The sequence below is a fragment of the Paractinoplanes rishiriensis genome (assembly GCF_016862375.1).
GTDB classification, from domain to species: domain Bacteria; phylum Actinomycetota; class Actinomycetes; order Mycobacteriales; family Micromonosporaceae; genus Actinoplanes; species Actinoplanes rishiriensis.
In genome coordinates, this window is record NZ_BOMV01000077.1 from 114,418 (window position 1) to 172,088 (window position 57,671).

A 57,671-nucleotide genomic window follows, 5' to 3' on the forward strand; every position below is an offset into this window, starting at 1 on the left:
GGATTGGGTGTCGGTCGCGTCGCTGTAGCACTGGGTCAGGACGAGGAACACCGGCATGGTGGCCGCCAGGTCGGTGATGATCTTCTCCTCGAAGTCCAGCAGCCGCCATGATCCTTCGTTGACGCAGTAGAGGGCGACATCCACGAACTCGTCGTCGTCGCGGAGGTACTGCTCCCGAATGATCTTCGAAATGCGGGCGGACGTCCCGTCGACGTTCTCGCCGAGCTCGATGCCGCGCGAGTCGAAGAACCGGATCGGTACCCCCGGTTCGGTGTATTCGTCGACGGTCATGGTCACCGGCCGGCCCACCCCGACCGGCGCCACCTCGTGGCCGATGACGCCGTTGATCATCGTGCTCTTGCCGACCCCGGCCATCCCGGTGAGCAGGACATTGACCTTGGGCTGATCGGTCGCCTCGGCCTGCGCCTGCTGCCCGTAGACGTCGTCGTTCGACATCGACCGCCAGCCCCGGGGCAAGGTGCTGGTCAGCGCGTCCAGAAATGCTTCGTTCACGGCCATGATCTCCCTGCTTTCTCGTCGTTCGGGCTCTCCTTCCAGGGTTGTTGTCGATCGACGGTGTCCAGTGGAAAGTGGGACAAGCCGATGTGGAGGGTGGGAGACATCCAGTGACGCTGGGCCGGGCCAGGACGGAGCTCAAGTCCTTTGTCGACCTGCTGCAAGGCGTGCGGGAGAGGGTGGGTAAACCCACCTTCCGCGAGATCGAGAAGTTCAGTGCAGGTCACCGTCGCCCGCTGGCGAAGTCGACGATCGCCAACAAACTGAAGCTCCAGTCGCCACCGGACTGGGATTTCGTCGACGCGTTCCTGCTGAGCTGCGAGTGCTACGCGCGGACCGCCAAGGGCAGGGCGCTCACACCGTCCGACAGCACGGTGATCCGGGACCCGGATACCCGAGAGCTGACCTTCGACCGGGCCCGGTGGCGGCGACGCCACGACCGCACCTTGGCGATCCTCGAGAAGCAACACGAGGACGACCGTTTCGCGGCACAGGCCAAGCTCGAGCGGGACCGCCGGCTGCTGCCCGAGCAGCTTCCGCCGCATACCCGGCGGTTCACCGGCCGCGGACGCGAACTGGACGATCTTGACCGGCTGCTCGGCCTCGCCGGGCAAACCGACGAATCAGGTGAGATCTGCGTCGTCCACGGCACCGCGGGCGTTGGCAAGACGGCGCTCGCCGTCCGCTGGGCGCACCGGGTGAGCAAGCGTTTCCCCGACGGTCAGCTCTACGTGAACCTGCAGGGATTCGACCCGCACGGCGCGCCACTGCTGCCGGCGCAGGCGCTGCGCGGCTTCCTGGACGCGTTCGGAGTGCCCCGGGACCGCCTGCCGGCGACGGTGGCGGACCAGGCAAAGCTGTTCCGCAGCCTGGTGTCGGAACGGAAGGTACTGGTCGTGCTCGACAACGCCGCGAGCGTCGAGCAGGTCCGGCCGTTGCTGCCCGGCTCGTCGCCGTGCCGGGTGCTGATCACCAGCCGGGTCCGGCTCACCGGCCTGGTGGCCAAGGAGGGAGCCACCGAGCTGAGGGTCGCGCCGTTCCCGGCCGGCGACGCGGGAGATCTCGTCGCCCGGCACGTCCGCGACGAGCGCGTCGAGCGGGAACCCGGCTCGGTGGCGGAGATGGGCCGGCTCTGCGCCTACCTTCCACTGGCGATCTGCGTGGTCGCCGCCCGGGCCCGCAGCCGCCCGGAGCTGCGGCTCGCCGACGTGGTCGCCGAGCTCAACGACGAGGCGACCGCCCTGTCCGCCGTGCAGACCGGTGACGACATCGAGTCCGACGTGCGCGCGGCCTTCTCCTGGTCCTATCGCTACCTGTACGGCCCGGCTGCCCGCCTGTTCCGCCTGCTGGCCACGCACCCCGGCCCGGACATCACGGTGACGGCCGTCGCGAGCCTGTTCGCGGTGGATCTCGCCACCGCCCGCTCGCTCCTCGATGATCTTGCCGCGGTCGAGCTGATCGAGGAGCACGTGCCCGGCCGCTTCGCCTTCCACGACCTTCTCCGCCTGTACGCCACCGAACTCGGCCGGGACCATGATTCCGCCGCCGAACGGGCCGCGACGCGTGGCCGTACCTACGACCACTACCTGCACTCGGTGCACGCGGCAGCCCTCGCCTGGGATCCGCATCGCGATCCGCTGCCGCTGTCCGACCCCTTGCCCGGGGTCCGGCCGGACGACGTCGACGAGAGTCACACCGCATTGAGCTGGCTGAGCCGGGAGTACGCCGTCCTGCTGGCCGTCGCCCGGCAGAGCGGCGAGCGGGCGTGGCCGATCGTCTGGTGCCTCGTCGACTTCATGCACCGGCAGGGACACTGGACCGACGGCGGGCCGGTGCTGCGCGAAGCGGCCGCGGCGGCGGCCCGGGTGGGCGACACCGAGGGCCAGGCCCGGATGGAACGTGGCCTTTCCGGCCTGGCGGCGGTACGCCGGGACCGGGCGGCGGCCCAGCACCATCTCCAGACCGCGATGGCGTTGTACACCGCCGCCGGCGACGAGCTGGGACAGGCGCACGTATACCTGGAACTCGCCAAGCTGTCGGCGGAGCCCGAGGCGGCACTCGATGACGCCGAGCGGTCGTTGCGGTGCTATCGGGCCGCCGGCTCGGCACCGGGGGAGGGCAACGCGCTCAACGCCGTCGGGTGGTTCCATGCCCAGCTCGGTCACCTGGACCGAGGACTGGCCTGCTGCACCGGGGCGCTCCGGATCCTGGAGCCGCTGGACGACGTCGCGGGCCTGGGCGCCGTTCTGGACAGCCTCGGCTACATCTACGGGCAGCTGGGCCGGCACGACGAGGTCGACCGCTACTACCGGCAGGCGCTCGCACTTTTCGAACGCTCGGACGACCCCGTCATGCAGGCCGACACGCTGGAACACATCGGCGCCAACCTCCGCGCGGCGGACCGGCCGGACGAGGCACGGGCCGCCTACGAGCAGGCGATCCCGCTATACGAGCAGGTCGAGCGTTACGCCGAGGCGGAGGCCGTACGTCTGCTTCTCGACGAATTCGACCGAGAGCGGCGTCACGGGGCGTAGGCGGCGGCCTGCATGGTGTAGAGCTTGGCGTACTCGCCGCCGGTGGCCAGCAGGTCGGCGTGGCTGCCCTGTTCGAGGATGGTGCCGTGGGACAGGACGACGATGTGGTCGGCCATGTGGACGGTGGAGAAGCGGTGCGAGATGAGCAGGGTGACGGTGCCCGTCTCGGCGGCGGCGCGGGTGTGGGTGGTGAACCGTTCGAAGAGGTCGTGCTCGGCCTGCGGGTCGAGGGCGGCGGTGGGCTCGTCGAGCACCCGGAGCAGCGGGCGTTGCCGCATCAGGGCGCGGGCCAGGGCCAGCTTCTGCCACTGGCCGTGGGCGAGTTCGGCGCCGTCGAAGTGGCGGCCGAGCTGGGTGGCCGCGCCGTTCGGCAGGGCGGCGATGATCTCGGTGGCGCCGGCCTGCTCGACGGCGGTGCGGATGGCGGCGGAGTCGTGCAGCCGGGGCAGGTCGCCGATGCCGACCGTTTCGCCGGCCGGCAGCTGCGGTTTGGCGAAGTCCTGGAAGGCGCCGGTGGCCACGGCGGCCCACCGCGCCGGGTCGATGGTGGCGAGTGGCCGGCCGTCCACCGTGATGCTGCCGGAGGTCGGCGTGTAGAGGCCGGTCAGGAGTTTGACCAGGGTGGTCTTGCCGGCGCCGTTCACGCCGACGACGGCCACCACCGCGCCGGGCGGCAGGTGCAGGTCGATGCCGGTGAGGGTGGGCGCGCCGCTGCCGGGATAGGTGAAGCCGATGCCGGTCATCGTGATGCCGTCGGTGAGTCGTTCCGGTGCGGCGTCCCCACCGGTGGGATGCGCCGCGGCGTACGTCTTCAGCCAGCGGTAGTGGTCGGTGATCCGGCCCGCCTCGGCCAGCCGGACGATGCCGAACATGGTCGAGGTGATCTGCTCCCGGAGCCGGCTGGCGAGCGTGATGATCAGGATGATGTCGCCCGCGCTGGCCCTCCCGTCCACGGCCAGCGCGGCGACGACGCCGACCGCGGCCGTGAAACCGGCGGTGAAGACGGTCCATCCGGCGAAGCGCCAGGCGGCCGCGCGCCAGCGTGCGCCGACCTCGGTCCGCATCGCGGCGTCCCAGGTCGTGCGGGCGCGGCGGCTCAGTTCCGGGCCGCTGCCGGCGGTGCGGATCTCCTTGCCGGGCACCGGCTGGACGCACAGGTCGTGCAGGGCCTGTTCGCGGCGGGCCAGGCCGCTGGTGGCGTCCATCGCCCGGCGGACCAGGCGGTTGGCCCGGTTGCCGAGGACGAGCGGGGCGGCACCGGCCAGGGCGAGCAGGGCGAGGGCGGGGTGGACCCCGGCCAGCAGCCAGATGCTCAGGCTCAGGCTCAGCACCGACGCGGCGGTCTGGGCGAGGACCTGGGTGGAGACGGCGAGGGCGCGGGTGCCGCTGGCGCCGCCGCTGCGCAACATGGCGAGGCGGTCGAGGTAGTCCGGTCGTTCCAGGTGCTCGATGGTCGGCACGGCGGAGGTGGCGGCGAGGATGTCGTGGTTGATGATGACCTCGGCGCGGTCGCTGATGTCGTCGCGCAGGTGCACCTCCAGCTGCGCGGACACCGACAGGGCGGCGTGCGCGACCGCGCCCAGCGCCGCGGCGGCGACGATGCCCCGGGTGATGTCGGCGATGGCGTTGTCGACCAGCCAGCGCTGGGTGAGCCCGATCAGCGCGACGGAGACCGCCTTCGTCGCCACCAGCAGCACGAACCACAGCATCGTGGTGCGGCCGGCGCGGGCCGACACCGCGATCATCTCGCCGAGTACCTGCAACCGTGCTCTCACGCGTCCTCCGCCACGTCGGCGAACCGGGCGGCCTGGAGCCGGAAGAGCCGTGCGTACTCGCCGCCCCGGGCGAGCAGTTGCGCGTGGCTGCCCGACTCGGTGATCCGGCCGTCCTGCAGGAACACGATCCGGTCGGCGTGCCGGACCGTGGACAGGCGGTGGGAGATCAGGACGATCGAGACGCCGTGGATGTCGCGCACGATCTGATCGAAGAACGCCGCCTCCGCGCGTACATCCAAATGGGCCGTTGGTTCGTCGAGAACCAGAACCTGCCGGCCGCACTCGACCGCGAACATCGCCCGGGCGATCGCCAGCCGTTGCCATTGCCCACCGGAGAGGTCCATGGCGCCCGCCGATCCGTGCGCCAGCGACGTGTCCAGCCCTTCCGGCAGCCGGCCCAGGTGCTCGAGCAGGCCGGACCGTTCGGCCATGGCGGCCACGGCCTCGGCGTCGGCGAGGTGCTCCGGCGCGGCCAGGCCGATGTTGTCGGCGACCGACGCGGGGTAACGCACGAAGTCCTGGTACACCACCGCGAGACGCCGCCGCCACGCCCGGATCTGCGCGTCGGAGTGGTCGTGCAGCGCGGTGCCGTCGATGAGCACCCGGCCGGAGGTGGGCTGGTACAGGCCGGCGAGCAGCTTCATCATCGTGGTCTTGCCGCTGCCGTTGCGGCCGACGACGGCGACCACCTCGCCCGCGCCCAGGGTCAGGTCGAGACCGTCCAGGGTGGGCCTGGAGGCGCCGGGATAGGTGAAGCTGACCCCCGAAAAGCAAACGACAGGAGGCGTACGGGGTGCCCGCCCGGCGACGTCATCGGCCGGCGCCGCGGTGTCGTGCGGCGCGTAGCGGGCGTGCAGGCGGTCCAGCGCCCGGACCGCGCCCAGTCCGTAGGCGAAGTCGGACGACTCCCACCAGCCCTGACTCGCGGCCAGCACACCCCACATCGCGACCAGGAACGTGACGAGCGCCTGCGCGCTGATCTCCCCGGACGCGGCGGCCAGCCCGAGCATCGACAACCCGGCGAACGCCGCGGCACCGGACACCAGCATCGGCAGCACCTGGCGCCGGGCGAGGTCGCGGCGCAGCTGCCAGATCGGCGCGGCCCAGGACAACGCCTCCCGGTCGCGGTGCTCGGTGGCCCATCGCCCGAGGCCGAACAGCCGTACCTCCTTGGCCATCTCCGGCCCGACCGCGAGGTCGGCCCAGGACTCGACCCGCCGCCGCAGGTTGACGCGCGAGTCCACGAGCCGGGTGAACCCGCCCCACTGCTGCTGCGCCAGGCTGCGGACCCACAGCGCCGAGACGAGGAACCCGGCCGCGAGCGGCACCGAGAAGCCGGCCAGCACCACGGTCGCCCCGATCGGCCCGAGAAACCACGACGCCAGCCGGAGCAGCCCGACCGCGGTCGCGCCCGGCGTCCGCGCCGCCTGGTGGTAGCCGCCGGCGTCCCACAGCCGGAACAGGTCGTTCTGAACCGCCGGATCCTCCAGGTGACCGAGCCCGGCCGGCGCCAGCGTGAGCTCCCGGACCCGGGCGCGAACGACCCCGTCGATGCGCCGGGCCACCGAGACACCCAGCGGCTCCGTGCTGACCTCGGCGGCGTGCCCCACCAGGAGCAGCAGGGCGAGCAGGACCACCGGAGCCCAGATCGCGTGCGGCTGGCCGGCGACGACCTGACCCACCAGCCAGCCGCTGACCAGGGCCAGCGCCGTCGGCACCAGCGCACTGACGACCAGGAGCAGGCCGAGCACGGCAACCCGCCCGCCGCCGGCCAGCATGAGCAACCGCAGGAGGCCGTGCCGCTCGGTCACCAGCCGGCGCAGCGCCGGCAGCAAGGATCGTCCGGGCACACCGGCACGCTGACACAACGGCAGGCCTCGATCAAGGCGTTAACGCGCCAGGCTGTTCAGGTAGTTCTCCACGTTGGTGTAGCCGTTGGCGGCCGCCGCCGAGCCGTCGGCGGCGTTGGCCGGATTGAGGCCGTTGGCCTGTTCCCAGGCGTCCGGCATGCCGTCGCGGTCGCCGTCGGCGGGGGCCGTGCCGCCGGCCAGCGAGCCGAAGCCGCCGACCGCCGCGGGGTCGGTGATGATGCTGCCGGACTGGCCGGTGACCGAGCCGATCACGCGCCGGTCGACGGAATCGCGGCGCAGCGAAGCGCCGGCCGAGTCGATCACGGCCTGGTAGGCGGCCGCGGCGCTGACGTCGGGCGCGGCCGGGAAGGCGTGCGGGGCCGACTCCAGGACCACGGTGCCCAGCTCGGCCGTGGTGAGCTCACGGCCGTTGAGCGCGCCGTTCTTGTCCGGGTCGTAGACGTTGCCGCGGGCGTACATGTGGAAGTTGGTGTTGCCTCTGGTGAATGGACCGCCGGTGCCGGTCGACGGGCCCTTGATGAAGTAGTTGCCGACGACGTTGGCATAGCTGAGCCCGGCCGAATCGCCCTGGATGTAGGCGTCCGACCCCCAGTTGTAGACCACGTTGTTGACGAACTGGTTGCGGCCCTTGACCTTCGGGTTGCGGGTCTTGTTGTGCGCGTACAGGTTGCGGTACAGCGTCACCCCGTCGCTCTGGATCAGTCCGCCGCACGAGTGCGGGTCGAGGCCCTCCGAGATGATCGAGTTCTGCACGGTGATGTTGACGCTGCTGTTGATCGAGAAGTTCTCGTCGCGTCCCCACGACACCGACACGTGATCGAAGATCAGGTTGCTGCCCTCGTTGATCGTGACGCCGTCCCGGTTCTGGTTCGGCGTCAGACCGTGCCGGAAGCGCATGTACCGCACGATCACGTTGTCCCGGTTGGAGAGCGAGACCTGATAGCCGGTGGTGCCGATGCCCTCGCCCGGCGCGGTCTGCCCGGCCACCGTGATGTTGCTCGCGAGGGCCAGCGGCGACTGGAGGTTGATGTAGCCGCCGACGTCGAACACCACGATCCGGTTGCCCTGGCTCACCGCGTCCCGGAACGAGCCGGCGCCGCTGTCGTTGAGATTCGTCACGTGATAGACCGTGCCGCCGCGCCCGCCGGTGACCGCGGCGCCGAACCCGACCGCACCGGGGAAGGCCGGGGCCGCCGCGAGGGGCAGAGCCGTACCGGAAACCTGCTGCGCGGAGGCCGACGGCAGAACCGTCAGGGTGAGCCCGCCGAGCACGCACGCGACGCTGCCGGCGACGACGGGAAGCCGCCACCCGCGGAATACTGGCTGTGACACCTGACGATCCTCTCCTCGGGTAACCGGCGGTTGTTAAATCTATGACCTTCAATACGTTGCGGTCAATTTCCCCGCCTTCGATGAGTTTGATCGGTGCCGGCGGTCCATCCCGGTAGTAGCCGTCTTCGGCGCCACTTTGGGGGACACCATGACCGGTCGGATGCTCGCCTTCATGCTCGCGTCGCTGACGCTCATCGCGATCCCGGGCCCGAACATGATCTTCATCGTGACCCGCTCGGCGGCGCACGGGCTGCGCAGCGGCGTGGCCTCCGCGTTCGGGGTCGAGACCGGCACCCTGGTGCAACTCGCCCTGGTCGGTGCGGGCCTGGCCACCCTGGTCGCGGCGTCCCCGCTGGCGTTCGCCGCCATCAAGTACGCGGGCGTCGGATACCTGGCCTACATCGGCTTCCGCGCCCTGTGCAGCGCGCGGAAGCCGGCGGCGGCCGGCGCTCCGCCGGCCCCGCGGCGACGGCTGTTCCTGGACGGCGTCCTGGTCAGCGCGCTCAACCCCAAGGTCGCGCTGTTCTTCCTGGCGTTCCTGCCCCAGTTCGTCCGCTCGCCGGGCGAGTTGCCGGCGTTCGGCGCGGTTTTCATCGCCCTGGGCCTTGCCGTCGACATCGCCACCTGTTTCGCCGCCACCGCGATCGGCCGCTGGCTGCGCATCCGATCGGGCGGGAGCCGCGTGGTCGGTTCCATCTACCTCGGTCTGGGCGTGTTCACGGCGGTCTCCGCCTGAGCCCGGCCCGGTCACCGGCCGCGGACGAATTGGCAAAGACGCCGATCGATACTAGTGGGGTGCTGGCGGTAGAGTGTGGGACGGTTTCTCCAGCGGGCCTGACAGGGGAGGGCGCGGCGCTGATGACCGATGCCGGGCGCACGGCCATCGTCCGGTTCGTCGACGAACTGAAGCGGCTGCGCAGGCGAGCCGGGGAGCCATCGCTGAACCGGGTGGCAGCGTTGACCGCCGCCCTCAGCCACCCGTTGCCCCGCTCGACGATCAGCGACAAGCTGAACGCCCGGTCGCTGCCGGACTGGGAGTTCGTCTCGTCATTCGTGACGGCCTGCGCCGCGCACGCCGAGCAGGCCGGCGCGCGGCTGCCCGCGGACGCGGCCGATTTGCACACGTGGGCCGGCCGGCACCTCGAGATGCTGCGTGCGGTCGACGACGCGCACCAGGCCGGCCGGCTGGCCGCGTCCGCCCGCACCGAGATCGACCGGCACGGGGCCGACTCGCCCCCGGCGCCGCGGCAACTGCCGGCCGGACCGCGACATTTCGCCGGGCGGGCGGCGGAGCTGTCGGAGCTGGGCCGGATCGCGGCCGAGGCCGCCGTGCCGGGCGGGGCCGTGGTGGTCTCCGCGATCGCCGGGACGGCCGGCATCGGGAAGACCGCGCTCGCCGTGCACTGGGCCCGCGGTGCGGCGGACCGGTTCCCGGACGGACAGCTCTACGTCAACCTGCGCGGTTACGGTCCCGGCGTGCCGTTGACGCCGGCCGAGGCGGTGCGCGGATTCCTGGACGCGTTCGCGGTGCCGCCGTCGGAGATGCCGTCGGCCGTCGACGGGCTGTTCGGCCTGTACCGCAGCCTGGTCGCCGGCAAGCGGATCCTGGTGGTGCTGGACAACGCGCGCGACGCCGAGCAGGTCCGGCCGCTGCTTCCCGGCTCGTCCGGCTGCCTGGCCGTGGTCACCAGCCGGGACCGCCTCGCGAGCCTGATCGCGGTGGAGGGCGCCCAGCTGCTGCGGCTGGACCTGCTGACCGCGGCCGAGGCCCGCCGCATGCTCGAAGACCGCATCGGACCGAGCCGCGTCCGGGCCGAGCCCGAAGCCGCGGAACGGATCATCGCCGCCTGCACCGGACTGCCCCTGGTCCTCGCGATCGTGGCCGCGCGAGCCGCCGCCCACCCGGCCTTCTCCCTCGCCGAACTGGCCGCCGAGCTGGTCGAGGTCGGTGGCCTGGACGCGTTCGCCGGTGGCGACCAGGCGATGGACGCACGCACCGTGTTCTCCTGGTCCTATCGACGGCTGGAACCCGCGTCCGCCAGGATGTTCCGGCTGCTGGGTCGACATCCGGGACCGGACATCGGCACCGTCGGCGCGGCCGGCCTGGCCGGTGTTCCGGCCCGGGAGGCTCGCCGGTTGCTACGGGACCTGGCCGACGCGCACCTGCTGACCGAACACCGGCCCGGCCGTTTCGCCTGTCACGACCTGCTCCGGGTCTACGCGGCGGAGCTGGCCGAGGAGCACGACTGTGCCGAGGACCGGCGGGCGGCCACCCACCGCATGCTGGACCACTACATGCGCACGGCGGACCGCGCCGCCCGGGCCGTGGATCCGTACCGGGCGGTGCTCGACCTGCCCGAGCCGGCGGCCGCGGCGTCGCCGGAGGAGATGGCGGACACCGCGCAGGCGCTGGCCTGGTTCGCCGCCGAGCACCGGGTGCTGCTCGCCGTCATGGCGCAGGACAGTCCGGGCTTCGACGCGTACCGGCATCGGCTGGCGAGGGCGCTCTCCGCTTACCTGTACCGAGCCGGCTATTGGCTCGAGTGGGTGTCGGCCGAGGAGGCCGCCCTGCGGGCCGCCGAGCGCGGCGGGGACCTCCGGGAACGGGCCACCGCGCACCGCGGACTGGCCCGCGCGTACCTGCGGCTGGACCGCGAGCAGGCGGCGCTCACCCAGCTCCGGCTGGCGCTGGACCGGTATGCCGACCTCGGCGACCGGGTCGGGCAGGCGCACGCCCAGCTCAACCTGGCCGAGGTGTTCGATCAGTTCGGCAACCACCCGATGGCGTTGCGGCACGCCCAGCTCGGCCTGGACGGCTACCGGGCGGCCGGATACCCGGCCGGGCAGGCCAGGGCGTTGAACAGCATCGGCTGGACGCTGAGCCAGCAGGGCAAGCACGGCGACGCCGTCGGCTATTGTCGCGAGGCCCTCGAACTGCAGCTCAAGCTGGGTGATCGAGACGGCGCGGCGGACACTCTGGACAGCCTCGGTCACGCGTACCACCAGCAGCGCGACTATGAGCTGGCCCGGGACTCGTACCAGCGAGCGGTCGACCTGTTCCGAGAGACCGGCAACCGGCCCGAGGAGGGGCGCACGCTCGACCAGCTCGGCGACGTGGTGGCGGACGAGGGCGATCTGGCCGCGGCGCGGGACGCCTGGCGGCGCGCGGCGGACCTGCTCGAACGCGTCGGTCCGCCCGGGGACGTGGACGCCATCCGCGCCAAGCTGGACCGCCGGTAGCCGTCCGGGTTCTTCCCGGATCCGGCCGGACGGCCCGGAGGCGGGCCACGGTTTGCGGCGGAGACGCGGGACCCGGGCCGTCGATGGCGGAGGTCGGCGGGGCATCGACCGGAGTCGCCGCCACGTTTCGGGGAGTCGGAGTGCGGTATCTCATCCTAGGGCCGGTCAAGGTGGTCGATGGCGGGCGTACGGTCGTGCTCGCCGGGCGCCGGCGCACGATCCTCGGGGTGTTGTTGGCCAATGCCGGCCAGGTGGTGTCGCTCGACGACCTGGTCGACGCCATCTGGGACGACGACCCGCCGGCAACCGCCCGGCGTCAGATCCAGAACGACGTCTCGACGCTGCGCCGGATGCTGTCGGACGGGACCGCACGGGAGACCATCGTCACCGACGGTCCCGGTTATCGGACCCGCACGTGCTCGGGAGAGCTGGATGCGCAGGTCTTCGCGGAGCTGGCGGCCGAGGGCGTTGATCTGGCCCGCCGGGGCGAGCCCGCAGCGGCGGCCGGGAAGCTGCATTCGGCGCTGCGGCTGTGGCGCGGACCCGCGCTGCTGGGGCTGTCCGGACGGGCGGTGGAGGCGGTCGCCGTGCGGCTGGAGGAGCAGCGCCTGGCCGTCACCGAGGACTGCCTCGACCTGGAACTCGGCCTGGGCGGGCACCGGCAGGTGGTGGGCGAACTCGCCGAACTGGTCGCGGCGCATCCGCTCCGCGAGCGCCTGGTCGGGCAGTTAATGCTCGCCCTGCACGGCTCCGGCCGGCAGTCGGACGCGCTGGCCGCCTACGAGCGGTTGCGCGCCCAGCTTGCCGACGAGATGGGCTTGGACCCGGGCGCCGCGCTGCAGCAGCTGCACACGGCGATCCTCCGGTACGACCGAGCGTTCGCCCCGTGGGCCGCCTCCACCGTCGCGCCGGCGATACCCGCGCAACTCCCCACCGACGTGCCCGGCTTCACCGGCCGCAACGATCATCTCCGGTGCCTGGACGACCTGCTGGCCGAGCGGGCCGGCCGTTCGGCGAACGCCGTCCCGGTCGCGGCAATCACCGGTCCGGGCGGCGTCGGGAAGACCGCCCTGGCCGTCCACTGGGGCCACCGGGTCCGCGACCAGTTCCCGGACGGGCAGCTCTATGTCGACCTGCGCGGCTTCGCCGAGGACGAGCCACCGGTACGCCCGAACGAGGCGCTGGCGCATCTGCTGCTCTCCCTGGGTGAGCCGGCCGAACGAATTCCCGCGGACGTGCAGACCGCGGCCGGCCGGTATCGGACGCTACTGGCCGGCCGGCGGGTGCTGGTGGTGCTCGACAACGCCGCCAGCGCGGACCAGGTGCGTCCGCTGCTGCCGGCCGGCTCGGGATGCATGGTGCTGGCCACCAGCCGGGACCGGCTGACCGGTCTGCTCGCTCTCGACGGCGCGACCAGTCTGACGGTGGATGCACTGCGCCCGGACGAGTCCCACACGCTGTTGCGGACCATCCTCGGACCGGCCCGGATCGCGGCCGAGCCGGCGGCGACGGCGGAGCTCGCCCGGATCTGCTCCCACCTACCCCTGACGCTGCGAGTTGTCGCCACCGACCTCGTCTGCCGGCCGTGGCCGAGTATCACCGGCTACCTCGCCGCGCTGCACGATCGTACGAATCAGGCCTGGTGGACCAGGGTCGCACCGGTCCAGAAGTCCTCCAGGACGACGGTGATCGACACGTCCTGGGTCACACAGGAGAATCCGGGGACCTTCAACCCGTTCACCTTGAGCGGCAACCGGGCGGTACCGGCGACGATGCCGTCATCGCTGATCGGATAGTCGGTCGCCGCCAAAGCGGTCGCGGACCGGCGAATGGTGAGTGTCGACTCGCCTTGCGTGCAGACCGCCTGCACGTCGGCGGTCACCGGTCTTCAGCCCTGGCGGGCGGCTGGTGGCCACCGCCGGCAACGACAGCACGGTGCGGTTGTGGAATCCCGTCGCCGGCCGTCTGGTGCGCACCATCACCGGTCACGTCGGTGCGGTCCAGTCGGTCGTGTTCAGCCCCGACGGCAGGCGCCTCGCCTCGGCGGGCGCCGACAAAACCGTCCGGCTCTGGCAGAGCGGCACCGGCCGGGCCATCGGCGAGGCGCTGAAAACAAGCGAGGGTCCGGTGTACGCGATGAACTTCAGCCCCGACGGAAAGCTGCTGGCCACCTCCGACGGCGGCAACGTCGTGCGGCTGTGGGACCCGGCCACCGGCGGAGCCGCGGGCGGACCGCTCACCGGCAGCGCCGGGCCGGTCCTGAACCTCACGTTCAACCGCAACGGAAAGCTCCTGGCCACCTCCTCCGGCGGCGACAACACCGTGCGGCTGTGGGATCTGGAGACCCGCCGGCAGATCGCCGTGCCCCTCACCGGTCACACCAAGCCGGTCCGCGCCATGCGATTCAGCCCGCGGGGAAGGGTCCTGGCCACCGGCGGCGACGACGGAACGGTACGGCTGTGGGACACAACGACCGGCAGCCCCAAGGGATCACCCCTGCTCGGGCACGAGGGGCAGGTCTGGGCACTGCGGATCAGCCCGGACGGCAAACGCCTGATCACCGCCGGCGTGGACGACAAGGTACGGCTGTGGCCGCTCACCACCCGGAACGCCGCCTGACCCGGCCCCGGGGGACCCATGTGGTCAGCCCGATTCGCGGACGACGAACTCGGTGCCCAGCACCACCGACGGCTCGACCGGCTCGCCGGCGGAGAGGCGCAGCACCTGCCTCGCCATCGTCCGGCCGATGTCGCGGATCGGCAGGTGCACCGTGGTCAGCGGGGGATCGGTGTAGCGGGCCACCTCGGTGTCGTCGAAGCCGATGACCGCCACGTCGTCGGGCACCCGCCGGCCGGACCGCCGCAGGGCGCGGACGGCGCCGTGGGCCATCAGGTCGGAGGCAGCGAAGACCGCGTCGATGCGGGGATGCTCGCGGAGCAACTCCCGCATCGCCGCGCTGCCGGACTCCTGGGTGCTGTTGCCGACGGCCACGATGGGCTTGCGGCGGGAGTCGCGCAGTTCGGCGCGGTAACCGGCGAGGCGGTCGACGGCGCCGGGGGCGTCCGGTGAGCCGGCGATCGTGGCGATCTGCCGGCGGCCCGACTCGACCAACCGGCGTACCGCGAGCCGGGCGCCGTCCACATTCGTCACGTCGACGTACGGCACCGCGGACGGGCCCATCGGGCGGCCGTTGACCACCACCGGCACGCCGTGGCGCGCCAGCGTGTCCGGCAGCGGGTCGGTGCCGTGCAGGGACACCACCATGGCGCCGTCCACGTGGCCGCCCGCTGCGTACTCAGTGATGCGGTGCCGGCTGAGGTCGGAACCCACGATCTGGAGGACCAGTTCCTTACCGGCCGCGTCGAGTTCCTGGACCACCCCGTGCACGACGGTGGCGAAGAACGGGTCCTCGGCGAAGATCCGGCCGGCCGATTCGGTGAGGATGAGCGCGTACGCGTCCATCCGGTTGGTCGCCAGGCCGCGCGCGACCCGGTTGGGCACGTAGCCCAGGGCCCGCACGGCGCGCAGCACCGCGTCCCGGATGTCGATGTTGACCGAGGCGGAGCCGTTTACCACGCGCGAGGCGGTGGCGCGGGAGACGCCGGCCCGGGCGGCGACCGTCTCCAGAGTGGGGCGGGAACGGCTCGTGCCGCGAAATGATTTCATCGCGGCTAACGGTACGCATCGATTGACTCGGCGTGCAATGACGATCAATGTTTCCGGCCATCTTTTCAGATCGTGCGACAGTCGGTATCTGTGCTGGCCCGGAGGCTGCGGCTATTTTCGAGACCCGGATCACGGTTTCCCCTCTGGTGAGTCTGACCTGCTGAAACAAACAGAAGATCGGCTTTCTCCGGTAAATTCTTTGTTTACTGAAGGAAACATTGCTTGTGTCGGCGGTCACCGGATTTGTCAATTTCTCGGGGTGACCCTAGCGTTTTCCCGGACGGCCGACGGTGTCCGTATTCGCAGGCATGATCGCCTTTTTCTTACCCGCCGGAAAACCTTCTGGAGCAACCATGCCGACCACCACTCCGCACGCCTGGCGGCCGCTACAGCGGTCCACTCGCGTCGCCATCCTGGGGGCGCTGCTCGCGACGATGTTCTACCAGGCATTCCTGCTCGACCCGCAGTACCGCGGCCCCACCTGGCTGTGGGCCGCCATGCTGGTGGCCGAGGGCCTCACCGCGATCCACGCCATCGGCACGTGGTGGACCATCCTCGCCCACGACAACCGCGCCGAGCCGGCCGATGTGGCGCTGGCCCGCAGCGGCCTGCGGGCCGGTGGCTCGATGCCGAGCATCGACGTCTTCGTGACGGCCTACGGCGAGGCGCCCGACGTGGTGCGCCGGACACTGGTGGCCGCCCGGGACATGACGCTGCCGCACCAGACCTGGATCCTGGACGACGGTGACAGCGATCTGCTCGAGACGATCTGCACCGAGGAACGCGTCGGCTACCTGCGGCGCGAGGGCGGCCAGCACGCCAAGGCCGGCAACGTCAACGCCGCGCTCGGCCGGACCACCGGCGAGTACGTGGTGATCTTCGACGCCGACCACGTACCGGAGCCGGACTTCCTGCTCCAGGTGCTGCCGCACTTCGACGACCCGGCGGTGGCGTTCGTGCAGTCGCCCCAGTCGTACGCCAACCAGACCAACCTGGTCTCCACCGGTTCCTCGGAGGCGCAGCGGATCTTCTACGAGCTGGTCTGCCCGGGCAAGAACCACTTCAACGCCGCGTTCTGCGTCGGCACCAACGTCATGTTCCGGCGAGCCGCGCTGGACGAGATCGGCGGCATCGCCACCGGCAGCAACTCCGAGGACATCTGGACCTCGCTGGAGCTGCACCGGCGCGGCTGGAAGTCGATCTACGTGCCGCAGGTGCTGGCCCGCGGGCTGGCGCCGGTCGACGTGGCGTCCTACCTGAAGCAGCAGCTCCGCTGGGCCAGCGGCGGTTTCGAGGTGCTCCTGCGCGGCAAGCTGTTCCGCCGGGGCAACGGCCTGACGATCGACCAGCGCCTGCAGTATCTGTTCGTCGGCACGCACTACCTGCTGTCGCTGGCGATGCTCACCTTCATGCTGTTCCCGGCCCTGTACCTGCTGTTCGCGCTGAGCCCGATCCGGGCCGACGGCCTCACCTGGGCGGCGCACTACCTGCCGTTCCAGGCGATGGTCCTGCTCGTCGCGTGGTTGCAGTCCGGCGGCTTCAAGCTGTCGGCCACCGTGGCCAGCATCGGGGCCGCACCGGTGCACGCCCGGGCGTTCTGGGCCACCCTGCGCCGCCGGCCGGCGAAGTGGAGCGCGACCAACCAGGTCGGCGCCGGGACCCGCTCGCTCTGGGTCGTCATGCCCCAGGTGGCGCTGCTGCTGCTCAACGCGACCGGCATCGTCGCCGGTCTGGTCGTCATGGACGATCCCGCGCCGACCTGGCTCTCCGTTGCCTGGGCTTCCATGATCGTGTTCATTCTCGGCCGGATGATCGCCGAGTCCGTCAAGGGTGGCGAGGAACCGCCCGCCCCCGTGGCCCCGCCGGCCGAACCGGCGCGGGTGCCCGCGCTCGCCTCTGCCCGGTGACCCCGGGCCGGATCAAGGGATTATTGAGATGACCACTGTGGTCGAACACGAAGTTCAGGAACAACCCAAACGCACCGTCCGGTCCCGGATGCCGGCCATCCGGACGTTCCTGGTGGCCATGCTGCTGCTCGGTGGGGCGGCCGCCGGTGGCACGTACGTGGTGGAACACCGGCTCGCCGACAGCGTGTTCGTTTCGCTCGACGACGCGGTGCTGACCGCGGACGTCCTGCCGGTCGGCTCGACCGGGGCCGGCGTGGTCACCGAGGTGCTGGTGACCGAGCAGTCCCGGGTCGCCGCGGGCCAGGAACTGGCCCGGGTGAAGCTCGCCGCCGACCCGGCCCGGGGCTCGGACGAGCCGGAGACCGAGGTCCTGCGGGCACCGATGGCCGGCACCGTCTCCAAGATCGATATCGCCCTGGGCGGCGTGGTGGGTGCCGGCGAGCCGGTGGTCACCCTGTACGACCACACCAGGCTGGCGTTCCGGGTCAAGGCGAGCGAGGAGGAACTCCGCGACCTGCGCCTCGACATGGCGGCGCGGATCACCGGTCCCGGCCTCGACCGTCCGGTGGCCGCGCGGCTCGACCACGTGGAGCCGCGAGTGGGTCCCGACCCGCTCTCCGACGCCCCGCTGACCGAGGAGCAGAAGGTGGATCATGAGCAGCTCACCCTGGTGCTGGTGCCGCAGACCGACAACGTGGACACGGTGAGCGCCCTGGTGCCCGGACTGCGCTTCATCGCCGCCATCGACACCAACTCCGCGGTCGGCCGGACGCCCGCGGTCAACAGCGCCGGATGAGGGCCGGCCTCCGGCGGATCGTGACCGCCGCAAGCCTGGTGCCCGCCGTGCTGCTCGCCGCGGCCTGCCAGATCGGGGACGAACCGGACGTGCGGGAGTCCGCGCCGGCCACGTCCGCGCACGGCGCGCTGAGCGAGGGCGCCGCGGACGCACCGATCGGGCAGCCGACTCCGAGCGGTAAGGTCAGCCTCGCCGACGCGCTGCCCGGCGACATGCGCCCGAAGCAGCCGCCGGCGCAGGCCGGACCCATGCTGGACGGGCAGGCGCTGCCCACCAACCAGTGGTGGACCTCGGCCCTGACCGGCTCGCTGGAGCAGCCGATCTGGGCCCGTCCGCTGGCCGTCAAGAACGTCGGCAACGGACTCGCGGTCAGCTCGGCGGCAGCCACCGCGTCCGCGAACGCGATCGTGACGCCGTTCCGGCCGGCGCTGACGGTGACCGGCCCGGTCAGCACCGCGAAGGTCGTCGGGTACGGCGCCTTCCATGTGGTCTTGCGTGCCGAACTCCGCGACGGCGGCTCGGTGGAGATCACCGTGGTGCAGGGCAGCCCGCTGCTCTACCTCGACTTCGAGGGCGTCACGCCGTCGATCACCGCGACCGGCGCGGTCCGCCGGGTCGGTGGTGGCGGGCCGCTGGCCCAGCTGACCGTCGCCGGCCAGCGCTGGGACGTGCAGGCCGAGGACGGCGCCGGCTGGCGTCAGGACGGCAACCGGTTCACCGTGAACGGGTCCGACCGGACCGCGATCGTGGTGTCGAGGGTGCCGGACCGGGTGGACACCGCCGGGTGGAGCGAGGCGCTGGCCGGTGCGGCCGGTGATCCGGTGACCCGGACGACCTCGTACCTGGCCCATGACGGCGCCGCGGGCACGGTGACCCAGACCCTGGCGGCGGAACGCCGGTCCGGCAAGCCGGCCGTCTGGGCGCTGCTGCCGCACCAGCAGACATACCTGGTCCGCGACGGCGGCACACAACCGATCGAGGGAACGTACTCGGACGCGATCGGGACGCTCTCGGTGGTGCGGTCCGCAGCCGTCCGGGTCCGGGTGCCCATGCCCGGCCTGGTCACCGAGGTGCCGGTGGTCCCGCTGACCGGTCCGGCGCGGGCCGCGGTGCTCGCCGACCTCGACCGGGACCTGGCCGACAAGCCGGCGACCGCGAACGGCGGCAGCTACTTCGGCCTGAAGGAACTGGGCCGGCTGGCCACCGTCGCCGAGGTCGCCAAGGGCATCGGCGCCCTGCCCCAGCAGCAGGCGGCGTTGCGCCGGCTGCGGACCGGGCTGGTCGACTGGCTGACCTACGACGGGCCGGGCGACACCCGGTACTTCGCCTACGACCGGACCTGGGGCGGGCTGATCGCGGTGCCCGCCGAGTTCGGGAGCGGCGATTACAACGACCATCATTTCCAGTACGGGTACCTGGTGCGCGCCGCGGCGGTGCTGGCCGAGGCCGACCCCGGGTTCCTCCGCGACTACGGCAGCGGGGTCAGCCTGGTGGCGCGTGACTTCAGCGGCACCCTGTCGGCGAACGGGCCGGACGGGTTCCCGCCGTTCCGGGTGTTCAACGCCTATCTCGGGCACTCGGCGGCGTCCGGGTTCGCCCCGTTCGCCGACGGCAACAACCAGGAGTCGTCGAGCGAGGCGGTCGCGGCCTGGGAGGCGGTCACCCGCTGGGGCCTGGTGTCCCGGGATGCCGGCCTCACGGCGTACGGCGTCACGCATTACGCCCTTGAGGCGGCGACCGCCCGGATGTACTGGCTCGGGGAGAACCTCCAGCGTCCGGCCGGATACCGGCACACCGTGGCCGGGATCGTCTGGGACGCCAAGGTCGACCACGCCACCTGGTTCGATCCGAAGGTGGAGTCGATCGTCGGCATCCAGTTGCTGCCGCTGACCTTCGGCTCGCTGTACCGCGGCGACGCCGGGCAGGTGGCGGCCCGGTCGGCCCGGCTCGGCAAGGACATCGGTGGACCGCCGCGGGCCTGGGGCGATCTGTTCGCCGCCGACCTCGCGGTGTCCGACCCGGCGGCGGCCCGGCAGCGCCTGACCGCGAAGCTGCCCCGGGAGGACAGCACCAGCCGGGCGATGGTCCGGTACTGGGTGGAGATGCTGGCCGCATACGGGTCACCGCAGCCCGCGGTGGTGGCGGACGGGCCGTACGGCCTGGCCTTCGGCAGCGCCGACCATCCGCGGCTGCTCGCCGTCAACCCGACGACGGCCCCGGTGACGGTGACCTTCCGCAAGAAGGGTGAGATCGCCGCGACGGTGGTCGTGGACCCGGGACAGAGCGTCACGCGACGCCTCTGAGCCAAGTAGTGCCACGATGGCACCACTGCTGAGCCAACATGGCTTGCAGTGGTGCCATTCGTGTGCCACCATGGTGCCATGGACTTGACCTCGTATGTGAACAACCTCGGCCGTGAGTTCGCCACCCTGGCCGAATCCGGCGGTGCGGAGACACGCGCGCTGGTCGAGCGCCTGACCGGATCGCTGGAGTCGGCGATCCGGATGACCCTGCTGGACGCGCTGTCGGCCGCCGCCGACGAGATCACCCGCGACCTGGCTCCGGGGTCGGTCGAGCTGCGACTGCGCGGCCGTGACCCGGAGTTCGTCGTGACGACACCCCCGGCCGAGCCGGCCGGTGGTGCCACCGTGGCACCGGACGACGCCGAACTGCCGATCGCCGAGGACGGGCCGGCCGCCCGGATCAACGTGCGGATGCCCGAGCAGCTCAAGACCGCGATCGAGGACGCCGCCGCCAAGGAGGGGCGCTCGGTCAACGCCTGGCTGGTCCGGGCGGCCGCCGCCGGCCTCCAGCGGTCCGACCGCGACCAGCGCCCGGAGCCGCGCGACGGCGGCAAACGGGCCAACCAGGGCTTCACCGGCTGGGTGCGCTGACCGCACCGTCTGCCGCTCTCACTTCGCGTCCCTGACCTGCGGGGACGATCCACCGACCCATGAACGGGGTACCACCATGCCTGATTTCGCCACCCCCGAACCCATTTCCGTCACCGTCGACCTGAGCGTCGGCACCGTGCAGATCGCCGCGAGCGACCGCGCCGACACCGTCGTCGAGGTGCGCCCGACCGATCCGGCCGACCAGTCCGACGTCGAGGCCGCGCAGCAGGTCCGGGTCGACTTCAGCAACGGCACGCTGCGGGTCACCGGCCCGAAGCGCACCTTCGACTTCTCCCGCAAAACCCGGTCGGCCGACGTGTCGATCCAACTGCCCAGCGGTTCCCGGGTGACCGGTGGCGTCCAGGCCGGCGACGTCAGTGCCACCGGCGACCTGGGGGAGTGCCGGTTCAAGGCCGCCGCCGGCAACGTCCGGGTGGAACGCACCGGACCGCTGCGGGTGCACACGTCGGCCGGTCACGTGACCGCCGAGACCGTCACCGGCAACGCCGACCTCTCCACCGGCTCCGGCCGGATCCGGGTCGGCGCGATCGAGGGCAACGCGGTCGTCAAGAACTCCAACGGCGAGACCACCATCGACGCGGTCACCGGCGACGTCCGGGTCCGCGCGGCCAACGGCGAGATCACCGTGGGCCGGGCCGGCGCCGGCGTCGACGCGAAGTCGTCCAACGGCAGCATCCGGCTCGGCGAGGTGGTGCGCGGCCAGGTCGCGCTCGGCACCTCGATGGGCGACCTGGAGATCGGCATCGCCGAGGGCACCGCCGCCTGGCTCGAGGTCAACACGTCGTTCGGGCACGTCCGCAACCTGATGGAGAACGCCACCCGGCCGGGCGACGCCGACCAGACCGTCGAGGTGCGCGGCACCACCTCGTACGGCGACATCACGATCCACCGCTCCTGAGAGGAAAACCCCCATGACCATCACCGTCACCGGTCTCCGCAAATCGTACGGCGACCAACTCGTGCTCGACGGACTGGACCTGCACGTCCCCGGCGGCACGGTGTTCGCGCTGCTCGGCGCGAACGGCGCCGGCAAGACCACCACCGTCAAGATCCTGTCCACGCTGATCCGGGCCGACGGCGGCGAGGCCCGGGTCGCCGGCCACGACGTCGCCCGCCAACCGGACGCGGTGCGCGCCGCGATCGGTGTCACCGGCCAGTTCTCCGCGGTCGACAAGCTGCTCACCGGCGAGGAGAACCTGCGGCTGATGGCCAACCTGCACCAGCTGTCCCGCGCCGAGGGCCGGCGGCGGGCCGCCGAGCTGCTCGACCAGTTCGGCCTCACCGACGCCGCGAAGAAGCCGGCCTCGACCTACTCCGGCGGCATGCTGCGGCGGCTCGACCTGGCGATGACCCTGGTCGGCAGCCCGCAGGTGATCTTCCTGGACGAGCCGACCACCGGCCTGGACCCGCGCAGCCGCCGGGACATGTGGCAGATCGTCCGCAACCTGGTGGCCGGCGGCGTCACCATCTTCCTCACCACCCAGTACCTGGAGGAGGCCGACGAACTGGCCGACCGGATCGCGGTGCTCGACCACGGCCGGCTGGTCGCCGAGGGCACCGCCGAGGAGCTGAAGCGCCGCATTCCCGGTGGGCACGTACGCCTGAAGTTCGCCGCCCCGGACGACCTCGACGCCGCCCTGCGGGTGCTCGACCAGGCGTCCCGCGACAGCGGCGAACTCGCCCTGCGGGTGCCCAGCGACGGCAGCCTGCGATCGCTGCGGACCCTGATCGGCCGGCTCGACGACCGGGCCGTGGAGGTCGACGAGCTGTCCGTGCACACACCCGACCTGGACGACGTGTTCCTGGCCCTCACTGAGAAGGTGACCTCCCGATGACCGCACCCACCATCACCCCCGCCGGCCTCCCCTTCCACCCGCTGCGCGACTCCGCGACGATGCTGCGCCGCAACCTCAAGCGGATGCTCCGATATCCGTCGATGACCGTTCTGCTCGTCGGGATGCCGGTCGTCTTCCTGCTGCTTTTCGTCTACGTGTTCGGCGGCACCATGGGCGCCGGGCTCGGCGGCAGCGGCGGCCGCGCCGACTACGTCAACTACGTGGTGCCCGCGATCCTCCTGATGACCGTCACCTCCGTGGTCCAGGGCACCGCGATCTCGATCGCCATGGACATGACCGAGGGCATCGTCGCCCGGTTCCGCACCATGCACATCGCCCGCGTGTCGGTGCTGACCGGCCACGTCGTGGGCAGCGTGATCCAGGCGATGATCGGCCTGTCCGCGGTGACCGGGGTGGCGCTGCTGGTCGGCTTCCGCCCCGAGGCCGACCTGGCCGGCTGGCTGCTCACCGCCGGCTTCCTGGCGGTGGTCACGTTCGCGTTCGTCTGGCTGGCCGTCGCCCTGGGCCTGGTCAGCAAGACCGTCGAGGTTGCCAGCAACGCCCCCATGCCGCTCATCCTGCTGCCGTTCCTGAGCAGCGGCTTCGTACCGACCGACTCGATGCCGGCCGGCCTGGCCTGGGTCGCCGAGCACCAGCCCTTCACCCCGGTCATCGAGACCCTGCGCAGCCTGCTGATGGGCACGCCGGTCGGCAACAACGGGTGGATCGCGCTGGGCTGGTGCGCGGTGATCGCCCTGGGCGGCTACCTCTGGTCCAAGAAGCTCTACAACCGCGAGTACTGAGACACCGACACCCGCGAGCCGGCCGTTTCGAACGGCCGGCTCGCGGGCGCCGGTCAGTTGCTGACCAGCTGCCAGTTGGCCCAGGTAGCCTGCCGGGCGGCGGTCTCCTGGGTGAAGTACACCCGCCCGTCCATCCCGCGACCGAAGACCCAGTGCCGTCCGGCGAGGCTGAGCGCGACCGGGTCGCCGCTGAAGGTTCCGTTCGGGATCGGCGCCCAACCCGACAGCCCGCCGTCGGTGACCCGGATCCGCCGGTAGGTGAAGTCGGCGAACCGGCCGTACATCACCGCCGCGCCGTCGGCGTGATCGGTCACGCCGCTGAGGTCGCCCGAAGGGTCGCCGGGAGTCCGGGCCCACGACGTCCAACCCAGGTTGGTGCCGATCGGGTGGAACGATCGCGTGAACAGCGCCTGCCAGCTGGTCGATGCCATCACCACGGGCACCCGTTCACCATTGCGGGTGCGCATCAGTGCGGCGCCGTAGCGGCCGCTGCCCGTCCAGTGCTTCTCGAACGGCTGGAGCCGGCTTGCCAGGTTGAACTCGGATCCGTTGAAGGTCGAGACGAAGGCCTGTCCTCCGGGACCGGCCATGAAGATCACCGGATGGCCCTGGTGCTGATTGATCACCGTGGGAGTGCCGTGGGTGCCGGGCACGCCACCGGCGATGTTCCAGCCGGACCAGTCGTCGTAGCCCCGGCCGGATTGCCCGGCGAAATAGACGCGGTTGTCGAGGCCGCGCACCACCACCTTGGCATAGCTGTGTGCGTCGGTCACCAGCGACGGCGTGCCGATCATGGCGCCGTTCGACAGCACCTTCCAGCCGCACCAGACCGTGCCGAACCAGCAGTGCCGCCGGTTGTAGACAACCGCCCCGTCGCCGGTGCGCCGGCCGACCACCACGAGGTTGTCGTCGTTGAGCCGGATGGCCGCGAGCCCGTCGGTCAACCGCACGCCGTCCAGCCGGTTCCAGCCGCTCCACCGGACCCGGTCGGCGCCGGCCTCCTCGTCCCAGACGTGGTAGGCGGCGCCGTCCCGGCCGACCACGAACACCTCGGCCCGGCCGTCCACATTGACGGCGACGGCAGGCGCTGATCCGTTCGTGACCACCGGCGGCTCGGCGGCGTGCGCGGCCGGCGCACCGGCGGGGAACACCGCTGCGGACAGGGCCAGGACGGCGGCGGCGACTGCGGTTACCCGCTGAGGTCTCATGCGCGAAATATCGCATCTTTACCGGTAAAATCCCGTATTCGGTCGCGGCGCGTCGGGGGTCCGCGGGGGTGGTGTTAACACCACCCCCGATCGGCGTGCCTGCACCATCGCGGCGCATTTCCATGATTCGTACGGTCGAAGGATGCTCGACCACCTGCTGGCGCTGATCTCCTCGCCGTGGCTCTATGTGATCGTCTTCGCCGCGGTGGCGGCCGACGGATTCCTTCCCGTGGTGCCGTCCGAGACCCTGGTGATCGGGCTGGGCGCGCTGTCGGTGACCGGCTCGCCGGACCTGCTGCCGCTGGCCGCGGCGGCGGTGGCCGGCGGCATGGCCGGCGACCGGATCACCTATCAGGTGGGCCGGAAGCTGGTGGGCCGGAAGTGGCGGCCCGGCAAGCTCGCCGGAGCCCGGGTGCGGGCCGAACGGGCGCTGCTCCGGCACGGCGGCCTCGCGATCCTGGTCGGCCGGTTCCTCCCGTACGGGCGCACCGCGACCGCCTTGACGGCCGGGTCGGTGTCCCTGCCGCTGGGCCGGTTCCGGCTGTTCACCGGGCTGGCCGGCGCGGCCTGGGCGGCTTACGCGATCGGACTGGGCCGGCTGGGCGGCGCGACCTTCGCGGATTCGCCCCTGCTGGGCGCCGGCTGCGGCGTGCTGTTCGGCCTGATCCTGGGGTCAGGGAGTGAAGTCCTCCATCACCTGCGCCGCCGGGCCGCCGTTCCAGTACGCGGTGATCACCGAGGCGTGACCGGCGCTGGCCAGCCGGACCACGACGATCGTGTCGCTGCGCCGGACCGCGCTGACCACGTAGCCGGGCAGCGGGTCGGCGTCCACCACGTCGACCCGGGTGGACGAGTAGGCGACCATGATGCTGCCGCCGTCGGCCGGCACCCGGTAGCGCGGGCGGCGATCCACCGTCGGGGCCGGCGACGGGGCGGACGGGGACGCCGACGGGGTCGGCCGGGTGGTCGGCGTCCGGGTGCGCGGCGGGCTCGCGGGGGTGCGGCTCGGCTTGGCCTTCGACGTCGCGGGAGCCGCGCGGGTCGGCGTGGTGGCCGGTGGGGTCGGCTCCTGGAGGCCGAAGCGGAGTTCGGTGTAGCGCCGGTTGGCGTCGATCGCCACCGGTGGGTCGGCGGTCAGCGCGGGGGCCACGCCGAGGCGCACGCCGAGCGACGTTACAGTGACAGCCGTGATTGTCACGCTGAGCCATGCAGCGACGTATTTCCAGCTCCGGCCCATGGTCTCATTCTTCCTCAGCGCTACGGTTGATTGATGTCGCGAGTGTTGGTGATCGAGGACGACGCGGATGTACGGGATGCTCTCGGCCGATTACTGAACGCTTCCGGCCACGTGGTCCGGTTGTGCGAGCGGGCCCTCGACGGGCTGCGCGACGCGGCCCAGTGGGAGCCCGACGTCGTCGTCCTCGACCTGGGTCTGCCCGACCTGGACGGCGCCACCGTGCTCCGGCGGATCCGGGTCGTCTCGCAGGTGCCGATCGTGGTCGCGACGGCGCGCGAGGGTGAGTCCGAGATGATCCGGCTGCTGCGGGCCGGCGCGGACGACTATGTGGTCAAGCCGTACTCGGCGGAGCAGATCGAGGCCCGGATCGCGGCGGTGCTGCGGCGCGGCGGTGCGCCGCCGTCCCGGGTCATCACCGTGGGCGGGCTGACCCTGGACGCCGACGCGCGGGCCGCCTCGCTGGACGGCGTGCCGCTCCAGCTGTCCCGGCTCGAGTTCGACCTGCTGGCCTACCTGATGCAGCGGCCCGGCAAGGTGGTCAACCGCCGGCAGCTGCTCGCCGAGGTGTGGCCGGCCGAGAGCCGGTCGCTGGAGACGGTGGACGTGCACGTCACCTGGCTGCGCCGCAAGCTCGGGGAGCGGGCGGCGCAACCGCGCTACCTGCACACCGTCCGCGGCGTGGGGATTCAACTGTCGGCCCCCGCTGAAGAGGACTGAACCACCCGCATCGACAGGGTCACCCGGGCCCCGCCCAGGTCGCTGCGGTCGATCGTGAGCTCCCCGCCGGAGTCCTCGGCGAGCCGCCGGGCGATGTCCAGCCCGATCCCGGTCGAGTCGGCACCGCTGACGCCCCGGGCCAGCGCCGCCGCCGGATCGGCGAAGCCCGGGCCGGCGTCCTCCACCACGACCTCGGCCAGTTCGCCGGCCTGCCGCACGGTCACCCGGCACGCGGCCTCGTCGGTGCTGTGGTGGAACACGTTGCCGAGCAGCACGTCCAGCGCCTCGCCGACGACCGAGAAGGCGGCCGGCACCACGATCCCCGCCGGCGGCGGATCGGCCTGCCAGGGGCGGCCCTGATCCTCGGCGAGTGCGCCCCAGAACGCGGTCCGGTCGCGTACCACCTCACCCAGGTCGCACTGCAGCCGCGGCCGCGCCGCCAGCGGCCGGCTGGCCTCGGTCACCACCGCGTTGATCTCCTGCTCCAGCCGGTCGACCACACGTAGTTGCCGGTCCCGGTCGTCGCCGGCCGGCATCGCCTCGGCGTTCAGGCGCAGCGCGGTGAGCGGCACCCGCAGCCGGTGCGACAGGTTGCCGGCCAGCTCGCGCTCGGCGGCCAGCAGCTCGACGAACCGGTCGGCGAGCAGGTTGAGCGCGGTGCCGACCTCCTCGATCTCGCTGGGACCGCTGGGCCGGGTGCGGGCGTGCAGCCGGCCCGCACCCAGGCTGGTGGCGGTGCGGGCCAGGTCGCGGGTGGAGCGCACCACCCGGGCGGCCAGGCGGTCGGCGAGGAAGGCGCACATCGCGATCAGGACCAGGGCCACCAGCACCAGGACCACCAGGGCGGTGCCTACCCCGGACCGCAGCATGGTCGCCGGCACATAGACCTCGATGACCGCGATCAGGCCCTTGGGCAGGGCGACCGGTCGCAGGTAGACCCGGCCGCCGGGTACGTCCGCGGTGCCGGCGACCTGCTCCTCGCGTACCCGGGAAATTGACTCGGAGCCGGCGCGGGAGGCACCCACCGTGCCCAACTCGGGCAGATGGGCGCCGATCCGGCCCTGCCGGCCGGCGTCGGTGCTCATGATCGAACTCAGCACCAGCTCGCGGTCGGTGGAGACCACCACGACGGGGGAGAGGCCCAGGGCCTGCCGCTCGGCCTCGCGGAGCGCGCGGTCCTGCGCCGCCGTGACGACCAGCATGCCCAGCGGGATGCAGAACGCCAGCGCCACCAGCGTGGTGACGGCGAGGGCGACCAGAACGTAGCTGCGTCTCATCCCGATCCGTCCGGCCGGCGAAAAGCTGGGTTGCGACGATAGCCGCTCGCGGCGTGCGGACGCCATGGTCAGCGCCCGCACGCCGCGGCGGGAAGGGTCCAGCCGGTCAGAACGTCAGACCCCATGAGCGGAGTGTTCCGGTATCGCCGGAGCGGAGGTCACGGACGCGCAGCCGCCATGTTCCGGTGGCTTGCGCGGCCGAGGCGTCGACGGTCGCGGTCAGCTTCACGTCGTCGCCGCGGTCGAACCGGTTGGCCTTCTTGACACCGAACTCAGTGCCGTCCGGAGCAATCAGGTGGATTTCGAGGTCACCGCGGTAGCCGTGGGTGATGTCCACGTCCACCTTCAGCGAGGCAGGTGCGGCACCCGTGCTCTGCACGGTGATCGGGGACTCGATCGCGGCCCGGTCGCGGATCACGAACGCCGCGCTGTTCGCCAGCCGGGTGCCCTTGACCGTCGCCGGCTCGACGCCGGTCAGTTCCCAGGCCGCGTACGCCGCCACGTCGGTGTGCGTGTCGAGCGCCGCGGCGCTGACGTTGGACCGGCCGTCGCAGCTCTTGTGGTAGCACGGGTCGTACGGCTGCCCGGCCCTGCCGTTCCACCGGGCGGCCTCGGCCGCGCTCATCGTCGCGGCCAGGCTGAGCGCCGCGGTGCCGCCGGTCGGGATGCCGGCCGCCTTGAACGACGCGTGGTCCGACCGGTTGTTGATGTTGACGTTCGCCGACTGGATGTTCTCGGCCGTGAAGCCGGCCCGTAGCGCGGCGGCGATCGCGGTGCCCCGGGTGTCGTCGTTGTAGACGAAATAGCCCGGGTTGATCGAGCCGATCATGTCGAAGTTGAGATACCCGGTGATCTTCGCCCGCTCCGCGGAGGACAACGAGGCCACGTACGCCTTCGACCCGACCAGACCCCGCTCCTCGGCGCCCCACCAGCCGAACCGGATGGCCTTGTCGCCGGTGGCACCGGTGCTCGCGTAGGCGAGCGCCACCTCGAGGATGCCGGCCGAACCGGTCGCGTTGTCGTTGATGCCGGCACCCGCTGCGACGCTGTCCAGGTGGGCGCCGAGCATGACGACCTGGTTGGGGTCGCCCCGGCCGGGCAGATCGGCGATCAGGTTGAGGCCGGTCGTGCCGCCGCTGGTGAACTGCTGGATCCGGGTGGTGTACCCGGCCGCGTCCAGCCTGCCCTTCACGTAGTCGATCGAGGCCCGGTACCCGGTGCTGCCGTGCGCCCGGTTACCGCCGTTCGCCGCGGCGATCCGGGCGAACTCGTCCAGGTGGGCGTTGATCTTCGCGACGTCGATGTCCGGGACGGCCTGATCGGTCGGCGCCGGGGTGCTGGTGGACGGCGACGGGGTGCTGGTGGACGGCGACGGGGCGGGCTGCGACGGGATGCTGCTGGTGCTCGGCGTCGGGGCCGGGCTCGGCGGCGGCGCGCTGCAAGCCGGATCACCCTGCGCGGGAACGCTCACCGCGTCCCAGGCGGCCTTGATCGCGTTGAACTCCGTGCAGCTGCCCGGGTGCAGGTCGAGCGTGGCGGCGAGGGTGGCCGCCCGGGCCCGGCTGTAGGTCCAGCCGGACGTCTTGCGCAGCAGCGCGTGGTAGAAGATCTCGCCGGCCGCCCATAGGCCGATCCCGGTGACCTGGCTGTTGTTACAGGTCGGGCTGGCCGGCTTGCCGGCCGGCGCGGAACCCTCGGCGGCCAGGTAGAACCAGTGGTTCAGCGGTCCGGCGGCCGAGTGCACCTCGGTGGTCGGGATCCGGGTGGACCAGCAGTTCGGGTCGCCGGCCCGGGACGGGTCGAACATGTTCCGGATCGGTCCGCTGCCGGCCAGGTTGACCTCCTCGCCGACCAGGTAGTCCGGCGGGTCGTTCGGGTTGGCGGCGAAGTGCTCGGCCAGCGTGCCGAAGATGTCACCGGTCGCCTCGTTCAGGCCGCCGGTCTCGTTCGTGGTGCCCCGGCTGCCGCCCGGCGTGTGGCAGAAGACGCCGTGGCCCAGTTCGTGCGCCACCACGTCGACCGAGTTGACCTGCCGCGCGCTGTCGCTGGTGCGGCCGTACTTGGTCTGGTCGCGGCTGGCGTCACCGCTGCCGGCACAGCTGTAGAAGGCATTGACCTGATTCAAACCCACAAACATGGAGGCCGTACGCCCCTGGCCGTCAATGCCGTTGCGGTTGAACTTCTCGCGCAGCATGTCCCACATGACGCCGCCGCCGTACTGGGTGTCGACCGCCCCGGTCGCCGGGTCGTTGCCGACGCCGTTGCCCCACCGGTCGTCGGCGTCGGTGAACACCTGGCCGGTCCGGTCGTTGAGCGTCCGCATGCCGCCCCGGGCGGGGTCGCGCATCTCGAACGCGCCCGCGCTGCCGGTGGTGCCGATCTGCACCTCGCCCGCGTAGTGCCCGGTGCCGGTGCCGGCCGCGATCTCGTCCCACGAGCCGGCGTTCTCGCCGGTGACCGCGTCGACGTAGACGTGCGCGCGGCTCGGGTGGCCGTCGTGCTCGCCCTCGGCAACGACCTCCCAGACCAGCTTGCCGCCGTCCTCGGCGATCACGCCGAGCTTCGGTGTGCCCACCACTGTGCCTTCGCGGCCACGCAGCGCGAGGGTCGTCGCCCGGCTCTCGCTGATCTTCGCCTCGGTCGGCGCCTTGATCGGCACCAGCCCCGCGGCGTTGGTTCCGCGCACCTTGCCCGCGCTGTCGGTCACCACGACCAGGTCACCACCGACAAAAACCGGAAGATTCCGGTACGCCCTGGCGTAGCTGACGTAGTTGAGCCCGCGTTGCGTGGCGCTGACCGCCTGCCGGGTGAGCGTCTCGCCCGGCGACTTCCTGAACCCGGTCGACTCCCCGGTCACGTACTGGTCGGCGGACGCCACGGCCACCGCCGCACCGCCGTCGGACGCGTCCGGCTGTGGCACCGGCCCGGCCGACGAGTACCCGGCGGTGACCGCCGCACCCGCACCGAGCGCAACGAGCGTGACGCTGCTGAGCGTGACGACCCGCAGTGCCGTTCTCCTGGAACGCCTCAAAGGTTCCTCCCCAAGGCCATCGATCTCCATGTGTGGATGGAGTCTCGCGGGGGGTTCCTTAAGAGCGCCGGAAGCCTTGCTATCGGACCGGTAACGACGGAGTATCTTAAGCCATCTAAGTTCTTCTATTGATCTCCTTGGGGAGCGCAAGATGCGCCAAGTCCGTTCCCGACCAGCGGTCGCCGTCGCGGCGACCGTCGCCGTTGCCTCGGCGGTCGTGGTCACCACCGCTCTGTCCGCACATGCCGCCGCCGGCTGCCGGGTCACCTACTCCGTGACCAGTCAGTGGCAGGGCGGTTTCGGTGCGAGCGTCGACGTCACCAATCTCGGCGATCCGCTCACCAGCTGGCGGCTGACCTGGTCGTTCGGCGCCGGACAGACGATCACGCAGCTGTGGAACGGCACGGTGACCCAGTCCGGGGCCGCGGTGACCGTCGCCAACGCGGGCTGGAACGGCAACCTCGGCACCGGGCGGACCACCAACTTCGGCTTCGGCGGTACGTGGAACGGCGCCAACCCGGCCCCGTCCGCCTTTGCACTCAACGGGGTGGCGTGCACGGGCAGTTTGGACCCGACTCCTACCCCCTCAGCCTCTTCCAGCTCGACGCCGGCTCCCACGGCCGGGGTGCTCGACCAGGTCAGCACCGTCGGCCGGCTCAAGGTGGCCGGGACCGGGGTGCAGTTCACCTGGCCGGGCACGTACTTCGAGGGCCGTTTCCGGGGCACCGGCGTCGGACTGATCCTCAACGATTCGAACAACGACTATGCGGTGCAGGTCGACGGAAAGGTCGTCGCCACCCTGGTGCGCCCCGGTCAGACCACCTACTGGGTGCGTAACCTGGCCGCCGGCGACCACACGGTCCGGCTCGCGAAGCGCACCGAAAGCCCGTGGGCGGCCGGCGACTTCGGCGGCCTGGTGGCGGACACCGGCGGTCAGATCCTGGCCAAGCCCGCCCCGCGTACCCGGCAGATCGAATTCATCGGCGACTCGTGGACCGCGGGCTACGGCAACATGTCGACCTCGCGCGACTGCAACAGCACCGGCGGCGTGGACCGCAACTCGAACGCCGACGCCACCTTCGGCGCGCTGACCGCCGCCGACCTGAACGCGGACTACCAGATCAACGCGTGGTCCGGTAAGGGCATGGTGCGCAACTACGGCGGCCAGGGCGCCGACCACTTCCGCACCTACTACGAGACGGACCTGCAGGCCCTCTACAACAGTTCGGTGTGGCCGGTGCCGACCACGTGGCGCCCGCAGGTAGTGGTAATCGGCTTGGGCATCAACGACTTCTCCACGGCCCTGACCTCCGGCGAGAAGTGGACGACGACCGAGCAGTTGGCCGCCGACTACCGCACCGCGTACCGCGATTTCATCGCCAAACTGCGAACCCGGTACGGCACCAACACGCACATCGTGCTCACCTACCCTGACCTGTCCTACCAGACCACCGCCTTCGCCGACTCGGTCCGCCAGATCGTCACGGAATCCGGCGACGCCCGGCTCTCCTCTCTGTACTACGACAACAACGCCCTGGGAATGGACCTGCTCGGCTGCGACTGGCACCCGTCCCAGCGAGACCACCAGATCCTCCGCGACGTGCTGAAGCAGCACCTAGCGACCTTGCCGCTGACCTGGTGACGATGCGGGTGGCCGGGCTCGTCCCGGCCACCCGCCGCTTTTTCGGTCCGGCTTCGCCGCCGACTTCCGGCGTCGTGCCCCAGCAAGCTTCCAGATCTTGCCGACTTCCGGTCCCGCCGCGGCTATCCCGCCGCGGCTATCCCGCCGCGGCGGAGAGTCGACAAGATCGAGCCGCTGCGATCGTCTTGGGTTGCGAGTTTGTCGATTTGCGGCGGATGGGGACGCAAACTCCACAAGATTCGTCGTGAGCTGCGGGCGGGCTCCACTTTACGAAGATCGACGACTGGCGCCGCCTTCGCACTCGGCCCGGCGGCGTCTCGGGAAGCGGCCGGCCCCGAAGTCCCCGCCCAAGACCGCCGCCCAAGACCTTGCGGGCGGGTGGCTGGGCAGCCGCGGGCGGCTGGGTGGCACGACGTGGTGCACGCTGCGTGTTAACGATAACACGGTGAAGCTTTAGCTATCTGCAGACGGCTTGACAGCGTAGATGTGAACGATAACACTGCTGCGAAACGTCGATCGAACACCATGGAAACCCTGTGGTAACCGCGGTCGGCTGCATGCGCCGCTGTGCCTGGACTTACTCCCCCGAGGGCACCCCCACCCGTCCCCGGATCGCCCCCGTCCCGAGGAAGTGAGTCCCATGCGTATGAAACCGGTCGCCCGTGCCCTGACGGTCGTCCTCGGAGCCTCTGTGGTCACCGCCGTTGCGGCACAGCCGGCGTTCGCGGCGGAGATATCCACCGGCGCCCGATCGCTACAGTCGGTCAACGTGTCCGGGTCGTATCTGCGGCACGCCGACTACCTCGGCAGCATCGCGGCGGTCAGCGCCAGCAGTTCCGCGCAGGTTAAGAGCGACGCCACCTTCACCGTCACGCCGGGGCTGGCCGGCGGGGTGGGCTGCGTGTCGTTCCAGGCGGCCAACGGCATGTGGCTGCGGCACCGTGATTACCGGGTGCGGCTGGAGACCAACGCGGGCACCGCCACGTTCCTGGCCGACGCCACCTTCTGCGTACGGGACGGCTCGGTCACCGGGTCGGTGCGGCTGGAGTCGTTCAACTTCCCCGGCCGGTTCCTGCGGCACCGGGACAGCCAGCTCTGGGTCGACGCTTCGACCACCAACCCGAACACCTTCGCGGCGGACAGTTCGTTTCGGGTCGGCACGCCGTGGGTGGCGGGGCGGCGCAGTCCGGTGATCAAGGGGTTGTACGCGGACCCGAACATCGCGTACCTGGCCGGGCGGTACTACATCTATCCGACCACGGACGGCTACAACGGGTGGAGCGGCAGCAGGTTCAAGGCGTTCTCCTCGACCGACCTGGTGAACTGGACCGACCACGGCACGATCCTCGACGTCGGGCCGCAGATCAGCTGGGCCGCCGACCGGGCCTGGGCGCCGACCATCGCGTCCGCCAATGGTCGTTACTACTTCTACTTCAGCGGGGCCACCAACATCGGCGTCGCCACCGCTACGAGCCCGACCGGGCCGTTCACCGATCCGCTCGGCCGGCCGCTGGTCGCCGCCGGTTTCAAGAGCGGGCAGATGATCGACCCGCACGTCTTCACCGACACCGACGGCGTGTCCTACCTGTACTGGGGCAACGGCTACTCGTACGGGGTCCGGCTGAACGCCGACATGATCTCGTACGACGCCAGTCAGGTGCGCACCTTCAGCCTGCCCAACTTCCGCGAGGCCCCGTTCGTCTTCAAGCGGAACAACATCTACTACATGACGTACTCGGTGGACGACACCGGCTCGGAGAACTACCACGTCGAGTACTCCACCGGCAGCACCCCGTTCGGCCCGTGGACGCACCGCGGCACGATCCTCGCCAAGAACCTGAGCCTCGGCATCAAGGGCCCGGCGCACCAGTCCGTCGTCAAGGCGCCGGACAGCGACACCTGGTACATGGCCTACCACCGCTTCGCGATCCCGGCCGGCAACGGCACCAACCGGGAAACCACCATCGATCCGATGCGCTTCAACGCCGACGGCACCATCCAGCCGGTCATCCCCACCCTCTGATCTGCCCCCACTGATCTGCCCCATTGGAGGAAGTTGTGACGCTCGCTCCTCGACGGCTCACGTTGATCGGCCTGGTCAGTGTGCTGCTGCTCGCCCTGATCTCGATCCCGGGCCGGCCGGCCGCGGCCGCCGATCCGTACACCGGCTACCTGATGGCCCACTTCACCGGCGAATCCAGCACCGGCCAGCAGATCTACCTCGCGCACAGCACCGACGGGCTGCGCTGGACCGACCTGAACAACGGCTCCCCGGTGGTGCGCACCACGGTCGGTACCCGCGGCGTCCGCGACCCCGCCGTGGTGCGGTCCCCGGCCGGCGACCGCTTCTGGATCATCGCCACCGACCTGTGCATCAGCTGCGGCCAGGACTGGAACACGGCGATCAACAACGGCAGCCGCAGCTTCGTCGTCTGGGAGTCCACCGACCTGGTCAACTGGTCGGCGCCGTGGCTGCTCAACGTCGCCGGCGCCATCCCGGACGGCCGTAACGCGTGGGCGCCGGAGGCGATCTGGAACCCGGCCACCAACGACTACGTCCTGTACTGGGCCACGAACGTGCCGCAGAACGGCGCCACCAAGCACCGCATCTACTACGCCCGGACCACGAACTTCCGCAGCATCACCACGCCGCAGGCGTACATCACGCGGCCCGGCGCGCAGGAGATCATCGACACCCAGATCGTCGAACTGCCGACCGGTGTGGGCAGCTACCGCTACGTCCGGGCCTCCGGCGACGGCCAGATCACCATCGAGGGCAGCAACTCGATCCTCGGCACCTGGACGTCGCTCGGCAACCTGTCCGGCATCGGGCTGACCGGCTCTCAGGTCGAGGGCCCGATGTGGCTGAAGTTCAACGACCGCAACGAGTGGACGCTGTACCTCGACCAGTACTCGTCCGGGCGCGGCTACCTGCCGGTGCTCAGCACCAACCCGTCGAGCACTTCCAGCTACCGGATCGCGGGTTCCGGGTCGTACAACATGGGCGCGGCCCGCAAGCGGCACGGCTCGATCCTCAATGTCACCGCCGCGGAGCAGTCCCGGGTGCTGGCGCGCTGGGGCAACACCGTCGCCGTCAACCGGATCCAGTCGTACAACTTCACCGACCGCTACATCCGGCACATCAATAACGACGCCCGGGTCGACCCGAACGTGAGCCCGGCGGCGGATGCGCAGTGGCGGATCGTGCCCGGCCTGGCGAGCACGGCCAGCGGCAATGTGTCGTTCGAGTCGGTGAACTTCCCGGGTTACTTCCTGCGGCACGTGAATTACGACTTCGTGCTGGCGGCCAACGACAACACCGCCACGTTCCGCAGCGACGCCACCTTCACCCGGGTGGCCGGCCTGGCCGACTCCGGCGCGGTGTCGTTCCGGTCCTACAACTACCCGGACCGCTACATCCGGCACTACAGCTACGTGCTCCGGCTCGACCCGATCAGCACCGCCACCGAGCGGGCTGACGCCACCTTCCGGATCACGAGCTGAGTTCGGGGGGCTTATCATGAAATATCGATTTCTGCGTGTTATAGCAGCGGTTATCGTATTGACTGCCGTGGTGGCGGCCCCCGCGCAGGCGGCGAACCCGCTCGTCACCCGGTTCGCCGCCGACCCGTCGATGCTGGTCGCCAACAACCGGGTGTACCTCTACACCACCGACGACGCCGGCAACAGCGGCACCTACTGGGACAACAACGCCTGGCGGGTGTACTCGTCGGCCGACTTGACCACGTGGACCGACCACGGCGCGCCGTTCTCGGTCGGCGGGTTCTCCTGGGCGACGCAGTACGCCTGGGCGCCGTCCGCGGTGTACCGCAACGGCTACTACTACCTGTACCTGCCGGTCGACCGGACCAAGATCGGCGTCGCCCGCAGCACGTCGCCGACCAGCGGGTTCAGTGACCCGCGCGGCAACCCGCTGATCGAGCGGGGACGGGACGCGAACACCGGCGACGAGCCGATCGACCCGGCCGCCTTCGTCGACGACAACGGGCAGGGCTACCTCTACTTCGGCGGCGCCCGCGCCCCCAAGGTGGTGCGCCTCAACGCCGACCTGACCTCGACGTCCGGCTCGATCCAGAACGTCACGATCAACGGCACCGGCAGCGGCACCCAGTACGGCGAGGCCGGCTTCGTGCACAAGCGCAACGGGCTCTACTACTTCTCCTACTCCACCGGATGGCCCGGCCAGATCGCGTACGCCACCGCCAGCAGCCCGCTCGGGCCGTTCACCTACCGCGGCATCCTGCTGGACTACACCAACAACAACACGAACCACCACTCGATAGCGGAGTACAACGGCCGCTGGTACATCGCCTACCACCGCAACGCGTTGCCGGGCAGCAACAACTTCCGCCGGTCGCTGGCGATGGACTACCTGAACTACAACAGCGACGGCACCATCGCGCGGGTCACCCAGACCAGCGTCGGCGTCGGCACGCCCACGATTCCGGTCAACCGGGTGCAGTCGTACAACTTCGCCGACCGGTACGTGCGGCACGTGAACAACGACGCCCGGATCGACCCGAACGTGAGCCCGGCCGCGGACGCGCAGTGGCGGGTCGTGCCGGGTCTGGCCAACGCGTCCAGCGGCTATGTGTCGTTCGAGTCGGTCAATTTCCCCGGCTATTACCTGCGGCATTACGACTATGACCTCTCGCTGGCCCGGAACGAGGGCACCGCGCAATACGCCGCGGACGCCACCTTCCGCCGAGTGGCCGGCCTGGCCGATTCCGGGGCGGTCTCGTTCCAGTCGTACAACTTCACGAGTCGTTACCTCCGGCACTCCAACTACGTGCTGCGGATCGACCCGATCAGCACCGCCACCGAGCGGGCCGACGCCACCTTCCGGATCACAAGTTGAGAGCCGGGCGGGTTGCGCGGAGCGTGCTGGCCGGGGTGGCCGGGCTGGCCTTGGTGCTCGCCATGGCGAGTCCCGCGTCGGCCGGCCCGGCGTTCACCAACCCGTTGAACAGCACCGGGCCCGACCCGTATATGACCTGGTACAACGGCAACTACTACATGATGACCACGCCGTGGAGCGGGCCGCTGACCATGCGGAAGGCGCCCACCATCGCGGCAATGAAGACGACCACCCCGACGGCCGTTTTCAGCGCGCACGCCACCGGGCGGAACGCGAGCATCTGGGCGCCCGAGTTCCATTTGCTGAACGGTCCGAACGGGCAGCGCTGGTACGTCTACTACTCGGCCGGCACCGGCGACATTGAAACGCAGCGGGTGCATGTGCTGGAGAGCTCCGGCCTGGATCCGATGGGCCCGTACACGTACAAGGGCATGGTCTTCGGTTCTAACAACTGGTGGGGCATCGACGGCAGTGTCGTCACCATCGACAACCAGCTCTATTTCACCTGGTCCGGGGTGCCGACCACGCTGTGGCGCGACAGTGACCCGCACATCTACATCGTCGCGATGAGCAATCCGTGGACGGTTTCCGGGGCACGGACCGTCATTTCGGCGCCGACCTATGACTGGGAGCGGCAGGGGACGCCGATGAACGAGGGGCCGGTCGCGATTCAGCGCAACGGCCGCACGTTCATCACCTATTCGGCGAGCGCCTGCCAGGGCCCGGACTACAAGATCGGGCAGCTCACCTACACCGGCGGCAATGTGCTGGCGGCCGGTTCCTGGGTGAAGAAATCGACGCCGATCTTCCAGCGCAACGACGCCGCGAGCGTCTACGGGCCGGCGCACCACGGTTTCTTCAAATCGCCGGACGGCACCGAGGACTGGATCGTCTATCACGCCAATTCGTCGTCGAGCCAGGGCTGCGGCAGCACCCGCACGACCCGCATTCAAAAGATCAGCTGGAACGCGGACGGCACGCCGAACCTCGGTGTACCGGTGTCCACCAGCACGGTCCTGGCGCCGCCATCCGGCGAGCCGGCCGGCCCGGCCATCACCGTCAACCGGATCCAGTCCTACAACTTCGCCGACCGGTTCGTGCGGCACATCAACATGGACGCCCGGATCGACGCGAATGTGAGTCCGCTGGAGGATTCGCAGTGGCGGATCGTCGGCGGCCTGGCCAGTTCCGCGGACGGCAATGTGTCGTTCGAGTCGGTGAATTTTCCGGGCAACTACCTGCGGCACGTGAACTACGACTTCGTGCTGGCGCCGAACGACAACACGGCCACCTTCCGCAATGACGCCACCTTCAAGCGGGTGGCCGGTCTGGCCGATGCGAGCGCGGTGTCGTTCCAGTCGTACAACTTCCCGGACCGCTACATCCGGCATGCCAATTACGTGTTGCGGATCGACGCGATCACCAATGCCACCGGCCGCGCCGACGCCACCTTCCGCCTCACCAGCTGATCCCCGTCCCCCCAGAAAGGCAGAATCCCCGTGCCCCTGTCCAGGAGAAACTTCCATCGTCTGACCGCGCTGGGCGCGCTGTCCGCGGCCACCGGCGGCGGCGCCGTGCTGGGCTCGGCGTCGGCCGCGCAGGCCGCGAACACCGCGTACGTCTTCGGCTATTTCAAGGAGACGCCGAACGCGAGCGGTGACAGCTACGCCCTGCACCTGGCGGTCAGCACCGACGGCCTGAACTGGCGGCCGCTGAACCAGAACAACCCGGTGGCCACCCCCACCGCCGGCATGCAGGGCCTGCGCGACCCGTTCATCCTGCGCAAGCAGGACGGCACGTTCGTCGTCCTGGCCACCGACCTCAAGGGCCGGATCTTCAACCTGAACAACCAGTACCTGCACGTCTGGGACTCGACCGACCTGCGCAGCTTCACCGGGTACCGGCGGGTGAAGTTCCACAGCCTGAACACGCACACCTGGGCGCCCACCGCGTTCTGGGTGCCGTCGCGCAACGAGTACGCCATCGTCTACTCGGCGAACAACGGCCGGGACGTCCTGATGGTCAACTACACCTCGGACTTCCGCACGGTCAGCGCGAACCAGGTCTACTACAGCCCCAGCTACAACGTGCTGGACGCCGACATCGTGTCGGACGGGTCCACGTTCTACATGTACTACAAGAACATGGACGACGGCCGGCTGTACGGCGCCCGCTCGTCGACCGGCGCGCCGAACAGCTACACCAACTACACCAGCGGTCTGCTCCAGGGCGGCGCGATCGAGGCGCCGCTGATCGTCCGGAACAACAGCGGCAACACCTGGCGGCTGTGGGGTGATTCGTTCAGCCCGGTCAACAGCGACTACTACGCCTGGACCAGCAACAACGTCGGCGGCAATTCGTGGAGCGTGCTGCCCCAGCGCGACTACACGCCGCCGCTGAACGTCAAGCACGGTTCGATCGTCGGCATCACCCAGGCCGAGTACGACAACCTGGTCTCCCGCTGGGGCCTGCCGAACTGGGTGCGGCTCAAGTCGTACAACTTCCCGGACCGCTACGTACGGCACGCCAGCAACGTCGGCCGGATCGACGCCTACCCGTTCGACCCGCACGAGGACCAGCTCTGGCGCATGGTTCCCGGCCTGGCCGACTCGTCCGCGGTGTCGTTCGAGTCGGTGAACATCCCGGGCCGCTACCTGCGGCACAGCAACTACGCCATCCAGCTGGCCGCGAACGACAACTCCGCGTCGTTCCGCGGCGACGCGACCTTCGTGCGGACCGCCGGCCTCGCGGACTCCACCTGGTCGTCGTTCCGCTCGTACAACGTGCCGGACCGCTACCTGCGGCACTCGAACTACGTGCTGCGCATCGACCCGCTCACCTCGAGCTCGGCCGCCGCCGACCGCCAGGACGCCACCTTCCGCGTCTCCTGAACCGCCCTCGACCCGCCCCGATGGCCCGGGCCCTGCTAGTCGCCAAGCAGAGCCTGGGCCGTGGCGATGTCGGTGATCAGCACGTTGACCCAGCCGCCGGTGACCGCGGCGCGGATGGCGTGGTGCTTCGCCGCGCCGCCGGCGAAACCGATGCGGCGGGGGACGGCTCGCAGGGCCTGCTGGTCGATGCCGAGGACGCGGTCGTCCAGGTCGCTGGCGACGGGCCGGCCGGCCGCGTCGAAAAACCGGTGGCAGACGTCGCCGACCGCGCCGGCGGCGAGCAGTTTGGCCTGGTCGTCGTCGCTCACCGCGTTACCGCTCTGGCGCAGGAACTCGCTCGGCGGCAGGCTGCCGATGCCGATCAGGGCCATGGTCAGCGAGGCCCACTCGGTGGCGATCGCCTGCATGGCGGGCTCGGCGAGCAGGCTGTCCCGGATGGTGGTGTTGCCGACCAGGCCCGGCGCCGGCACGAAGGTGGCGTTCGCCCCCAGGATGTGGGCGAAATCGTCGAGCAACCGGTTGGCCCGGGCCTGTGCCGAGGTGACGCCGAGGCCGCCGATCAGCTGAACGACGTTGTCCGCGCCGGCCAGGCGCAGCGGGCGCATCCGGTCGACGACTGAGAGCAGGGTCTGGCTCCACGGCGAGATACCGATCCGCTCGCCGCCGGTGAGGATCGATTCGAGGTATGCGGCGCCGGCCGAACCGAGCCCGGACAGCACGTCGGAGTCGTCGCCCTCGACGTCCACCACGACCGCCTCGGCCAGCCCGTACCGCTGCTCGAGGGCCTCCTCGATCTCGGTGTGGATGCCCTGCGAGACCACCACGACCGTGCGCACGATGCCGAGTTCGGCGGCCCGCTTGAGCAGGCGGGAGACCCGTGGCTGGGACAGGTGCAGCGTCTCGGCGATGTCGACCTGGCGAATGCCGCGTTCGTAGTGCATCCGGGCGATCTTGGTGATCATCCTGAGCTGCCCGTCGGGGAGCGGGCGAACTCCGCCCCGCGGTGCTGCCGTCATGCCGGAACGCCCTTTCGCCGCAAGTTCCGGCTTCATCATGCCGGGACTGCCGCGTAGATGCGAATAAAATTGCGGTGCCAAGCTTGTGATTCACCGCTCGGGCGGGGCGAAAGCCGGGGTGAAAGCCGGGGTAAATCGGGCCCGCGCGACCTCGCCGGCCCACCGCGCGCGACGTTCGGCGCGGTCGATGTCACCGAGAGTGCCGGTGTAGACGACGTCGGCACCGGCCGTCCAGGTGGCCGGATGACCGAGCGCCTGCCAGGCGAGTTTCGCGACGCCGAGCGCCGAGACCTCGGCGACCGCCGAGACGTCGACCTGCCGGCCGAGCAGGTCGGCCTGGCACTGCATGACGAGGGCGGCCGAGGTGGCGCCGCCGTCGGCGCGGAACGTGCGAAGTGGACCGATCGCCTCGACGATGTCGCAGACCTGGTGGGCGACCGCGTCCACGGCGGCGCGGGCCACGTGGGCCGGGCCGGTGCCGGTGGTCATGCCGGCAAAGACGGCCTGCGCCGAGCGGTCCCAGTGCGGCGCCCCGAGCCCGGCGAACGCGGGGACCAGGGTCACGCCCCCGCTGTCCGGCACGGTCTCGGCGAGCCGTACCAACGCGCCCACGTCGCCGCCGGTGAGCAGGCCGGCGGTCCAGGTCAGGGTGGCGCCGGAGGACAGGATGTTGCCTTCCAGGGCGTACGCTGGCACGCCGCCGATAAGCCAGGCGAGCGTGGTCGGGACCGGCGCGGTGCTGGGCGGCAGGCCCGGAACCGGGGTCATCACCGAGGTGCCGGTGCCGTACGTCGCCTTGGCCATCCCGGGCCGTACGCAGCCGTGCCCGTACAGCGCGGCGTGCGAGTCGGCGAGGACGGCCACGATCGGGACGCCGTCCGGAATCGGTGCGGCGCCGCGGCAGCGGCCGAATCCGGCGTCCGACGCCAGGGGCTGGGGCAACGCCTGCGCGGGTATGCCGAAGAGGGCCAGCAACTCGGGTGACCAGGCGAGCGTGGTGACGTCGTAGAGCAGCGTGCGGGAGGCGTTGCCGGCCTCGCAGAGGTGCTCGCCACCGGCGGTGAGTTGCCGGATCAGCCACGCGTCCACGGTGCCGACGCGCACGTCGCCGGCCGGCAGATGGTCGAGGACCCAGCGCATCTTGGGCGCGGAGAACATCGCGTCGACCCGTAGCCCGGTGCGCTTCAGCACCGCGGCACGTCCGGCGTCGTCGATCGCCTCGGCGCACCACGCGGCGGTGCGCCGGTCCTGCCAGCCGATCACCGGCCCGACCGGCTCGCCGGTGCCCGCCCGCCACGCGACGACCGACTCGCGCTGGGTGGAGAGGGCGACGCCGGCCAGGCGTCCGGTCGCGGGCAACCCGGCCAGGCAGGCCGCCGCGGCCTCCAGGACGCTGCGCCAGATCCGCCCGGCGTCCTGCTCCACCCAGCCGGGACGCGGTGTGCTGACCCCGACTGGTGCGGAGCCGAGCGCGCGGATCCGCCCGGCGGCGTCGACCAGCGCGGCCTTGGTGTTGGTCGTGCCCTGATCGATGGCCAGGACCAGATCGATGGAGCTCATGCTTGACCCTCCTCGATGAAAGATTATACGGTGCTGAATGAAAAGCACATAGCAAGGAGCGTCCATGCCTGCAGCCGCACGCCGCCGCGTGATCGTCAACACCGACGCCAAGAACGAGGCCGATGACCAGTTCGCGATCGTGCACGCCCTGCTCTCGCCCACCCTGGACGTGCGCGGACTGATCGCGGCGCACTTCGGCCGGCGCCGCAGCGACCGCAGCATGGCGGAGTCCCGCGAGGAGATCGACAAGCTGCTGCGGCTGATGGACCTGGAGGGCAAGGTCACGGTGGCCAACGGGTCGGCCGAGCCGATCGAGGACGAGACCACCCCGCAGGACAGTCCGGGCGCCCGGCTGATCATCGAGGAGAGCCGGCTCGCCTCCCCGGACGACCGGCTCTACGTGGCGTTCCTCGGCCCGCTGACCGACATGGCGTCGGCGATCCTGCTCGACCCGGGGATCGTCGGGCGCGACGTCGTGGTGATCTGGATCGGCGGCGTCGGCTACGGCGGCATCGAGACGTACCCGGGCCCGGAGTTCAACCTGGGCAACGACATCGCGGCCGCCAACGTGGTCTTCGGTTCTCAGATGACCGTCTGGCAGGTGCCGTCGAACGTGTACTCCCAGGTCTCGGTGGGCTATGCCGAGTTGGAGGAGAGGATCGGCGGCACCTCCGGGCTCGCCGACTACCTGATCGAGCAGATGGTCGAGTGGAACGCGACCTACCACCCGGAGCCGATCGAATCGCGCTCGCTGGGCGACTCCCCGGCGATCTCCCTGATGCTCTACCCGCGCGGTGGCCAGTTCCGCACCGTGCCGGCTCCCCGCTTCGGGCGGGAGGGCCACTACCTGCCGGGGTCGGGCAACCCCATCCGGGTCGTCGAGACCGTCGACGTCCGGTTCCTCCTTGAAGACATGTTCGCCAAGATCCGTCGCTTCGGCCGGCAGCAGCTCCGCAGACCGGGGCTTCCACCGACAAGGAGATAGAGATGACTGACAACGCCGTCACCCGCCGCAGATTCCTCAGCCTCGGCGGCGGTGCGGCCCTCGCCGCCGGGCTCGCCGCCTGCACCGGCACCGGCTCGTCCGAGACCGCGACCGGCGGCTCGGGCACCGGTTCGAAGACACTGCGGTTGTTCACCTATGAGGACAACTCCACCATCGACCTGCTCAAGGCGCAGGTGAAGACGTTCGACACGCAGAACGGCAGCACTACGACCGTCGACTCGCTGCCCGGTTCCGGCGCCGCGGTCTATCCCGACAAGCTGCGCACCGAACTGCTCGGTGGCAAGGGCCCCGACGTGTGGCGCATCTGGGGCGGTCAGATCGGCGCCCCGTTCGTGACCGCGAAGCAGGCCATGGACCTGAGCGGCTACTACCAGAAGTACGGGTGGGACGCGAAGCTCAACCAGGCCGCGGTGGCCGGCATGACCTTCGACGGCGTCAAGGGCGGCCTGCCGTACATCGCGCTCGGCATCGGCGGCTGGTACAGCAGGGCGGCGTTCGAGAAGGCCGGCGTCGCGGCGCCGCCGCAGAGCTACGCCGAGCTCGAGGAGGCCAACGCCAAGCTCCTCGCCGCCGGCATCACCCCGCTGGGCACCGGCGGCAAGTACGGCTGGCACGTCATGCGCCTGTTCGAGTACCTGCTGGAGGTCTCGGCCGGGCCGCAGCTGCACGACAAGCTGCTCACCGGTGACGAGACCTGGGACCGGCCCGAGGTGGTCACCGCGTTCACCAACTTCAAGAAGTGGCAGGACCGGAAGTGGATGCCCGAGGGCGCGGTCGGTCTCGACCCGGCCGACGTCGAACTCTGGTACGTGCAGGGCAAGACCGCGTACACGATCACCGGACCGTGGACCGAGGCGCAGGGCATCCAGTCCGGCGGCAAGCAGTCGGCCGACTTCGGCGCCTTCCCGTTCCCCACCGGGCACCAGCCGGCCCGGCATTCCGGCTTCGTCGAGGGATACATGATCAACGCGAAGGCCGGCAACCCGGACCTGGCGGCCGCCCTGCTCGACTTCCTGATCAAGCCGGAAACCCAGAAGGCCCTCAAGGTCACCGCCTCGATCGTGGCCGGCGCGGAACCCGACAAGGCCACCCTGCCGCTGTCCTACGAGTGGTCGCAAGGCCCCGGCAAGCAGCCCTTCTACACCATCCAGGACCAGGCCTTCCCCAAGAAGGAGGCGGACCAGTACTTCGCCGTGCAGAGCGACGTGCTGCAGGGCAAGACCAGTCCCGCCGAGGCGGCCAAGAGGATGCAGGACGTCATCAAGGCCTGGAAGAAATGACCAGGACGCAGTCCAGGAGGAAGACCAGGCACGGGGGCCTGGTCGCCTGGGGTTTCGCACTGCCGGCCCTGATCGTCTACGTGGCGTTCCTGGTCTACCCGGCGATGTCGTCGCTGTGGTTCAGTTTCACCGACTGGGACGGGCTCAGCGCCGCCTACAACGTCGTCGGCCTCGACAACTACGCCGCCATGGCGAGCGATCCGGTGGTGGCCCAGGCCGCGATCAACAACCTGATCTGGGCCGTGGTGACCGTTGTCGTGCCGGTCGTGCTCGGCCTCGTGCTGGCGGTCATGCTCAACGGCAAGGTCCGCGGCAAGCCGTTCCTCCGGCTCATCTTCTATACCCCGGCGGTGTTGCCGCTGGTCTCGGTGGCCTCGATCTGGGGCTGGCTCTACAACCCGCAGTACGGCGCGATCAACGCCTTCCTGCGCTCGATCGGCCTGGACAGCCTGGCCCAGCCGTGGCTCGGCCAGGACTCCACGGCGCTCGGCGCGACCATGGTGGCCGCGATCTGGCTGCGGGTCGGCTTCCCGATGCTGCTCTACCTGGCCGCATTACAGGGCATCAATCAGGATCTGTACGAGGCGGCGACCGTCGACGGCGCCGGCCGGTGGCAGCAGTTCTGGCACATCACGATGCCCGGCCTGCGCCCCGCGCACTACGTCGTGATCGCGCTGTCGGTGATCGACTCGTTCAAGGTGTTCGACCTGATCTACGCGATGACCTACGGCGGGCCCGGCACCGCCACCCAGGTCATGGGCACCTGGATGTACTTCAACGTCTTCCAGTACAACCAGGCCGGCTACGGCACCGCCATCGCCGTCGTGATCACCGTCGTGGCCGTCGCGGTGAGCATCCCGTACGTCCGCTCCCAGACGAAGGAGCACGCGGCATGACCACCGTTACCCTGCCCGACGCGACCCTCGTGGCGCAGGACCAGTCCGGCCGCCCGGCCGGCAAGCCGAAGGGCGGCATCGGCGCCACCGTCGTCATGACGCTGGCCGCCCTGGTCTGGATCTCGCCGCTGGTGCTGCTGGTGATCACCGCGCTGCGGCCGCTGTCCGACTTCGTGTCCAACGGGCCGCTGTCCTGGCCGGGCGCCTTCACGGCGCAGAACTTCGCCGACGCCTGGGGCATCGGCAACTTCGCGGCGACCTACCGCAACAGCACCATCCTGCTGATCCTGAAGGTCCCGCTGGGTGTCTTCGTCTCGGCGATGCTCGCGTACGCGCTGGCCAAGCTGCGCATCCGGTTCGGCGCGGCGATCATGTACACGGTCTTCCTCGGGCTCACCATCCCGATCTACATCACCATCGTGCCGGTCTTCGTGATGGCCCGCAGCGCCGGCCTCACCGACAGCCTGATCGGCCTGATCGGCCCCTACCTGGCGTTCGGCATCCCGTTCGAGGTACTTGTCCTGCAGGCGTTCATCCGGCAGATCCCGGACGAGATCATCGAAGCGGCCCGGATCGACGGCGCCGGCGCCTGGCGGACCTTCCTGACCATCGTGCTGCCACTGTCGGCACCGGCCCTGGTCACCGTGTTCATCCTGGACGCCGTGGCGACCTGGAACGAATTCCTGTTCGCGCTGATCCTGCTCAGCTCGGACGCGAACAAGACGATCCCGGTCGGGTTGCTCAACTTCCAGGGCCAGTTCTCCAACAACAGCACCGGACTGGCCGCCGGCATCCTCATCGCCGTCGTGCCGATCCTCATCGCCTACACCTTCCTTCAGCGCTGGATCGTCGGTGGCCTCACCGCCGGCGCTTCCAAGGGATAGGAGCACTCATGACTGACATGCCGGTCTTCGGCGCGGGCATCTGGCACTTCGCGACCTACAAGGACCGCTACGCCACCGAGGGCTACGGGCCCGAGGTGGGGCTGATCGAGCAGATCGACAAGGCGGGCGCGGTCGGCGAGTTGTCCGTGGTCGACCTGAACTGGCCGTTCGCCGGGTTCGACGGCACCCTCGACGACGTCCGGGCGGCGCTGACCCGCAACGGCCTGCGCGCCGTCGCGATCACCCCGGAGATCTACAACCGGGAGTACGTGAAGGGTTCGATCACCAACCCCGATCCCGCCGTACGGCGCAAGGCGCTCACCCTGCTCGACGAGGCCGCCCGCCTGGCCAAGTCGCTGAACTGCGACTACGTCAAGCTCTGGTTCGGCCAGGACGGCTGGGACTACCCGTTCCAGGTCAACTACCACGACATCTGGCGGCTGGCGGTCGACGGGCTGCGCGAACTGGTCGGCGCGCACCCGGACATCAGGTTCGTCATCGAGTACAAGCCGCGCGAGCCCCGCAACAAGATCATTTTCCCGAACGCGGCCCGCACCCTGCTCGGCATCCAGCAGGTCGGCCTGGACAACCTGGGCGTCCTGCTCGACTTCGGCCACTCGCTCTACGGCCTGGAGACCCCGGCCGACGCCGCACAGCTCTGCATCGACCACGGGAAGCTGTTCGCGATCGACGTGAACGACAACTTCCGCGGCTGGGACGACGACATGGTGGTCGGCTCGGTGCACCTGGTCGAGACGTTCGAGTTCTTCCACACCCTGCGCCGCAACAACTGGGACGGAGTGTGGCAGCTCGACCAGTTCCCGTTCCGCGAGGACAGCGTCGAGGCCGCCCGGGATGCCGTCCGGTTCCTCAAGGCGATCCACCGCGCGCTGGAGGCGCTCGACGAGAAGGCGCTGGCCGCGGCCCAGGCCGGCCACGACGCGCTGGCCGCCCGGCGGCTCGTGCTCGACGTCCTGCTGCGCTCGATGGCCGAGGAAGGCACCGCATGAGTTCGCTGACCACCGCGAACACGACCATGCCCGTGTTCGGCCGGCTGCCCGGGCACGCCGGCCGGGCCGAGCAGATCGCGCACATCGCCGAGGCCGCCCGGCAGATCCGCATTCAGGACCTCAAGCTGGTGCACTACGCCGGTGCCGGGCACATCGGCGGCGACCTGTCCGCCATCGACGTGCTGGCCACCCTCTACGGAGCGGTCCTCAACGTCACCCCGGAGACCGTCGACGACCCGGAGCGGGACCGGTTCATCCTGAGCAAGGGCCACGTGGCCGGCGCGCTCTACACCACGCTCGCCGCGTTCGGGTACCTGCCGGTCGCCGAGCTGGCGACCTTCCTCAAGCCGCTGTCCGCGCTCAACGGTCACCCGAACCGCAACAAGGTCAGCGGGGTGGAGGCGAACACCGGGCCGCTCGGCCACGGGCTGCCGATCGCGGTGGGACACGCGCTGTCGGCCAAGCTCGACGTGTCGCGGCGCCGGACGTACGTCCTCATCGGTGACGGGGAGCTCCAGGAGGGCAGCAACTGGGAGGCGATGATGGCGGCCTCGCACCACGAGCTGGACCGGCTCACCGTCATCGTCGACCGCAACCGCCTCCAGCAGGGCGCCACCACCCGCGAGACCAACGACCTCGACCCGCTCGACGCCAAGGCGGCCGCGTTCGGCTTCGCGGTGGTCGAGGTCAACGGCCACGACCACGGCGAACTGCTCGACGTGCTGTCCGCGGTGCCGTTCCGGCCCGGCAAACCCACGTTCGTGATCGCCCATACGCACAAGGGGCATCCGATCTCGTTCATGAGCAACAACGTCGCCTGGCACCACAAGGTCCCCGACCCCGACCAGCTCCGCCAGGCCATCGAGGAGCTCGGAGGCTGCCCCGCATGAGCACCACGCCGATCGCCGACCGGCCGAGGTTCGACTGCCGGAACGCGTACGTGCAAACCCTTGCCGACCTCGCCCAGAGTGACCACCGGATCGTCGGTGTCGTCAACGACTCGGTCGGGTCGAGCAAGCTCGACGCCTTCCGCAAGGCGTTCCCGGACCGGCTCATCAACGTCGGCATCGCCGAGCAGGACATGGTCGGGGTGGCGGCGGGACTGGCCAACGGCGGCCGGATCCCGTTCGTCTCGGCGGCGTCGTGTTTCCTGACCGCCCGCGCGCTGGAGCAGATCAAGGCCGACGTGGCCTACGCCAACCGGAACGTCAAGCTCTGCGGGATGAGCCCCGGGATGGCGTACGGCGAACTCGGGCCCACGCACCACTCGATCGAGGACATCGCCTGGCTGCGCGCCATCGACAACGTGACCGTGATCGTCCCGGTCGACCCGGTCGAGACCGCGGCCGCGATGCGGTGGGCCGCGGCGACCGAGGGTCCGGTCTTCATCCGGGTGAGCCGGATGGGCGTGCCGGAGATCTACGGCGATGACTACGAGTTCGTGCCGGGCCGGGCGATCACCGTCCGGGAGGGCGGCGACGTGACCCTGATCAGCAACGGCACCGTGCTCTGGCGGGCGCTGGCCGCGGCCGAGCAGCTGGCCGCCGACGGCATCGGGGCCCGGGTGCTGTCGATGCCGACCGTCAAGCCGCTGGACACCGAGGCCGTGGTGCGGGCCGCCCGGGAGACCGCGGGCATCGTCACCGCCGAGGAGTCCACCGTGGCCGGCGGGCTGGGCGGCGCGGTCGCCGAGACGGTCGTCAGCCACCACCCCACCCGGATGCGGATCCTCGGCGTCGGCGAGTTCGCCCCGACCGGATCGGCGAGCTTCCTGCTCGACCACTACGGCATGTCGCCCACCGGCATCGCCGACGCGGCCCGCGACCTGGTCAAGGGACGCTGATGGAGGCCGCTGCCTGGCAGGAGGCGGAATTCGAACTGACCGCCGAGCACGACCATGCCGAGCCGTACACCGCGGTCGACGTGTGGGCGACCTTCACCCACGACGACGGCACGGTGCTGCGGCGTCCCGCCTTCCACGACGGCGGCCGGGTCTGGCGGGTCCGGTTCGCGTCGCCGGCCGCCGGCGGCACCTGGCGGTGGCACACCGAGGCGAACGTCGCCGACCCGGGACTGCGCGGGGTGAGCGGCACGGTGGCCGTGGTGCCGGGGACCAGCGTCAACCATGGTTTTTGGCGGATGTCGGCGGGCGGGCGCAGTCTGGTGCACGCGGACGGCACCCCCGCGCTGCTGGTGGCGGACACGGCTTGGGCGCTGCCCTGGCGGGCCACCGAGGAGCAGGTACGCGTGTACGCCCGGGACCGGCAGGCCAAGGGCTTCAACGCGGTGCTGCTGATGTCGGTGCAGCCCGACATGCGCGCCACCGGACCCCGCGACCGGACCGCCGACGAGGGCTTCGACGTCGGCTTCGAGGACCTGCCGGACGGCCGCCTGAACCGGCCGAACTACAGCTACTTCCAGTACCTGGACGGCCTGCTCGGAATCCTGGTCGAGCACGGGATCGTCCCGGTGCTCCAGCCGGTGTTCCAGGGCTTCGGCTGGAAGGGCCTGGACGTGGCCGGCACGGTCGTCCCGCCGGGGGAGTACGCCCGGTACTGCCGCTACCTGGTGGCCCGGTACGGTGCCCGGCCCGCGATCTACCTGGTCGGCGCCGACGGCTCGGGGACGGAACCGCAGGTCGAGGCCGGCGGCCGGGAGGTGCACGAGGCCGACTGCTACGGCCAGCCGACCGGCATCCACTACCGCCCGCACGCCCGCGCCACCGCCCACCAGGACGCGGCGTGGCTCGACTTCCAGTGGTGCCAGACCGGTCACGGCGGCGAACACGTCCCGGAACGGGTGGCGGACATGTGGCGCGAGACCCCGGTGAAAGCGGTGGCCAACGGCGAGCCGACGTACGAGCGAACCGGCGACCCGGACCGGGCGGCCGGCTGGTGGCAGGGCCACGAGGCGTGGAGCAACCTGTGCGCCGGCTCCACCATGGGCGTCGTCTACGGTGCCGCGAACATCTGGCAGTGGGTGCAGCGCGCCGGCGAACCGGGTCACGCGACGTTCTTCCTGGGCCCGGGCGGTAGTTGGCGGGAGGCCCTGGACTACGAGGGCTCGACCTATGTGGGCCTGGTCGGCCGGATCCTGGCCGGCCTGCCCACCACCGACATGCGACCGGACTGGGAGGCGTTCATCGGCCCGCGCGCGCTGAGCGTGCCCGGCAAGCTGGGCATCGTCTATCAGGAACGCGGCGGCTGGCTGCCGATGATGCCCGGCCGGGACACGCCCGCCGACTACCGGATCGTGGATCCCCGCACCGGCGAGGTCCGGGCCACCGGCCGGCTGCAGCCCGGCGAGGCCATCGAGGCAGACCCGGCCGGCGCACCCCGGGTGGTCATCTTTCACTCCGCCGCTGTCTAGCTTCCGGCAGCAGGTTTCGGGATTCTCCGATCTTGTGGTCCAGTGATGGCGTGCACGCGGTGCGTTGGATACTCACGTCGATTGCGGCGTCCGCGGCGTTCTCGGTGGTCTGGTGGTTCTGCGACGCAAAAGCCCAGCTGGACACCCAGTCCGCCGTCGGCGTGGCAACCGTCGCAGCGACCCTCATGGGCGCGCCGCTGGGCTGGTGGGCCACGCGGGAAACGCCTCCGGGCGCCGGCTCGCCGGTGCCGCCGCCGGTGCCGCGCCGGGTGCTGATCGGCCTGCCGAGCGTTCGTGTCCGGCGTGCCTATCTCCGCTTTGCGGTGGCCCGCAACTACGACGTCGACGTCCGGGGACTCGGCACGCATGGACCGTTCTCCCTGGATATCCACAGCGTTTTCGTGGATGTCGGCCTGGTCTTCATGCCGGCCCATGCGGCAAGCGGAAGCCTGCTGGGCCCGATCGAAAACCTCCCGCTGCAAGCCGTCAACCGCGGCCCGGTCTGGGACTATCTCGATCGATGGCCGCCGCGCACCCTGGTGATCGTGGGGCCGCCGGGCAGCGGGAAGACCACGTTGCTCAAGCACCTCACTCTCAAGCTGGCCTCCCGCCGCGCACCCGAAGCGGGCCCGACCAGAAAGAAGATTCCGTTCCTGCTGCTGCTCCGGGACCGGGTGCACCACATCGTCTCGGAGGCGGAGATCCCCCTCGCCGAAGTGATCGTCGAGTCGCTGCCGAAGTCGGTCCGTCCCGGTCCGGCCTGGGTCGAACGCCAGTTGCGCCGGGGAAACTGCCTGGTGATGATGGACGGTCTCGACGAGGTCGCCGATCCCGATCACCGGAAGACCCTGGTCGAGTGGATCAGGGGTCAGATCGCCCAGTACGGCAACAACGGCTTCGTGGTCACCTCACGGCCCTCCGGCTATCTCGCTAACCCGCTGGCGGCAGCCGATGTCGTCCAGATCAGGCCGTTCACCGACCGGCAGATCGAGACCTTCCTGCACCGGTGGTATCTGGCCACCGAGGTCCGGCGTACCGGCCGCCGGGACGAGGTGGTGCTGGGCGATGCCGAGGCCCGGGCCAAGGACCTCCTGAAGCGTCTGCGCGACGCACCGCTGCTCTACGATCTCGGTGCCAATCCACTCCTGCTGACCATGATCGCGCACGTGCACAACTACCGTGGCGTGCTGCCGGGCGGCCGCGCCGAGCTGTATCGCGAGATCTTCCAGGTCTTTCTGGGCCAGCGCCAGGAGGCCAAGGGTCTGCACAACCATCTCACCCACGTCCAGCGGGAAGCCGTCCTGCGGCACCTGGCGCTGGAGATGATGCACCGGCGGCTGCGGGACGTCTCGACCGCGGTGGCGGCGTCGATCATTTCCGAGCAACTGGCCCGGGTGGCACCGGAGGAGGGCGCCGAGGCCTTCCTGGTGGACACCGAGCAGGTCAGCGGACTGATTCTGCAGCGTGAGGACGGCACCTTCTCGTTCGCTCACCTCACGTTCCAGGAATATCTGGCGTCGGCGCGGATCCGGGAGAAGGGTTTGGTCGACAACCTGGTCGCGAGGGTTGCCGAGCCGTGGTGGCGCGAGGTGATCCTGCTGTACTGCGCCCAGGCCGACGCCGGGCCGATCGTCGAGGCCTGCCTGACCCAGGCCAACTCGTCGCGGGCCCTGCTGCTGGCCCTCGACAGCGCGGAGATCGCTCGCGAGATCGATCCGTGTGTCCGGGACCGGCTGACCCGGACGATGTCCGCGGAATCGCAGTCGGACGACCCGGACCGCGCCCAGGTCATCGGCGAGATCCTGCTCGGCCGGCGGGTGCGCCGGGTCCAGTCCCGGCCGGACGGGATGGTGATCACCGAGCCGATCACCAACGGCGAGTACGCGTTGTTCGTGCGCTCCGAGGCTGCGTTCGGCCGGGACCGCCGCCCCGTGCACTGGACCGACCACCTGGTGGCCGTCGCCCCGACGATGCCGGTCAATGGCCTGCTCGAATCGGACGCGCAGGCCTTCGGCGCCTGGCTCAGCTTCAGTGAGGGCTGGACCTACGATCCCGTGCAGCAGTTCGATCTCGATGGCGACGAGGCCGCGCGGTCGGACGTCGCGGTCCTCAAGCAGTGGGCGACCCTGGTCGACTGGGCCGGGGTTCGGCAGTTCGCCCCCCGGGAGGTCGTCATTGCGTCGGCATTCCTGAAGGAGATCGCGGACTCCGCCGCATTCGCCGGCCGGGAGCGGGGAAAACTGCAATCAGCCTGGGGCGAGCTTCGTTCCGCCTTTGCGATCTATGAGCGGGACGATTCGCGGATCGGTACGGTCGGCCTCTACGGAAATGCCTGGACCGTCACCCGCCTGCTGCGCGCGCTGACGGTGGCCTACGCGGACGGCGACCTCGTCGCTCTGAAGATGTGGCAGTTGGAGGTCGTCGACCGGCTGTTTGCCGATGACGAGGTCGAGGAGACGCCGATCACGGCCAGTCTGGAGGGCGGTCCCGGTCAATTGCTGGTCGGATCGCCGCCGGCCGAGATCACTCGGCAGGTCGGTCTGCTGAACCGCAACGTGCACGACTACCGGGCGAGGTTCAAGGCGGAGCTCTCCGAACAGATCGAGGGCAAAGTATGGAGCAGCCGGGTGACGAACATGGCCAAGCTGTTGGTCGCAGCCTGGCAGGAGTGGCATCAGGTGGGTCAGCGCGACGTCCGTATCCTCCGCGACTGCCGGGCGGCCGCGTTGTCCGTCACCACCTCGATGCCCCATAACAAGAGAACCGACCGGCAGATCCTGCAGCCCGCAGTGCGGCTCCTGGAGGAGTTCATCCTGCTCGACTGGCAGGCGCGGGGTCTTCTCCGGTCCGGTCCCGAGTTGTGGCTGCGGAAGTCGTGACGGGCAGGGGCCGGGTGCGCAGCAGGGTGTCCAGGACGTCGTCGATGGTGTGGCGGGACAACTGCTCGGTGAACGCGCGGGCTGCCTCCTCGTAGATGTCGCCCAGGACCGGGCGGATGCCGTAGCCGACCGGGCAGGTCTGGCGGGGCTCGTGGGCGTGCAGGGCCAGCGCCGGGCCGGGCTCGACGATGGCGTGGACGTCGGCCACGGTGATGTCGGCGGGGCCGGCGCGCAGGGACCAGCCGCCGCCCGGGCCGTGCTCGGTGGTGATCAGGCCGGCGTCGCGCAGTGGGCCCAGGGCTCGGCGGACCGCGACCGGGTTGCTCTCCAGGCTGGCGGCGATCTCCTCGCTGGTCAGTGCCGGTCGGCCGCGGCGCTTGGCCAGGGTCAGCCAGCACAGTGCGTGCACGGCCACGGTCAGGCGGCTGTTGCCGGCCATCGCGGTCACCTCCATAATGCGTAACAACTATTGTTACTCAAATCCAGGGGGATCGGGATGGATTTTGCCGGGTGCGAGGTCGTGGAGTTGCGGCGCTACCGGCTGCGGCCGGGCATGTTCGACGACCTGCAGGCGGTGTTCCAGCCGTGGCTGGTTGACGGGCAGGAAGCGGCGGGAATGCGGCTGGGCGGCCAGTTCCGCGACCGCGACCGGGCGGACCGGTTCGTCTGGTTCCGCGGCTTCGCGTCGATGCAGCAGCGGCACGAGGCGCTGACCGCGTTCTACACCGGGCCGCTGTGGCGCCGGCACGCCGCCGCCGCCAACGCCACGATGATCGATTCCGACGACGTCCTGCTGTTGCGGGCCACCGAACCCGAGCACCGGCCGGCGGCTCCGGGCCCGTACGGCATCAATGATTTTGTGGTTGGCGAAGCCTGGACCGTGCCGGCCGGCAGTGATCTCGAGCGCGTGCTGAGCGGCCCCGGGCACCGGGTGCTGGAGCGGGCGCTGGGGCAGCCGGTGGCGATGTGGCGCACCGAGCCGGAAATCAACACCTTCAAAAGCCTTCCGGTACGCGAGGGCAGCTACGTCGTGTGGCTGGCGGCGTTCCCGGACGAGGATCGCTGGCGGACGGCCGCGGCCCGGTTGACCGCCGACCCGGCCTGGCGGGAGATCGCCGAGCGGGCCGCGACGGTCGAGACGATGTGCCTCGAACCGACCGCGACCTCGAAACACCCGGCGCCACGGCTGCCGCCCGGTACCGGCCCGGACGGCAGCCCGCGAGCCTAGAAGCGGACCTCACCCCGGTTGAGCACCCGGGGGTGGAAGTACGCCGCCTGGATCTCGGCGTTGGAGTTGTTGCCGCGCAGCTGCTCGGACCAGACCATGAAGTACGTCCAGCGGGGCTGGCTGGTCAGCAGCGTGCCGTTGGGGACCTTGCCCATCTCGGCGATCGCGATCGGCGTGCCGCCGGCGATGGACTGGATCTGCGAGTAGTCGGACGACGACGGGTGGTTCTTGTACCAGACGTCCAGCGAGACGACGTCCACATAGTTGCTGCCGGGGTAGTACGACGACCAGCCGCCCGCCGGGTTGTCCTGGACGTTCCAGACCCAGATCAGGTTGGTCAGGCCCTGGCTGTCGAAGTAGTCCTTCATCTGCTGGAAGATCTTGGCGCCGCCGTTCACGCCGGGCCGGTTGCCCCACCAGTTCCAGCTCTCGTTCATCTCGTGGAACGGCCGCCACAGCACCGGAATCCCGGCGTCCCGCAGCTGCCGCAGATAGGGGACCACGGCCGCCATCCGGCTGCGCCACACGTTGTTGAGGTTGGTGCCGCCGGTGACGATCTCGAGGAACTGGGCGTTCGAGATCTGGGTCTTCACACCGCCCTCGAACTCGCAGCTGGCGCCGACCGTGGGGGAGCAGGCGTGCCAGGTGAGCGCGACCAGCGAGCCGGCCGCCCACTGGGCCTTCGCCTCGTTGATGACGCTCTGCCGGTTGCCGATGTCGGCGGAGCGGAACATCATGTCGCCGCCCCACAGCCCCGGCCACTGACCGGTGACGGACTGGGCCTGCTGGCTGTACTGGCGCGGCGACGTTGCCGGCTCCTTGTTGTGCTGCCCCGAGACGATCGAGGTGCCGGTGATCGACCGCAGGTAGTTGAGGACGGTGGACTTCGACGTGGCCGCGAACGCCTCGGCGTCCGAGGCGGTGTGCACCATGCCGGCGCCGAGCAGTGCCAGCGCGGCACCGACGGCCCAGGCGGGGCGGGGGATTCTCACTACGGGACCTCCGTTGGGGAGACGGACTTTCCGGACCGCAGGACCGTGGCCAGATCGGTCCGGACCCACGGGGCTTTGACCAGGGCGGCGTCGAGCACGACCCGGGCGCGTACGGCAAACGTCTGTCTGCGATCTCGGTCATTTGGTGGCGCCCGCCGTGATGCCGTTGTAGATGAAGCGCTGCAGCAGCAGGAAGATCACGAGGGTCGGCAGGATGACGATCATGGTGCAGGCCGCGATCGTCTCCCACTGCGCGCCGTACGGGCCCTTGAAGCGGAACAGCGCGGTCGAGATGACGTTCAGCTCGGGCGAGCGCAGATAGAGGAACGGGATGTAGAACTCGTTGTAGATCGCGATGCCCTTGATGATCACGACGGTGGCGATCGCGGGGCGCATCAGCGGCAGGATGATCCGCCGGTAGATGGTGAGCCGGCCGGCGCCGTCGATCAGTGCCGCCTGGTCGAGGCTGGCCGGGATCGACTGCATGAACTGGATGAAGATGTAGATCGAGACGATGTCGGTGCCGAGGAACAGCACGATGGCCGCCCACGGGGTGTTCACCAGGCCCATCGACTTGACGATCTGGTAGGTCGCCACCTGGGTGGTCACCCCCGGCACCAGCGCGGCCACCAGGAACAGCGCGAGGACCAGCCGCTTGAAGGCAAAAGAAAAACGGCTGATGGCGTACGCGGCGAGGGTGCCCACGAATACCGTGCCGGTCAGCGAGACGACCAGGATGACCGTGGTGTTCCAGAAGCCGCGCAGCATGTTCCCGCCGGACCAGGCCGTCGCGAAATTGTCGAGGTGGAACCAGTTGCGCGGCGGCGTGAGCGGTCCGGTGGCGTTGTACTCGGCGTGCGTCTTGAACGCCGCGAACAGCACCACCACCAGCGGGACCAGCACGATCACCGAGGCGAGGACCAGGGACACGTACCTGGGTGCGCTCCTCATGTCAGCGACACCTCCTCGTCGGGCAGCACCCGGCGCTGCACCCAGGTGAGCAGCAGGACGACGAGCAGCAGCACCACGGCCATCGCGGAGGCGAGCCCGATCTGGCGGAACTGGAATGCCGTCTCGTACGCCTGCACCACGAAGGTGCGGGTGCCGTTCGCGCCGCCGGTCATGATGAACGGGATCTCGAAGACCGCGAGGCTGCCGGAGATCGCGAGGATGAAGGACAGGCTGATGATGCGGCGGATGCCGGGCGCGATGATGTACGCGAACTGGTGCCAGCGGTTCGCGCCGTCGATCTCGGCGGCCTCGTAGATCTCCGCCGGGATCGACTGGATCGCGCCCAGGAACAGCACGAAGTTCAGCCCGGTGAACCGCCACACCGAGGTGCCGGCCAGCGAGACGTTGGCGACGTCCGGGTCTCCGAGCCAGAGCCGGGCCTGGTCGCCCAGGCCGAGCAGGCCGAGCAGGCTGTCCAGGGTGCCGCCGGGCTGGAACAGGTAGAGGAAGACGAAGCCGACGGCCACC

General features: G+C 70.4%; 45 protein-coding genes and 1 pseudogene (2 of these 46 only partly in view). 30 read left to right on the forward strand and 16 right to left on the reverse strand.

All coding sequences use genetic code 11. The features are described from left to right. Positions 1–519, reverse strand: the 5' end (the start) of a protein-coding gene (locus Ari01nite_RS36465; RefSeq protein WP_203786933.1) for a GTPase. It extends 642 nt beyond the left edge of the window; only the first 519 of its 1,161 coding nucleotides appear in the window; the start codon lies at positions 517–519; its stop codon lies off the left edge, out of view. Between the two features lie 107 nt (positions 520–626). Between Ari01nite_RS36465 and Ari01nite_RS36470 the strand changes: the two genes are divergently transcribed. Further along, the gene (locus Ari01nite_RS36470; RefSeq protein WP_203786935.1) at positions 627–3,050 is read left to right on the forward strand and encodes an ATP-binding protein; all 2,424 of its coding nucleotides are present in this window, start codon (positions 627–629) and stop codon (positions 3,048–3,050) included. Here Ari01nite_RS36470 and Ari01nite_RS36475 read toward each other — a convergent pair. The 3 genes from Ari01nite_RS36475 to Ari01nite_RS36485 are packed head-to-tail and all read right to left on the reverse strand — an operon-like array spanning position 3,038 to position 8,028. Next, the gene (locus Ari01nite_RS36475; RefSeq protein WP_203786937.1) at positions 3,038–4,825 is read right to left on the reverse strand and encodes an ATP-binding cassette domain-containing protein; all 1,788 of its coding nucleotides are present in this window, start codon (positions 4,823–4,825) and stop codon (positions 3,038–3,040) included. The genes Ari01nite_RS36470 and Ari01nite_RS36475 overlap by 13 nt on opposite strands. Next, on the reverse strand, positions 4,822–6,675 hold the full coding sequence (locus tag Ari01nite_RS36480) for an ABC transporter ATP-binding protein (RefSeq protein ID WP_203786945.1): 1,854 nt from the start codon (positions 6,673–6,675) through the stop codon (positions 4,822–4,824). The genes Ari01nite_RS36475 and Ari01nite_RS36480 overlap by 4 nt, the downstream gene beginning before the upstream one ends. Positions 6,676–6,714: 39 nt before the next feature. After that, a complete protein-coding gene (locus tag Ari01nite_RS36485) occupies positions 6,715–8,028 on the reverse strand; it encodes a pectate lyase family protein (RefSeq protein WP_203786947.1) in 1,314 nt (437 codons plus the stop codon). A 148-nt stretch (positions 8,029–8,176) separates the two neighbouring features. Between Ari01nite_RS36485 and Ari01nite_RS36490 the strand changes: the two genes are divergently transcribed. The 4 genes from Ari01nite_RS36490 to Ari01nite_RS36505 all read left to right on the forward strand — a co-directional run bounded on the left by Ari01nite_RS36490 (position 8,177) and on the right by Ari01nite_RS36505 (position 13,887). Then, positions 8,177–8,764: a LysE family translocator gene (locus Ari01nite_RS36490; protein WP_203786949.1), complete on the forward strand. Its 588-nt coding sequence runs from the start codon at positions 8,177–8,179 to the stop codon at positions 8,762–8,764. A 122-nt stretch (positions 8,765–8,886) separates the two neighbouring features. Then, on the forward strand, positions 8,887–11,268 hold the full coding sequence (locus tag Ari01nite_RS36495) for an ATP-binding protein (RefSeq protein WP_203786951.1): 2,382 nt from the start codon (positions 8,887–8,889) through the stop codon (positions 11,266–11,268). A gap of 140 nt (positions 11,269–11,408) precedes the next feature. Further along, on the forward strand, positions 11,409–13,064 hold the full coding sequence (locus Ari01nite_RS36500) for an AfsR/SARP family transcriptional regulator (RefSeq protein WP_203786953.1): 1,656 nt from the start codon (positions 11,409–11,411) through the stop codon (positions 13,062–13,064). Between the two features lie 40 nt (positions 13,065–13,104). Continuing rightward, positions 13,105–13,887, forward strand: coding sequence for a WD40 repeat domain-containing protein (locus Ari01nite_RS36505; protein ID WP_203786955.1), 783 nt, complete (start codon positions 13,105–13,107; stop codon positions 13,885–13,887). A 24-nt stretch (positions 13,888–13,911) separates the two neighbouring features. Here the strand turns inward: Ari01nite_RS36505 and Ari01nite_RS36510 are convergent, their stop codons facing one another. Next, the gene (locus tag Ari01nite_RS36510; protein ID WP_203786957.1) at positions 13,912–14,934 is read right to left on the reverse strand and encodes a LacI family DNA-binding transcriptional regulator; all 1,023 of its coding nucleotides are present in this window, start codon (positions 14,932–14,934) and stop codon (positions 13,912–13,914) included. A 353-nt stretch (positions 14,935–15,287) separates the two neighbouring features. On the opposite strand from Ari01nite_RS36510, the gene Ari01nite_RS36515 reads away from it, so the two are divergent. The 7 genes from Ari01nite_RS36515 to Ari01nite_RS36545 all read left to right on the forward strand — a co-directional run bounded on the left by Ari01nite_RS36515 (position 15,288) and on the right by Ari01nite_RS36545 (position 23,190). Then, entirely contained in the window at positions 15,288–16,841 is a 1,554-nt protein-coding gene (locus Ari01nite_RS36515; protein ID WP_203786958.1) for a glycosyltransferase family 2 protein, read from the forward strand. Positions 16,842–16,869: 28 nt separating this feature from the next. Further along, a complete protein-coding gene (locus Ari01nite_RS36520; RefSeq protein WP_203786960.1) occupies positions 16,870–17,637 on the forward strand; it encodes a biotin/lipoyl attachment domain-containing protein in 768 nt (255 codons plus the stop codon). Beyond that, on the forward strand, positions 17,634–19,940 hold the full coding sequence (locus Ari01nite_RS36525) for a glycosyl hydrolase (protein WP_203786968.1): 2,307 nt from the start codon (positions 17,634–17,636) through the stop codon (positions 19,938–19,940). Before Ari01nite_RS36520 ends, Ari01nite_RS36525 begins: the two co-directional genes overlap by 4 nt. A 78-nt stretch (positions 19,941–20,018) precedes the next feature. After that, positions 20,019–20,531 (forward strand): hypothetical protein, encoded by a 513-nt coding sequence (locus Ari01nite_RS36530; protein ID WP_203786970.1) that lies wholly within the window; start codon positions 20,019–20,021, stop codon positions 20,529–20,531. A 76-nt stretch (positions 20,532–20,607) separates the two neighbouring features. Next, positions 20,608–21,450, forward strand: a complete 843-nt coding sequence (locus tag Ari01nite_RS36535) for a DUF4097 family beta strand repeat-containing protein (RefSeq protein ID WP_203786971.1) — start codon at positions 20,608–20,610, stop codon at positions 21,448–21,450. Between the two features lie 13 nt (positions 21,451–21,463). Next, positions 21,464–22,387, forward strand: coding sequence for an ATP-binding cassette domain-containing protein (locus Ari01nite_RS36540; RefSeq protein WP_203786978.1), 924 nt, complete (start codon positions 21,464–21,466; stop codon positions 22,385–22,387). Then, a complete protein-coding gene (locus Ari01nite_RS36545; protein ID WP_203786980.1) occupies positions 22,384–23,190 on the forward strand; it encodes an ABC transporter permease in 807 nt (268 codons plus the stop codon). Before Ari01nite_RS36540 ends, Ari01nite_RS36545 begins: the two co-directional genes overlap by 4 nt. Positions 23,191–23,243: 53 nt before the next feature. Here Ari01nite_RS36545 and Ari01nite_RS36550 read toward each other — a convergent pair whose 3' ends face one another. After that, positions 23,244–24,398 (reverse strand): DUF8189 domain-containing protein, encoded by a 1,155-nt coding sequence (locus tag Ari01nite_RS36550; protein WP_203786982.1) that lies wholly within the window; start codon positions 24,396–24,398, stop codon positions 23,244–23,246. 183 nt (positions 24,399–24,581) lie between these two features. Beyond that, complete coding sequence (locus Ari01nite_RS50355) at positions 24,582–24,728, reverse strand: hypothetical protein (protein WP_239163314.1); 147 nt, start codon at positions 24,726–24,728, stop codon at positions 24,582–24,584. Between Ari01nite_RS50355 and Ari01nite_RS51480 the strand changes: the two are divergent. Next, positions 24,673–24,936 (forward strand): annotated as a pseudogene (locus Ari01nite_RS51480) (DedA family protein); the annotation flags it as partial. The gene Ari01nite_RS50355 and the pseudogene Ari01nite_RS51480 sit on opposite strands and share 56 nt — an antisense overlap. Positions 24,937–25,071: 135 nt before the next feature. Here Ari01nite_RS51480 and Ari01nite_RS50360 read toward each other — a convergent pair. Next, complete coding sequence (locus tag Ari01nite_RS50360) at positions 25,072–25,596, reverse strand: hypothetical protein (protein WP_239163315.1); 525 nt, start codon at positions 25,594–25,596, stop codon at positions 25,072–25,074. A gap of 81 nt (positions 25,597–25,677) precedes the next feature. Between Ari01nite_RS50360 and Ari01nite_RS36560 the strand changes: the two genes are divergently transcribed. Beyond that, entirely contained in the window at positions 25,678–26,352 is a 675-nt protein-coding gene (locus Ari01nite_RS36560; RefSeq protein ID WP_203787112.1) for a response regulator transcription factor, read from the forward strand. On the opposite strand, the gene Ari01nite_RS36565 is transcribed toward Ari01nite_RS36560, so the two are convergent. Next, positions 26,322–27,629, reverse strand: coding sequence for a HAMP domain-containing sensor histidine kinase (locus Ari01nite_RS36565; RefSeq protein ID WP_203786986.1), 1,308 nt, complete (start codon positions 27,627–27,629; stop codon positions 26,322–26,324). The genes Ari01nite_RS36560 and Ari01nite_RS36565 overlap by 31 nt on opposite strands. 106 nt (positions 27,630–27,735) lie before the next feature. Continuing rightward, a complete protein-coding gene (locus tag Ari01nite_RS36570) occupies positions 27,736–30,636 on the reverse strand; it encodes a M28 family peptidase (protein ID WP_239163325.1) in 2,901 nt (966 codons plus the stop codon). 175 nt (positions 30,637–30,811) lie between these two features. Between Ari01nite_RS36570 and Ari01nite_RS36575 the strand changes: the two genes are divergently transcribed. The 6 genes from Ari01nite_RS36575 to Ari01nite_RS36600 all read left to right on the forward strand — a co-directional run bounded on the left by Ari01nite_RS36575 (position 30,812) and on the right by Ari01nite_RS36600 (position 40,072). After that, positions 30,812–32,302: a cellulose binding domain-containing protein gene (locus tag Ari01nite_RS36575; protein ID WP_203786990.1), complete on the forward strand. Its 1,491-nt coding sequence runs from the start codon at positions 30,812–30,814 to the stop codon at positions 32,300–32,302. A gap of 646 nt (positions 32,303–32,948) precedes the next feature. Then, on the forward strand, positions 32,949–34,325 hold the full coding sequence (locus Ari01nite_RS36580) for a family 43 glycosylhydrolase (protein ID WP_275410910.1): 1,377 nt from the start codon (positions 32,949–32,951) through the stop codon (positions 34,323–34,325). A gap of 35 nt (positions 34,326–34,360) precedes the next feature. Then, on the forward strand, positions 34,361–35,806 hold the full coding sequence (locus tag Ari01nite_RS36585; protein ID WP_239163316.1) for a glycoside hydrolase family 43 protein: 1,446 nt from the start codon (positions 34,361–34,363) through the stop codon (positions 35,804–35,806). Positions 35,807–35,873: 67 nt separating this feature from the next. Further along, positions 35,874–37,181 (forward strand): AbfB domain-containing protein, encoded by a 1,308-nt coding sequence (locus Ari01nite_RS36590; protein WP_239163326.1) that lies wholly within the window; start codon positions 35,874–35,876, stop codon positions 37,179–37,181. Further along, positions 37,178–38,650 (forward strand): family 43 glycosylhydrolase, encoded by a 1,473-nt coding sequence (locus tag Ari01nite_RS50365; protein ID WP_239163317.1) that lies wholly within the window; start codon positions 37,178–37,180, stop codon positions 38,648–38,650. The genes Ari01nite_RS36590 and Ari01nite_RS50365 overlap by 4 nt, the downstream gene beginning before the upstream one ends. Positions 38,651–38,680: 30 nt before the next feature. Beyond that, on the forward strand, positions 38,681–40,072 hold the full coding sequence (locus Ari01nite_RS36600) for a glycoside hydrolase family 43 protein (RefSeq protein ID WP_203786996.1): 1,392 nt from the start codon (positions 38,681–38,683) through the stop codon (positions 40,070–40,072). A 35-nt stretch (positions 40,073–40,107) separates the two neighbouring features. Here Ari01nite_RS36600 and Ari01nite_RS36605 read toward each other — a convergent pair whose 3' ends face one another. After that, a complete protein-coding gene (locus Ari01nite_RS36605; RefSeq protein ID WP_239163318.1) occupies positions 40,108–41,034 on the reverse strand; it encodes a sugar-binding transcriptional regulator in 927 nt (308 codons plus the stop codon). Between the two features lie 144 nt (positions 41,035–41,178). Beyond that, a complete protein-coding gene (locus tag Ari01nite_RS36610; protein ID WP_203787000.1) occupies positions 41,179–42,648 on the reverse strand; it encodes an FGGY family carbohydrate kinase in 1,470 nt (489 codons plus the stop codon). A gap of 64 nt (positions 42,649–42,712) precedes the next feature. Here Ari01nite_RS36610 and Ari01nite_RS36615 point away from each other — a divergent pair, with 64 nt between their 5' ends. The 9 genes from Ari01nite_RS36615 to Ari01nite_RS36655 are packed head-to-tail and all read left to right on the forward strand — an operon-like array spanning position 42,713 to position 53,972. Continuing rightward, positions 42,713–43,633: a nucleoside hydrolase gene (locus Ari01nite_RS36615; RefSeq protein WP_203787002.1), complete on the forward strand. Its 921-nt coding sequence runs from the start codon at positions 42,713–42,715 to the stop codon at positions 43,631–43,633. A gap of 2 nt (positions 43,634–43,635) precedes the next feature. Then, the gene (locus tag Ari01nite_RS36620; RefSeq protein WP_203787017.1) at positions 43,636–44,934 is read left to right on the forward strand and encodes an ABC transporter substrate-binding protein; all 1,299 of its coding nucleotides are present in this window, start codon (positions 43,636–43,638) and stop codon (positions 44,932–44,934) included. After that, positions 44,931–45,830, forward strand: a complete 900-nt coding sequence (locus tag Ari01nite_RS36625; RefSeq protein ID WP_203787019.1) for a carbohydrate ABC transporter permease — start codon at positions 44,931–44,933, stop codon at positions 45,828–45,830. The genes Ari01nite_RS36620 and Ari01nite_RS36625 overlap by 4 nt, the downstream gene beginning before the upstream one ends. After that, entirely contained in the window at positions 45,827–46,714 is an 888-nt protein-coding gene (locus Ari01nite_RS36630) for a carbohydrate ABC transporter permease (protein WP_239163319.1), read from the forward strand. Before Ari01nite_RS36625 ends, Ari01nite_RS36630 begins: the two co-directional genes overlap by 4 nt. Before the next feature lie 8 nt (positions 46,715–46,722). Continuing rightward, positions 46,723–47,724, forward strand: coding sequence for a sugar phosphate isomerase/epimerase family protein (locus tag Ari01nite_RS36635; RefSeq protein ID WP_203787021.1), 1,002 nt, complete (start codon positions 46,723–46,725; stop codon positions 47,722–47,724). Beyond that, positions 47,721–48,614, forward strand: coding sequence for a transketolase (locus tag Ari01nite_RS36640; protein ID WP_203787023.1), 894 nt, complete (start codon positions 47,721–47,723; stop codon positions 48,612–48,614). The genes Ari01nite_RS36635 and Ari01nite_RS36640 overlap by 4 nt, the downstream gene beginning before the upstream one ends. Next, positions 48,611–49,567: a transketolase family protein gene (locus Ari01nite_RS36645; RefSeq protein ID WP_203787040.1), complete on the forward strand. Its 957-nt coding sequence runs from the start codon at positions 48,611–48,613 to the stop codon at positions 49,565–49,567. The genes Ari01nite_RS36640 and Ari01nite_RS36645 overlap by 4 nt, the downstream gene beginning before the upstream one ends. After that, positions 49,567–51,093: a glycoside hydrolase family 140 protein gene (locus Ari01nite_RS36650; protein WP_203787042.1), complete on the forward strand. Its 1,527-nt coding sequence runs from the start codon at positions 49,567–49,569 to the stop codon at positions 51,091–51,093. The genes Ari01nite_RS36645 and Ari01nite_RS36650 overlap by 1 nt, the downstream gene beginning before the upstream one ends. Positions 51,094–51,143: 50 nt before the next feature. Then, a complete protein-coding gene (locus tag Ari01nite_RS36655; protein WP_203787044.1) occupies positions 51,144–53,972 on the forward strand; it encodes an NACHT domain-containing protein in 2,829 nt (942 codons plus the stop codon). On the opposite strand, the gene Ari01nite_RS36660 is transcribed toward Ari01nite_RS36655, so the two are convergent. After that, positions 53,902–54,411 (reverse strand): Rrf2 family transcriptional regulator, encoded by a 510-nt coding sequence (locus tag Ari01nite_RS36660; RefSeq protein WP_203787046.1) that lies wholly within the window; start codon positions 54,409–54,411, stop codon positions 53,902–53,904. The genes Ari01nite_RS36655 and Ari01nite_RS36660 overlap by 71 nt on opposite strands. 57 nt (positions 54,412–54,468) lie before the next feature. Between Ari01nite_RS36660 and Ari01nite_RS36665 the strand changes: the two genes are divergently transcribed. Continuing rightward, positions 54,469–55,200, forward strand: coding sequence for an NIPSNAP family protein (locus Ari01nite_RS36665; protein ID WP_203787049.1), 732 nt, complete (start codon positions 54,469–54,471; stop codon positions 55,198–55,200). On the opposite strand, the gene Ari01nite_RS36670 is transcribed toward Ari01nite_RS36665, so the two are convergent. The 3 genes from Ari01nite_RS36670 to Ari01nite_RS36680 all read right to left on the reverse strand — a co-directional run. Then, a complete protein-coding gene (locus Ari01nite_RS36670; RefSeq protein ID WP_239163320.1) occupies positions 55,197–56,192 on the reverse strand; it encodes a glycoside hydrolase family 26 protein in 996 nt (331 codons plus the stop codon). The two genes, Ari01nite_RS36665 and Ari01nite_RS36670, sit on opposite strands and share 4 nt — an antisense overlap. Positions 56,193–56,330: 138 nt before the next feature. Continuing rightward, entirely contained in the window at positions 56,331–57,143 is an 813-nt protein-coding gene (locus Ari01nite_RS36675) for a carbohydrate ABC transporter permease (protein WP_203787050.1), read from the reverse strand. Then, positions 57,140–57,671: the 3' portion of a carbohydrate ABC transporter permease gene (locus Ari01nite_RS36680; RefSeq protein ID WP_239163321.1), read on the reverse strand. Its footprint extends 338 nt past the window's final position; the window shows 532 of its 870 coding nt (coding positions 339–870); its start codon lies off the right edge, out of view; the stop codon is at positions 57,140–57,142. Before Ari01nite_RS36680 ends, Ari01nite_RS36675 begins: the two co-directional genes overlap by 4 nt.

Bases quoted from the DNA above. Each gene is read 5' to 3' on its own strand.
- Ari01nite_RS36615 (WP_203787002.1), top strand. From the start codon at position 42,713: ATGCCTGCAGCCGCACGCCGCCGCGTGATCGTCAACACCGACGCCAAG.
- Ari01nite_RS36525 (WP_203786968.1), top strand. From the start codon at position 17,634: ATGAGGGCCGGCCTCCGGCGGATCGTGACCGCCGCAAGCCTGGTGCCC.
- Ari01nite_RS36580 (WP_275410910.1), top strand. From the start codon at position 32,949: ATGAAACCGGTCGCCCGTGCCCTGACGGTCGTCCTCGGAGCCTCTGTG.
- Ari01nite_RS36490 (WP_203786949.1), top strand. From the start codon at position 8,177: ATGACCGGTCGGATGCTCGCCTTCATGCTCGCGTCGCTGACGCTCATC.
- Ari01nite_RS36675 (WP_203787050.1), bottom strand. From the start codon at position 57,143: ATGAGGAGCGCACCCAGGTACGTGTCCCTGGTCCTCGCCTCGGTGATC.
- Ari01nite_RS36625 (WP_203787019.1), top strand. From the start codon at position 44,931: ATGACCAGGACGCAGTCCAGGAGGAAGACCAGGCACGGGGGCCTGGTC.
- Ari01nite_RS36510 (WP_203786957.1), bottom strand. From the start codon at position 14,934: ATGAAATCATTTCGCGGCACGAGCCGTTCCCGCCCCACTCTGGAGACG.
- Ari01nite_RS36565 (WP_203786986.1), bottom strand. From the start codon at position 27,629: ATGAGACGCAGCTACGTTCTGGTCGCCCTCGCCGTCACCACGCTGGTG.
- Ari01nite_RS36635 (WP_203787021.1), top strand. From the start codon at position 46,723: ATGACTGACATGCCGGTCTTCGGCGCGGGCATCTGGCACTTCGCGACC.
- Ari01nite_RS50355 (WP_239163314.1), bottom strand. From the start codon at position 24,728: ATGCCGCCGGCCACCGCCGCCGCGGCCAGCGGCAGCAGGTCCGGCGAG.
- Ari01nite_RS36665 (WP_203787049.1), top strand. From the start codon at position 54,469: ATGGATTTTGCCGGGTGCGAGGTCGTGGAGTTGCGGCGCTACCGGCTG.
- Ari01nite_RS36640 (WP_203787023.1), top strand. From the start codon at position 47,721: ATGAGTTCGCTGACCACCGCGAACACGACCATGCCCGTGTTCGGCCGG.
- Ari01nite_RS36610 (WP_203787000.1), bottom strand. From the start codon at position 42,648: ATGAGCTCCATCGATCTGGTCCTGGCCATCGATCAGGGCACGACCAAC.
- Ari01nite_RS36520 (WP_203786960.1), top strand. From the start codon at position 16,870: ATGACCACTGTGGTCGAACACGAAGTTCAGGAACAACCCAAACGCACC.
- Ari01nite_RS36645 (WP_203787040.1), top strand. From the start codon at position 48,611: ATGAGCACCACGCCGATCGCCGACCGGCCGAGGTTCGACTGCCGGAAC.
- Ari01nite_RS36605 (WP_239163318.1), bottom strand. From the start codon at position 41,034: ATGATCACCAAGATCGCCCGGATGCACTACGAACGCGGCATTCGCCAG.
- Ari01nite_RS36515 (WP_203786958.1), top strand. From the start codon at position 15,288: ATGCCGACCACCACTCCGCACGCCTGGCGGCCGCTACAGCGGTCCACT.
- Ari01nite_RS36530 (WP_203786970.1), top strand. From the start codon at position 20,019: ATGGACTTGACCTCGTATGTGAACAACCTCGGCCGTGAGTTCGCCACC.
- Ari01nite_RS36545 (WP_203786980.1), top strand. From the start codon at position 22,384: ATGACCGCACCCACCATCACCCCCGCCGGCCTCCCCTTCCACCCGCTG.
- Ari01nite_RS36630 (WP_239163319.1), top strand. From the start codon at position 45,827: ATGACCACCGTTACCCTGCCCGACGCGACCCTCGTGGCGCAGGACCAG.
- Ari01nite_RS36540 (WP_203786978.1), top strand. From the start codon at position 21,464: ATGACCATCACCGTCACCGGTCTCCGCAAATCGTACGGCGACCAACTC.
- Ari01nite_RS36495 (WP_203786951.1), top strand. From the start codon at position 8,887: ATGACCGATGCCGGGCGCACGGCCATCGTCCGGTTCGTCGACGAACTG.
- Ari01nite_RS36575 (WP_203786990.1), top strand. From the start codon at position 30,812: ATGCGCCAAGTCCGTTCCCGACCAGCGGTCGCCGTCGCGGCGACCGTC.
- Ari01nite_RS36620 (WP_203787017.1), top strand. From the start codon at position 43,636: ATGACTGACAACGCCGTCACCCGCCGCAGATTCCTCAGCCTCGGCGGC.
- Ari01nite_RS36650 (WP_203787042.1), top strand. From the start codon at position 49,567: ATGGAGGCCGCTGCCTGGCAGGAGGCGGAATTCGAACTGACCGCCGAG.
- Ari01nite_RS36550 (WP_203786982.1), bottom strand. From the start codon at position 24,398: ATGAGACCTCAGCGGGTAACCGCAGTCGCCGCCGCCGTCCTGGCCCTG.
- Ari01nite_RS36535 (WP_203786971.1), top strand. From the start codon at position 20,608: ATGCCTGATTTCGCCACCCCCGAACCCATTTCCGTCACCGTCGACCTG.
- Ari01nite_RS36660 (WP_203787046.1), bottom strand. From the start codon at position 54,411: ATGGCCGGCAACAGCCGCCTGACCGTGGCCGTGCACGCACTGTGCTGG.